The following is a 57,671-nucleotide window of genomic DNA, read 5'->3' as shown; positions in this document are numbered from 1 at the left end:
AATTGAAAGCAAGATTACTGGCCAATGAAAACCCTTTTGGCCCGTCAGCGGCTGCTAAAAGGGCAATTCAGGATGCTATTGATAAAAGCTATCAATATCCTTTCATGACCCAGGGTACCCTTTATAATAAAATAGCCCAGTATGAGGGGGTTAACTATAACAATATCCTGATGGAATCGGGTTCGTCGCCACTGTTGCTGGCTGCTGCCATACATTATAGTAAGGGCGGTAAAAGCATCATTACCGGCGACCCGTCTTATGATGATCTGCCATCACACGCGCAGCAACTGGAAGGCAAGTGGATAAAAGTACCACTTACTGCCGATTATAAGCTTGACCTTGACGCGATGGAAGCCAAGGTTGACAGCAACACCGGTCTGGTATATATCTGCAATCCAAACAATCCAACGGCTACCATATTGGATACAGCCAAATTGAAAGCCTTTTGTGAGCGTGTATCTAAAAAAACAACAGTTTTTGTTGACGAGGCCTATATCGATTACCTGCCCGACCCACAAGCCAGTACCATGATCAGCACTGTGAAAACCGGAAACAACGTAATTGTTGCCCGTACTTTTTCAAAATTGTATGGCTTTGCCGGTTTACGCTGCGGTTATGTAATTGCCCAGCCCGATACCATTAAAACCCTATCGATGTATACAACGGGTTTTTCGCTGGCGGCCACTACCATCGCAGGCGCAATTGCGGCGTATCGCGAAGAAGATTTTTTAAAGGATGCTCTTCAAAAAACAAATGCTTCCAAGGAATATCTTTATTCAGTACTTAAAAAAGAAGGTTATGAATACATCCCCTCATCGGCAAACTTTGTGATGTTTCCGCTAAAAATGGACGGCAAAAAGTTTGTTGGTGAAATGATGAAGCGCGGCGTAGGCGTACGTAACTGGCAATTTAACGGCAAAGACTGGTGCCGCGTAAGCATTGGCCGTATGGACGAAATGGAAGCCTTCGCCGATGCGTTTAAACAGTTATCTTAAGTGATTGGAGGTTAGAGATCAGAGGTTAGGTTCCAATTATTTTATACAAATGCTCCTAACTTTTAATCTCTAACCATACTCCTAATCACTAATCTCCAACCTCTAATCTCTAAAACAAAGTGCGTAAACTAACATTAACACTATTACTAAGCTCATCTCTTTATTTTGCTCAGGCGCAAACTGTAAACCCCCGTCCGCTTACTATGGATGAGTATAAAAAGGCGCAAACTTTCACTATAGCTAACCTCGACAATGATACCTACGTTAAGTTCGAAAACACGTACGTGCTTGACCGGTACGAAAGCCGCAAACCTTATTTCATTACAGGATCAGACGGGCTGAAAAAACGTATCGACCTCTATAAGCTAATTGCCAAAGAGGGGATGCAGGAAATTGGCTTGATGGTGTTTTACACTAACGAAAAGGGTAAGCTTTATAAAGCTTTAGTACCAGACTTTACTGCCGATGCCAAAGTTTGGGAGCAGTATTTTCAGGATATTGATAACATTAATAAAGTGGAGCAAAATTTTATCCTGAAACTATCTTACGTGCTGTCAAAGGAAGTAAGCTTCCAGCAGTACAAGGTGCTTAACGGTGGCAAGGACATGAAAGAGGAAGCGGCTACTTATGGCAATGATATCTGTTTTCCGGGTGAAGAGTTGGTTACCATGGCCAATGGCGATAAAAAAATGCTAAAGGCGGTAAAGAGCGGTGATGAAGTGATTTCGGTTGATCCGGCTACGAAACAAAATATGGTAGTTAAAGTAAAAGAGTTAACTACTCATGAAGCTAAAAACTACGCCATTACCCAACTGGTTTTAGTATCGGCACAAACAACAAATACAATGGCCGGTACACTGGTGAAGCTAAACAGCAAAGTATTACAAGCCACCCCTAATCACCCTATGTTAACCAAACAAGGCAATGTGAAAATAGGCGAGGTGGCAACCGGGCAGGAAGTACTTTGTTTGAATGAGCAGACCGGCAAATACGAGGCTTTTACTGTATTACAAAAAACTGAGCATGCAGGCGGTGTACAAAAAGTATATAACATTGTTGCCGATGGCGGCAGCACCCTGCTTATGAATGGTGTAATGGTGATGCAAAAGTAGGCCGCCTGCATTACACACCAGCTATGATAAAACTTACGAAGTTTTTAAAACTTCGTAAGTTTTTTGGGACAGAGGAGAGCAGGGTAAAAACTCCATTACCTGGGTGCTTCAATAACAGAAAAGGCTATATTGCCAATCAGCATCAACTGCTCTTGAAAGGCTTATGCCAATAAAAACAACAATAATTACCGGGGCTACTTCCGGCATCGGAAAGGCAACTGCAATGGCGCTTGCCGCGCAGGATCATGAGGTGTACCTGCTCGTTCGTAATATTATTAAAGGCGAGACAGTTAAACAGGAAATTATTGCGAAAACGGGTAACAAGCACGTCTCCGTTATCAAATGTGATCTGGCTGATCTGCAAAGTGTCCGTGAAGCCGCAGCTGAACTTTCTCAGAAGCTGACAACTATTAATATCCTTATCAATAATGCCGGAGCTGGTTTTAGCGAAAGACGGGTTAGCAAAGACGGATTTGAAATGACTTTTACAACCAATCATCTCGGCCATTTTTTATTGACTACAAGCCTGATGCCTTTGCTTGAGCGCGGGCATGCGCGCATTATTAATGTAAGTTCTGAAGGGCATAAAATAGGCAAAGCCAATTTTGATGATCTTCAATCGGCACAAAATTATTCCTCTTTTAAAGCTTACGGTATGGCTAAGCTGTTCAATATCTACTTTACCCAGTCCCTTGCCCAAAAATTTGCTGATAAGGGTATCTTGGCATTTTCCCTTCATCCAGGCGTTGTGAACAGTAGTTTTATTGAAGGACTTAAAGGTTTCGATAAAATATTAATGAAGTTGGCCCGGCCGTTTATGATCACTTCTCAACAAGGGGCCGAAACTTCAATATACCTTGCAATGGAACCCGGGTTGGATAAATTTAATGGTCGTTATTTTAAAAAGGAGAAGCTTGCTAAAACATCGCCCATAGCGCAGGATTGGGCTGCACAGGAAAAACTGTGGCAGATAAGCGAAAAACTTATCAGTAAATCAGTTGCTTAGGCTTTAGCCGCCATTCAGGAATTATGAATTTACCGTGAATAATTCAATCATTTGCCTGAAAATGTTGCAACATTAAAATCAATAAGTTAATTTAGATGACTTAAACATGACAATTATGCCTGTGAACAAAAAACTATTAGTTACGCTCGGCCTGTTATCCATCATAGTATTTGGTGCTATGACTACTACTAAACCACAGGACGAAGGTTTTAAAAATCTTAAAGTATTGCCGAAAAACATTTCTGGCGAGAACCTGCACAAGGTTATGGAAGATTGGTCGCATTCATTAGGGGTACATTGCAACTTTTGCCACGCCCGTAATGAAGAAACTAAAAAGATGGATTGGACAAGCGATGCAAAACCTGAAAAGGAAATGGCCCGCGACATGTTTAAAATGATGAACAAAATTAACCAGAAGTATTTTCATGCTAAAAAAGATTCGTTAGGCATGATCATGCAGAGCGGTGTTAATTGCAATACCTGCCACCGTGGTACAGCTCATCCGGAAGTGATGGTACCAGACGGAAAAGGTCCGGGTGGCCCGGGAATGGGTCCTGGTCCAGGTGGTCAACCAGGTCCGCCGCCGGGAGGTCCTGCTCCAGGTGCACCAGCACCAACCAAGCCATAATTGATAAGCTTATATTTATAGTATAAAATGCCTTTGGTAAAACCAGGGGCATTTTTGTTTTATAGCTGCTTATTATCGTCCATATTCCGAGTTATTTGTAAAGTTTACGTTATGAGTTATCTTTTGACCATTTATTGGATATTCTTTTTGGGAATAATTTTAAGCTGTGTTCATGAAAAATTCATGCTTTGTAACTATTTTTATACACAACAATAATTAGTTGACTTGGTATAAAAATGTTTGTCGAATTGCATCGGCTTGGCAGCGTTGTTTTTTAAGTTGATTGGTTAATTGTTACAACCTTTAATAATTATCATAATTAAAACATGACTGCTGAGTTTCATATAAAACCCCAGGCTACAGCTAATACGTCAACAAGTTCAACTGAATTAACTTGTCGTAAATGCAAGTCCCCGCTAAGCCGTATTAAGAGGAGTGCCTTTGCTAAATTTTTTCTGTTTGGTTTGCCATTTAAAAAATACATGTGTTATAAATGCTCCAGGAAAACCTACAGGTGGGCTGCTAAATAAGAGTTAATAGTTTATTATTGGTTACAATTCGATGATAGCTGGGACTGTTAATTAAATAGTCGCTTCTAATTCATTTATAAATGCTGCCTGGGCAGGGTTGATCTTTATTTTTGCAGTTGGGATATTGAACCACTCTGCACGATCAATTTCATCGAAAGCTTGTTTCCTGCCCGAGCGGGGAGGCCATTCTATTTCAAACGTATTGCTCTTAATCTTTTCTGGATCGATATTTCCTTCAATAGCCCAGGCCTGTACTGTTTTGCCCCCTTTTTGTTTAATGGGGCTTAACGCGATGAAATTGCCAAATATTTCGTGCCCGGTTTCTTCCTGAAACTCGCGCTTTGCTGCTGCGAGCGGATCTTCATCGGGCAGGTATTCCCCCTTGGGTACCGACCATGAACCGACATCCTTGTTTTTAAAGAATGGTCCGCCCGGATGTACAAGAAATACCTGTAGTCCTTGTGCGGTTTTGCGGTACAATAAAATTCCGGCGCTTTGTTTGGGCATGTTTAAGATTTAAAGGCAAGTTAATGAAAGCCTTAATTTAAATTGTTATTTTTGATATAAACACCCCGAACCTATATACAATTTATCATGGCAGACGACAGATGGAGCAAATTTAAAGTAACTGCTGATGTGGACACAGATGTACGCAGTATGTATGAATCCTGGGCCACTCCTGAAGGCCTTGAAACCTGGTTTTTACGTAAGGCCGATTTTTTTGCGATAGCCGGTCGTCAGCGCGAACCGCAGGAGTTTATTAAAAAAGAGGATACTTATACCTGGTATTGGCATGGTTATGATGATACCACTGTTGAAAATGGCCAGATATTGGAAGCTAACGGAGCCGATTTTGTCAAGTTTACCTTTACCGGGGGAACAGTTGTGAGTGTTTCCATAACCTGCAAATTAGGTGTTGTTATTGTTGAGCTGGTACAGGAAAATATTCCTGAAGAAACCGACCCCGAGAAAAACCTTTATGTGCAATGCCAGCTTGGCTGGACATTTTATCTCGCCAACTTGAAATCGGTATTGGAAGGCGGTAAAGACCTCCGTAATAAGCGGAAGGACCTGTTCTCAAGTTTCAAATAATTTCATTTGCTGCTGACAAACCTTACTGTAAAATAGTTTAGTTTTGACGCCAATCAAAATAGCCCTTTTGGGCCGGGAGGCATATGTTTACAGGAATTATAGAAACTTTAGGTAAGATCACTGATCTGCAGCAAGAAAAAGGCAATCTCAATATTACTGTCGAGTCGGCGATATCACATGAGCTTAAGATTGATCAATCTGTTGCCCACAATGGTGTTTGCCTTACTGTGGTAGCATTAGCAGATGGTTTACACGTAGTGACTGCTATTGAAGAAACTTTAAACAAGACCAATCTTTCCCAGCTTAAAGTTGGTGACCCTGTAAACCTGGAGCGCTGCATGCAAATGAATGCACGGCTTGATGGCCACATTGTTCAGGGGCATGTTGACCAGGTAGCCATTTGCACAGCTTTTAAAGAGCTTGACGGCAGTTGGGAATACACTTTTGAATATGATGCCGCGAGTGGTAATGTGACCGTAGAGAAAGGCTCTATTTGCGTGAACGGTATCAGCCTGACAGTTGTTAACTCACACGCTAATAGCTTTTCTGTAGCTATTATCCCGTATACATTTGAGCATACCAACCTGCACAATGTGAAGGTTGGCAGCCAGGTTAACCTTGAGTTTGATATCATAGGCAAATACGTTGCCCGTTTAATGCAACGCTAAATCCTCAACGATTTAATACGCTCTCTGGAGTAAGCTATAAAGGTTTTCTGAGAATCCTTTGGTTTGCTTGCCAGGTACTTTTTGTAGTATTTAATGGCCGTCGCTTTGTTTTTCAATTCGGTATCGTATAGGGTTGCAAGAGCGTAGTAAGTAATTGGGTCTGGTTTATAAAGCAAACTTTTCTGGTATGCCTCAACGGCATTTTTCAATTGGTGAAGGTGGTCGTATGAATCGCCTTTTTCGCTGTAATAGGAGCCTACGCCCGTAGATGTGGCTTCTTCAATGGCCTTATCTAAATATATGATCGCTTTTGTGTTGCTATGCAAAGCCTTATAGCTCATGGCCGTGTAGTAAAAGGAAGCCTCGGTGCCGGTTTGGTTGTCTTCCAGTATTTTAAACGTTTTAATGCAATCGGGATAGTTGGCGGTCATGTAATAGGAGGTGCCCCGCATGGATACAATGCTGCCGGCCAATTCTCCGGCATCTATTAGTTTCTTAGTAATTTCAATAGTTACCGGGTATCTTTTTAACGCGTATGAAGCCTGTGCTTTACCTTTCAGTAGCAACAGATTGGCTGTATCTGCCACTAAGGCTTTGTCAATTATAATTTCGGCATTGACATATAGTTTAAGGTTGATGTAAAAGGATGACAGGTCATAAGCAACATCAGGATTAAGCGGGTTGATCTTGTTCGCTTTTTGAAGGTATAAAATACTCCCTTCCATATCGCCTAAATTTTGCGACAGATCGGCCAGTTGTTTATATACATCAAAGTTGGTTGTATCCTTCAGCAGGATCTTCTTTACATATATTATAGCCTTTTTATTATTGCCGCGCCTTTTAATGATCTCGCTCATATTATATAAGTTGGTGAGATTCGTGGTATCTGTGTCGTAAATGCGTTGATAGTAATTTTCGGCATCGGGTAGGCGGGAGGCCATTTTTGAAGTGTAGGCCAGTTTAGCTAATACTTTAACGTCGGTTACAGGCTCCGGGTATGTTTTCCTGAGATAGTCGGCTGCATCGGCGAAGCGCTGATTTTGATAATAATCGAGCAGGAGTGAATCATTGGCCGTTTGCTGGGCACGTATTTGCAATACTGATAAGGTAAAGAATAGGGTTATAAATAGGGTTTTCATAACTAAATATTTAGTTTAACTAAGTTATTAGTTATGAATTGCAATTCCAAGTCTGAAAACAATTTTTTAATAGGGTGGTTGATTTATAAAGTAATAATTAAAACCACATATTATGGATAAGTTAAAGAAGTTTGGACTGATGGAAAAAATTGTCCATGAACTGGAAGACCTGAAAAATAGCCAACAAGCTATCATCACTAAGTTAGCTAAGATAGAAGTTGATAATATTGATTTGGGGGATAAACGCCTTGAAAAAGATCTTCCTGATATGCACCAGCGTGTATCTGATAACCTGGATACTATAGCGGCCATCCTCGAAGATTTTGCTAACCAAACAGCAAACTACAGCGATAGCAACAATATTGCAGCCCTGAAAGAACAGGAAGCTTTAGGAAAATAAAAAGAAAATCCCCGGGAAACCGGGGATTTTCTTTTTATGCTTGTAGCATGCTTTTTTGCTATTTATGATTCCGGTTATACCTCCTTATGGCCTGGAGGTAATTTTTCCATTGAATGCTTTCAATAGCATCAGGATCGTCGCCAACCATTTCTCTTAAATTTTCTTCGTTATATTGAACAATTGAGCCGTTGTTAAGCTGGATAGCAACTATTGATTTTGGATTGAACATTTTGCCATCCGGCTCGCTTAAAAGGGAGTATGCACTGATAGGGCCACTTATGAACCTGAACATCCAGCAGCTATCTTTAGCAATGCCTTTATAATAATTAGATACAGCAGCAATCTGGGATGATTTTTTAGTTAATGAAGGTGTAATATCACGTGCTATCTCAATAGTTTGTTCCGGATAAATTATTTGCTCCCGGTTTGTATCCGCTTTTGATAATGATTGATCGATATACACGAGATAACTTTTGTGGGCATAGTCATCTACATAAATTCTGGACTTAACTTCTTTCTTCGTGCCATTGAGCATAGTCACCAGGAAATTATATTCAGGATTGTTAGTGCCTTTATCATCCTTGTTCCAATACGTCCACATAGAAAAGGCTGTTTGCTGGCCCGTCTGCAAATCCATGTTTTGCCTGTTAAGTGTACTGTTAACGCCGTGCGATCCGCTTTGAGCAAAAGCGAAATTTGTAAAGATAGTAAGGGCGAAAATGACAAAGTACTTAAGTACTGGTTTCATATATAAAGTTTAGATGAACTAAATATACAAAAGCAGTGTAACCTTAATATTAAGCCAGACAAAGCCTTAGGGGTTGCTTACACATTTAATCTTTGCCATCTTTTGGAGCCTTTTCAATATTCTTGTTATATTTCTTTATAGCCTTTAGATAGTTTTTTTGCCCAATGTATTCCATAGCTTCCGCATCTTGCACAACCATCCCTTTTAGATTTTCTTCGTTATAGTTAAGTATAGGCCCGTCATTTAACTGGATACCAACGATGGTTGAGGGGGCAACAAATTGCCCTACTTCTACGCTTAAAATCGAATACACATTGATTGACCCTGTTATGACTTTAAACATCCAGCAACTGTCTTTAGCTATACCGGTATAATAATTTTTCGGTGATACAGGTTTGCCATTTTTTGTGAGACTTAATGACGAGGCCAGGTCGCGCGCGATGTTTTTGGTTTGAAAAGGATAAATTTTTTGTTTCCTATTTGAATCGTTTTTGGCTAAAGACTTATCAATAAATAGCAGGTAATTTTTGTGAGCGGCAGTATCGGCATAAATTTTCGAGCTTACCTCTTTCTGAGTACCATCGGCCATTGTAACCTGATAAGTATATTTAGGATTGTATATCTCCGGATTATTAGATATTCCCCAAATAGGACGGAACAGTTGCATCCGTGTTTGGAATTGTAAATTTTGATTGCTTAACACCTTGTTCACAGCAGCCATGTTTTGAGCTGATGCCGATGCTGTAATGAAGATAAACAGGAAAAAATAAAAATACTTAAGAACAGGTTTCATGTATAAAGTTTAGATGGGCTAAATATATGAAACCTGTTTAATCAAATATTGATTATTACTGGTATTGGATGTAAATAGGAGCGGGCTTCAGGCTCAATATTTCTTTAGGGGTTAGCATTCTGTGAGGCTCGTTCTTTAAGTCGTTTTTATAAAAAAGCTTAAAGCCGGTAAACTGAACAGGCTCTTCAGAAATGAAATATTTGTAAGTTCCCTTTTTTAGTTCAGGGCCACCCCAACCATCCATATCCATAACCACCTGCACTTCTGGTCTTAACTTAATATCTTTGTAATTAGTTACCATACGTTTGGTAAAGCGGTGGATCACGAACATTTTGGGCGGCAGGTCATTCTTTTTTACCACTTTGGCTAAATAGCCGGTTACATAGTTAATATCATCTGCATCAAATGTTCCAATGCGTTTGCCAGGGACACTGCCTTCTTTCATTGAAAATTCAGGGTCGATACCTAAATGAACGTTTGGCATCTTCATGTATTTTTCCAACAGAGGCAATTCGGTTTGTACTGTGCTGAAGCCAACCTGTATATCTAAAAATACAAGAGCGTTAATACTTTTTGCCCAGCTAATCACAGTATCTATCTGGCTGAATGGCATTCGCAGATTATGCAAACCGTTTCTGCCGGCATCTGCCTGGGCTGTTACACATATATAATGTAAGGCCGGTACTACGTTGGTAGCTGTATCAGCTTTCTCCCAGTTTTTTACTTCTTCTTTTAACTTATTGAGCATGGTTTTGCGCGGATATTGGCCCAGCACGCCCATGTTTTTTGAATAAAGGTTGCCGTAGAAAGCTACAATGCGGTTAAACGGTAAAATGGCACCTTGCAAAGGGTATTCTTTAGTTTTTACCGGCCAGCGTCCGCTTTTATCGCCATTGGCCAGTTTTTTCATCAACGAATCGTACTTTAAAGTATCCAGCATTGACGCTTTTGCAGAAGTATCCCGGAAATGTTTACGGGTTGTGGCACAGGCCGTATTGGTTACGGCAATAAAAATAAACAGGGCTAAAGCAGATATTGTCCTTTTCAAATTTTAAGATTTTTGGGTTGATCAGCAATATTTGTGCCTATTCAATACTTTTGCCTCTCATAGCCGTGCTTATAGCCTGATCCATCAATCGTTCAGCAAACGGACGGGTGAATTCGTTAACCTCGTCGATGGTCTTTAAAATCAGGTCTTTATCGCCGCTGGTTAAGGCTTCTTTGAGTTTCTCAACTAATTTTGTTGTGTCTGCAATTTCAGTGATGGAAACATAGTCGGCATTTTTTTGCAGGAAGCGTTCAACGGTATAAACCATTTGTTCGCCTTCGGTACGTGCCTCAATAAGCATACGCTGGCTTACATCATCTTTAGCGTGGGTAATGCTGTCCATTAACATTTGCTCCACCTGTTCATCAGTAATACCGTAAGTTGGTTTTACTTCAACTTCCTGTTTTACGCCCGAGCGAAGTTCAATAGCCTGAATGGTAAGGATCCCATCTGCATTCAATAAAAAGTTGATATCAACTTTAGGGAAACCTGCAGGCATGGACGGTATGCCTTTTAAATCAAACTCGGCCAGTTTGCGGTTTTCTTTGATCAGATCACGCTCGCCCTGGTAAACAGCAATTTTCATGTTCACCTGTCCGTCGATAGAAGTGGTGTATTGCCTGCCACCTTTGGTTGGTACTTTAGAGTTTCGGGGGATGATCACATCCATCAGGCCTCCCATAGTTTCAATACCCAAAGAAAGAGGGGTAACGTCAAGCAGTAAAATATCCTTACGGTTTCCAGCCAAAATATCGGCCTGAATAGCGGCTCCTAAAGCAACTACCTCGTCGGGATTTACATCGTCATGCACCGGGCGACCGAAAAATTCAGCAACCATCCGTTTAACCAATGCTGTACGGGTTGAACCACCAACCATAACAACTTCATCAATCTGATTGATAGTTAATTTGGCATCATTAAGCGCATTCTGGCAGCTGGTAATAGTTTGTTGTACTTTAGGTAGTATTAGTTGTTCAAAAGTAGTACGGTCAAGCGTACACCAGATATCGCCTATTTTATCGTTGACCATGCTTTGGTGAGCAAAAGCTTTTTTCGCCTCTTCTGCTTTTAAACGGAGTTGCTGTGCCAGTTCGGTATTGGCAAGTACTTCGGCTTTGTTAAGCTGGTTTTTCTCAATCCAGTAGTCAACAATAATTCGGTCAAAGTCGTCGCCTCCTAAAAAGGTATCACCATTGGTTGAAAGCACTTCAAAAATGCCGTTCTGTATTTGCAATATTGATACGTCAAACGTACCACCACCAAGGTCATAAACGGCTATGGTTTTTGTTTCTTCAGGGTTTAAGCCTATGCCATAAGCCAAACTTGCTGCTGTAGGCTCATTTACTATTCGTAAAACATCGAGGCCTGCAAGTTTACCGGCATCGCGGGTAGCCTGGCGCTGCGAATCGTTAAAATACGCAGGCACAGTAATTACTGCACGGTTAACCGGGGTTTTAAGCGCATGCTCGGCACGGGCCTTAAGCTCTTTTAATATCTGGGCCGATAGTTCTATAGGCGTATAAAATTTATCGCCAACCTTGATCTTTACCAGGCTTTCGCTATCGTCATCAATTACTTTATAGCTAAAAAAGTCTTTGTAGTTTTCGATATCATGGTAACTGCGACCTAATAAACGTTTAACCGAAAATATGGTGTTTTGAGGATCTGTTATCAAAAACTCTTTTGCTTCGTTTCCTACCAATACATCGCCGGTATTGCCAAAATGCACTACAGAAGGTACCAGAACGCCTTTACCGGCATCATTAATTACCTGCGGATTTTTTTCCGGGTTGATGAATGCTACCAGCGAGTTGGTGGTACCCAGATCGATTCCTACAATGATCTCTTCTTTTTGCAATGAGCCTGTTGCCAGGTTGATAGAAACTTTAGCCATTATATTAAATTAACAAGGGGCAAATGTACTTAGTTTTAGGCGATGCATTGTCGTTTTTAATTCAGTTTTATTACAAATAAGCATACTCTTATTTCATTTTGCTGACAAACAAATGCTACTTAATTCATCTTTTTATAAAAAATAACATAATATGGAAAAGCGTGAATTAGGCAAATCCGAACTATATACCGCGCCATTGGTTTTTGGCGGTAACGTTTTTGGCTGGACTGTAAAAGGTAATGATACAGCCATTTTATTAGATGCGTTTTTAGATGCCGGTTTTAATACTATTGATACTGCCGATGTATACTCCCGATGGGTAGAAGGCAATAAAGGCGGAGAATCAGAAACTGAAATTGGCAATTGGTTAAAGAAAAGCGGTAAGCGCGATCAGGTGATCATTGCCACAAAGGTAGGTTCGGAAATGGATTCGGAAAGAAAGGGTTTGAAAAAGGACTACATCATCAAAGCCGCCGAAGATTCATTGAAAAGGCTGCAAACAGATTATATCGACTTATATCAAACTCATTATGATGACCCATCAACTCCTGTAGAGGAAACGCTGCGCGCTTATGACCAGTTGGTGCAGGATGGTAAGGTTCGCGCTATTGGTACCTCTAATATGTCGGTAGAGCGCCTGCATGAGTCATTAAAGGTGGGTGTTGAGAAAGGATTAATTTCGTACCAAACGCTACAACCCGAATATAACCTGTTTGACAGGGAAAAGTATGAAACCACTTACGAGCCTTTTCTTAAGGATCAGAATATAGGCGTCATTAGCTACTTTTCGTTGGCAAGTGGCTTTTTAAGCGGTAAATACCGTTCCGAAAAAGATTTACAGGGGAGTAGCCGGGCCGGTATGGTAAAAAAATATTTAAACGAGCGCGGCTTCAGGATCTTGAAAGCGCTTGACGAGGCTGCTGCCCAGTATAGTACCAGCCAATCGGCCATTGCTTTAGCCTGGTTAATAGCAAGGCCAAGTGTAACGGCACCTATAGTGAGCGCAACCAATTTTGATCAGCTTAATGAGTTTGCTAAAGCTGCCAATTTAAAGCTGAGCAATGAAACTATCGAAGCACTGACTGTCGCCAGCGCTTACTAAAGAATTTTCTATGGAAATCAGCAGCACACCCTTCGCTTGATGGGTGTGTTGTTTGTTTTTTGCCGCACGGTTTTTCGTTAAAATAATGGTTTAGCATTGCTTAATAATTACAAGGTTTTTTTTAATTAATTATTAGACAATAATGCCCTGTTTTTTGCTTTTTTACTCGTTAAAGTTTTAAAGATTTCCCAAAAAATACTTTATTTACTAAACAGAACTCTCTGTTTTTGAGTATAAAGGGTTCCCCTCTAATTAATTTTTTATTTTAAATGGAAAAGCTGAAGCAGATTATTGGCTATGGTAAGCCTGATTTGTCGCTGGAGAATAAGCTGTTTAATGCACTCTCATTATTCATTTGCGTAAGCAGCATTTTTTCGCTGATCTGCAATTTGTTTTTGGGGTTAAGTTACAAACTTGAACTTGTTCAGCTTTTTGTTATCCTGATGTCGGGCTGGGCTTTTTACAGGAGCCGATTTGTAAAATATAAAGAGGATGTTGCTGTAATTTATATTTGTTTTGGCCTCGCGGCGATTATTCCCGGCTGGTTTTATAACGGTGGCATAAGTGGCTCTACAACACTTTCTGGGGTATTCTTTATCGTATTGATAACCCTGCTGGTTAAAAAACGTTACCACTATATTTTTATCGGCGCATTGGTGATTATATTCTTAGGCTGCTACTACGTTGAAAAACGCATCCCCGGTTTGGTACAGCCTTATGATAGTTCGATATCAAGAGAATCTGACCTGATAACATCGGCGGTAACCAACGTTTTAATTGTTGGCTTACTGGTGGGCTTCATCAAAAAAAGCCATGAAACCGATAAGCGCGACCTGATCCATAAAAGCGAAGAGTTACAGGCCTCACAAATTGAACTTTCGGCCTCGCGTGACCAGGCCGAGGCGGCTACCTTTGCCAAGTCAAACTTTCTGGCCAATATGAGCCACGAGATTCGTACTCCGCTTAATGGTATTATTGGTACCGCTCAACTGCTGTCCCGTACCAATTTGCAGCCCGAGCAACAGGAGTTACTTCAAACCTTACAATCAAGCAGTAACCTGCTCATCAATATCATTAGTGATATTCTTGATATATCAAAAATAGAGGCTGATAAATTGATACTTCACCCGGTTTCGACAAACCTCCGTAACTGTATAAAAACCGTCATAGAAATTACCGAGCCAGCTATTACCTCGCTGCATAAACCTTTAAAGTTAACTTACCTGGTTGATGACAATGTAGCTAATTATGTGATAATTGACCATGGCAGGCTCCAACAGATCCTGGTTAATTTAATAGGGAATGCCATTAAGTTTACAGATGAGGGGGCGGTAAAGCTAAAGGTCACGGCATCTGAGGCGAGCAATAATATTCAGGAAATTACTTTCAGTGTAAAAGACGATGGCATTGGGATAAGCGAAGAGGCGCTGGCCCAATTGTTTAAACCATTTACACAAGTAAATACCACCGCGCTGCGTAAGTACGGCGGTACGGGCCTTGGTTTATCTATTTGCAAAAAGCTTGTTGAAATGATGCATGGCCGCATCTGGGTAGAAAGCAAGGAAGCGGAGGGTTCATTATTTAGTTTTACTCTGCCATTGCCGGTTACCTACAGCACTACTGAATTTGATATACAACCAGATGAAAAGGAAGCTTTTCAATACAGGCCACTGCGTATTTTACTTGCCGAGGATAATAAGATGAACCAATTGATAGCCAGTAAGATATTTAAAAAGGTAGGATACAATATTGATATTGCCGAGAACGGGCTGGCTGCCGTTAATATGGTTGAGCAATGTAATTATGACCTGATATTTATGGACATCCAGATGCCCGAAATGGATGGTTTACAGGCAACACGTCATATTTTGAGAAAGCATGGAGAGGGTGCGCCACCAATTATTGCCATGACGGCTAATGTACTAAGTGAAAATGAGCGCGAATGCGCCCAGGCGGGAATGAAGGATTTTGTGAGTAAACCGTTTACTTTTGAGCGTTTGGAAGATATCATCCAGAAATGGACCTGATTTGTCAGCAGAAACTACTAATCGTTGAATAGTACCATACAAAATAAAAATAGTACCATTAAGGGCAGAGCTATTGTGTGTAGTTTTGTGTCATGTTACAAAGCATTCCAACAATTGATATTTGCACACTTGCCGATGATATAAAGCAGGACGAAATCCTGATTAGCAGGTTTGCGCCTTATCTGGATGCCCATAAAAATCTTTTCTTTCCGCATCGCCATTCTTTTTATCACCTGGTATTCTTTACCGATGGCGGAGGCTCACATACCATTGATTTTGAAAGCTTCGACGTAAAACCCGGACAAATCTATTTTATGGTTCCCGGCCAGGTACATTCATGGGAGTTTGAAGGTTTTGTGGACGGCTATATCATCAACTTTTCAAGCTCGTTTATCCAGTCGTTTCTATTACGGTCGGGTTATTTCGATAATTTCAATTTTTTGAATGGTAACCCTAAAGATGAGGTAGTTGATTTGCCTGCGGAGCAGCTGCCAGAGATCATTTCTCTTTTTGAAAAGATTGTAGCTGAGGTTGAAAAGCCAGCTGTATTAGGCAGCGATATGGTAAAACTGCTGATGCTGCAGATGTTTATCCTGATTAACCGTTGCCAGGGCAAGGGGGATAATTTTGGAAAGCAAGGCTATAATCAAACCCTCATTCGCAATTTTCAAAAACTGATTGAGCAGCACTATGTTGATGTGAAGCTTCCTAAAGATTATGCCGAATTGCTTTACATCACGCCAAATCATTTAAACGCGGTTTGTAAAGATGTGCTTGGCCTTTCGGCAGGGGAGGTGATCCGTAACCGTACCTTGCTTGAAGCCAAAAGGCTATTGACCAACCCAAGGCTTAACATCAGCGAGATAGCCTTTAATCTTAATTTTAGCGACAACTCATATTTTACCAAGTTCTTTAAAAAAATAGAGGGCATTACCCCCGAAGAGTTCAGAAAGAAAACCTTAAACAATAAATCATAGTAATATGGAAACCCCTAAATATAAATTATCAGCATGGTCTGCCTTTGCAAACGCCAAATGTCCGCGGTGCAGGCGCGGCGACTTGTTTATTACCGGTATGTATGAGTTTAAAGGGCAGGAGATGCATAAAACATGCTCTCACTGTGGTTTGGTATATGAACGCGAACCGGGCTATTTTTATGTAGCCATGTTTGCAAGCTATGCGCTCAACGTTGCCGAAATGGTTACGTTGGCAGTTGCCATCAGCGTTTTAACAGGCAGTACTAATCCGTGGCTGTATGTAACAATTATTTTGGGCGTGGCAGTGGTATTGGCTCCGTTTAATTACAGGTATTCAAGGGTGATGCTTTTACACTGGCTTACACCCGGTTTACACTACCATCCGGAAATGAGCGAAGATAAACCCCAATAATATAATTGGCTGAAATACATAACGATGCCCTTGGTTGAAAAATTAAGGGCATTTTCTTTTAAACCAAACCCGTCGGCTGCAGTCATAATAATAACAAGCTTGATTTATATAAATTAAATAAGTATTTGGAATTAAGCTGTTTATAATTACTTAAATTCTATTATCATGAAAGCAAAACTTCAATCACTAAAAGCCGATCTATATAATGTATTTGTAGCTGGTAACGCCGATGACAGGCAATTGGCAAAAGCATATTTTTTATTAGCTATTCCTTTGTTTGCGATATTTTTTGGCCTGGGTTCGTTCCCAAAATTCTGATCATAAAAAAACAGTCGGTACATCTCTGTAGCGACTGTTTACAACTGTTCCTAACTAATTAACTAACTATTAAACTAAATTATCTTTGAATTGGGCTTAGGTTCTAATAATTTGCCGCTGCAAACAAATTGTTTACCGGTCGCATTTTATAACCGGTCTCATTGCTGCCATTGGCGTATTTGCTTAAAATATTGTAATAATGAAAATCGGGAAATGCCGCCCTGGTATTTGTTCCCGAATTAAATAACGAATCCTTATCTAAATTGATCCCGCTGCGTTCTGCAGGTCTGTTAACTCTTTTTTCGGGAGTTGAGGCAAACATATTGGCACATGCTATTAAAATGAGTGATGCCGCAACCAAAACAAGAAAATGGTAAAATAATTTCATAAGCAAGGTATAAGTTTAAAAAGTGCATCTGAGTGGTCAGATACAAATTATACTCCAAAAATAGCCAACGCTGTATAAAAAGTAATCAGGGATTTCACCGTTTTGCGTACGTAGTTTTACGCAATTTTTAATAGATATGGGTGAATAATTAAATGTAGAAATAAAATTTGATAAAACGTTATAAGATCAGTAAAAAAATAAAACTTTTTTAAGCTGTTACAAACGGTCATTTAGCATCGTAATCATCTTTGAAAGGTAGTATTGAATGAATTGGGAAACTTTCTTTCAAACTATCCGCATTTAAGTAAGTTGGCTTTTCTCAATTTTAATTAAATTAGGCCACCTGCACACATCTATAAAACCAATTAAAAGATCCTCGATCTGAAATTATATTATGAAACAAAAAAGAATATCTGTTTTTAAGGCTGTTGTGCCGTGCGTTTTAATATTGCTTGTTGCAGGTTCATGTTCAAAAAAGAACACTAATGATGTTTCTCAACCGTTGAGTGTTATTGTAACTACATTGGCCGGTGATATAAATCCAGGCAATGCTGATGGTACCGGGACTGCTGCCTCATTTAACCGGCCAAGTGGCATGATAACTGATGCCGCAGGTAATATGTATGTAACCGATGCTGGCAATAACCTGATCCGTAAAGTAACCTCAGATGGTAAAGTAACCACTTTTGCGGGTAGCGGTGAAAAAGGTGATGCCGATGGGATTGGCACCGCAGCTACTTTTAATAATCCAGTGAGTATAACGCTTGACGGAAGCGGTAATTTATATGTGGCCGAAAGCACAGGAAAAGTGATCAGAAAGATAACTTCTGCGGGCGCGGTTACCACTTTAGCTGGAGGAGGCACAAACGGGGTTGACGGCACAGGTGCCGCTGCCGGTTTTACCTCTCCAACCGGAATAGCAGTAGATGCTAATGGAATTTTATATGTGGCAGACGTTTATAAGATTCGGAAAGTAACCTCAGCAGGTGTGGTAACTACTTTTGCAGGCTCGGGTGTAAGCGGCTCCGCAAACGGAACAGGAACCGCGGCAAGTTTTTCACAGCTTACAAATATTATAGTTGGTTACGCAGGTAATTTGTATGTAACAGACTCTGGCAATAACATGATCCGAAAAATTACCTCTGATGGCGTTGTTTCTACATTGGCCGGTAATGGAACGTCGGGATCGACCGATGGAACTGGTAATACGGCCACTTTTACGACGCCGATAAGCTTAACTGCCGATAACCAGGGTAATATTTATGTCAGCGATTCTGCCCACCTTATCAGGGCTGTTGACGTTTTTGGAAAGGTTACCACAGTTGCAGGTACCGGTTTTTCGGGATTGGCAAATGGTGAAGGTTCAAAGGCAAGTTTTTCAACTCCTTATGGCATGTCTGTAGGTGTTGGGAAAGTTTATGTTGCAGATACATTCAATAACATGATAAGGGTGATTACCGCTCAGTAAGTATTACAGGTTCTGATTCTTTCAGAAATTAACATTGATCTGATCGTCGGCAGGAGTAAAAAATCTTACTTTTGCCGGCGATATGAATGACTCGCTTAAAAACACATACGACAGCATAATTTTTGACCTTGACGGTACACTTTGGGATAGCACTGCTAACGTAGCCCTTGCATGGCAGGCAGCTATAAGCAAAGTTGATTATATTAAAGAGGAAATGACGCAGGAACGTGTACGTTCTATCACCGGCATGACCTATGATGCTATTTTTGATAAGTTATTCCCCGAGCTTAACGATGAGCAACGTAAGGAAGTTCAAACGCTTTGCGGCATCAGCGAACTGGAAATTTTACACACCAAAGGAGGGGAGCTTTACCCTCAACTGGAAGAAACGCTTAAATACCTTGTTGCAAACTACAAGCTTTACATTGTAAGCAACTGCCAAAACGGGTATATCGAACTGTTTCTGGAGCTGAACCAATTGCATGCCCATTTCCTGGGACACCAGTGTTTTGGTACAAAAGGAAACCCTAAGGCGGATAATATTAAGGATGTGGTTAATGATCATCAGTTAAAAGCCCCTGTTTATGTTGGCGATACCATGGGCGATTATAGCGCCGCTAAACAAGCCGGGGTACCTTTCATATTTGCCAATTACGGTTTTGGCGTTGTGCCCGATGGCATGGTAGCCACCATTAGTAATTTTGCAGAGCTTAAAGAGCTGTTATAAGCTTATATTTTTTTGAGTTTGCTCAGGATAGCAGGTAAGTTTGCTGTGGGGAATACGGCGCGGCTTGCTGTATAGTTATAATTGTATTGTAAAACAATTTGTAGCTTTTGCTATTGTACTTTCAGCTTTAGAGCTAAAAATTTAATTTAGTAATATGAAGTTTATCAAATATCTGCCCATAGTCTTAGTTTTCATTTCGCTGGTATCGTGTAAGCCTAAAACCAAATCAATGCAGGTGCCTGTAGTTGGTTTTGTTGATGCCTTTGAAGATGCCACTATCTCTCAAGCCCGTAAAGGTTTTACTGACGCGTTGGCTAAGAATGGCTTCAGTGAAGAAAAAAAGACCGTGCAGATTGAATACAGTAATGCCCAGGGCGATATCCCAACGCTTACTCAAATTGTTAATCACTTTGTTACCGATAGCGTTAACCTATTGGCTACTTGTACAACACTATCAACCGTAACGGCGCTCCAAAAAACTAAAAACATTCCCGTTTTTGCCATGGTATCTCCAACTGCCGAACGTATGAAGGTAGTTGACGCAAACGGTAAAGCTCCGCAGAACCTTTTTGGCACAGTTGAAGATCTTAATTATATCGACACTTCCTTCAGCATTATTCCTAAACTGCTTAAACCTAAAGGTTCAAAGCTTGTTATTGGGATGATCTATAACCAATCGGAGCCTCAATCGGCCGATGCTTTAAGCCGTATCAAAACATTAGCAGCAGGTTTAAATGTTGATATTGTTGCGCTTCCGTTAAACACCTCCGCGGATGCGCAGCTGGTAACACAATCGCTGTTAAGCAAAAACATTGATGCCTTTTTCGCTAATCCGGATAATACTGTTTTCGCGTCTTTTGAAACTATCCTGAAAAATTGCAATCAAAAAAACATCCCCATTTTTACCAGCGAAGCTGGTTTGGTGCAACGCGGCGCTGTAGCTGCTTTTGGTGCTGATATCTATCAGTGGGGATACCAGGCTGGTGAACAGGCTGCCCTGTATCTTAAAACCCATAAAACAGATGGTTTACAGCCAGAAATGGTGAAAATCAGGAAGAGGGTATATAACCCTGCGGCGGCAAAAAAATACAATATCACCATTCCGCCTAATTTTGAGCCAGTAAAATAAATGGATTTTTACCTTACCGCTTTACTACAGGGCCTGTGCTTTTCGGCCATAGCGCTGGGGATTTATATATCCATGAAGATCTTTAATATTCCTGATATCACCACCGATGGCAGTTATACACTGGGTGGGGTAGTTACGGCGGTATTATTAACCAATCATCAGCCAACATATATTATTTTGCCGGCTGTGATTTTGGCCGGGGCTACGGCTGGGGCGCTTACAGGTATTATTCATACCAAATTAAAGATCAACGCGTTGCTGGCCGGGATCCTGGTCATGACGGCATTGTATTCGGTTAATCTTACTATTATGGGCCGCTCGAATTTGCCGCTCATCAATTTGCCATCGTTGTTCACGATACTCAACGTGGTAAGTGATCCTAATCAAAATACATTTTTAATCCTGGCTATTTTTGTGGTATTAATCACGTTCCTGATAGGGTACCTGCTTAAAACCGATTTTGGTATTGCTATGCGTGCCACAGGCAATAGCGAATCTATGATTCGCTCGTTAGGGGTAAATACCGACAGGATGAAGATCACGGGCCTGGCTTTGGCTAACGCACTTACCGCTTTGAGCGGTTACCTGGTGGCCCAGTTTCAAGGCTTCGCAGATATCAGCATGGGGATAGGTATTGTGATAGTTGGCCTGGGTTCGGTAATCATTGCCGAAACATTGATCAACTGGTTTAAACTCACTTCGGTATGGTTAAGCCTGGTATTGGTTTTGGCGGGCGCGGTGATATTTCAACTGGTACTGGCATTTACGCTATCAGTAGGTGTAGATCCTAAATTGCTTAAAATAGTTACTGCCGGTTTTGTGCTGGTAATTGTAAGTCTGCCACGTTTATCCTTATTAAAATCATCATGATAACGATAGCCGACGTACATAAAATATTCAACAAGGGTAAAGCCAACCAGGTAATTGCGGTTAATGGCCTTACTTTAGAAATAAAAGACGGCGAGTTTTTGGTGGTAGTAGGCTCAAACGGCTCGGGTAAAACTACCATGCTTAACCTAATTGCAGGTAGCATTTTACCTGATAAAGGAAACATCAGTATTGATAGTACAGATGTAACAAAACTGCCCGATTATAAACGCAGCCAGTGGATTGCAAGGGTATTCCAAAATCCCTTAAGTGGTACCGCGCCCGATCTTAGTATTTTAGATAATTTTCGTCTTGCGTCACTTCGCACCCAAACCAAAGGTTTATCCGTTGGCGTAAATGATGCCTTTAAAAAACAGGTTCAGGAAAAGGTAGCCAGCCTTGGCATGGGTCTTCAGGATAAGATTGAGCAGCCTATGGGCACACTGTCAGGTGGACAGCGGCAGGCGCTTACCTTGTTGATGAGCGTTATGGATAGTTGTAAAGTTTTACTGCTCGACGAACCTACCGCAGCACTCGATCCCCGTTCGGCCGACGTGGTGATGCGGACAGCTGATACACTGATTAAGGAATTTAAGTTGACTGCTGTATTCATTACGCACAATTTAAAGGACGCTTTCAATTATGGTACACGAATAATACAAATGGGCGAAGGGTTGATTATAAATGATTTATCAGGAAAAGATAAAACATCTTTAAAGCAAAACGACTTGTTTGACTGGTTTGCTTAAAAATTGGCAGAGTAATTGTACATGCATGTGTACCATGAAAAACAATAATTTTGAAACCATATTCGACGCTTACCAGTTAGTGAGCGGCGCGAAAATAAAAGGAAAAAAACACGACGAAGTATTTGAACTTGGTACATATGATGCCCTTAAACGCGGCTATGTACTTTATCCGCTTGAACACGGTGTTAAGTTTGATGATTTCAGTGTAATGATATCTGAAAAAGAGTTAAAAAATAACTTCCTGATAGAGGCCGTTAAACAAAATTCAATAGCAGCTTAATAACAAGCTGCTATTTTTTTGCCCGTACTTTTCCTGGTCATGAAAAGGCCATAAACCTCATGCACAGTGCAATTGACTTTGTGCATGAGCCTCATTTCTTGCTTTTCTCATTCAATAATTGTAGGTTTGCACATATAAAGTACAAACCGATGTTATATAATAAATCATTCTGCTCAATTGTAATGTGGCCCTTGGTGCCGCGGCAGAAGAGTTTTGCATCGATAATTCTCTTCTCAACTCCGGTATAGCGGTTTCGAAGTACCCAAACCGATCCTACATTTACCACTATTAGTTAGTATAACATTAAGCATTACTTAATTGTAAGCTTAACTGAATTTGAAATTTTATATGGACAATTATTATTCAATTGAAGAAAAGTACCTGCAGGCTGTCGACGAACTTTCGTTCGGCGAAACGCCAAAAGGCCTTAATATATTAAACCAGATTATTGCCGATGAGCCATTTTTTGCAAGGGCGCATTACCAGTTAGGCATGATCCATTATTACAAGATCCAGGATTACCAAACCGCAGGTTATCATTTTAAAACCTGTATGGAGCTGGAGCCATCGTTCCCGGATAATTACACGCATTATCTTGATCTGGTGGTGTTTTTGGGTATGGAAAAATCGGTTTCAACTATTTCGACCCAGGCGCTAACCACGCCAGGCGTAAATAAAGCCCGTATTTTTGATTTACTTGGTTTGTTTTACGAAAAGCAAAAAGACTGGAATAAAGCCTTAGGTTATTATCAGGAAGCTTTTATGGAAGTGACTGAAAAAGATGAGCGTAAAGATATTGAGGATAGCTTTAAAAGGGTACGCTCAAAAATGAAACAGAAACAGGCTTATACCTATTTCATCACCGAGTAAACTGGTTAGTTGTTAACCGGATAATCAAAGAATAGGCCCCTGACGAAGGGGCTTATTCTTTAATAAAAAATCCTAATTAATAACGTATGATTAAAGATACGCTATTATCGTAAGTTGTTGTTATACAGTATCGATACAATTTTTGTGAAAAATGTGTAAGGACTGTAAATTGTATTTTAATAACTAAATTGTCGTCTTTGTATATTGATCATGATTAGCCATGCCTAAATATTTAGTGAAACAATTGTTATTACTTGTAATTATAGCTGTAATTGTTTTCCTCTTCAAGTATCTGATAGCGTTGTATGCTGTTAACAGATGAATTTAAATACCCGGTAAATGCACTTCAGCCATCATACAGCGTGCGCTGCCACCTCCGTTAGTTTCTATGGTGTTAATATCCGCATAAACCAATTTGCCATATTGCTGTAAGGTCGAACGCTGAGTATCGTTTAATGCGTTATATGCATTTTGCGACATCACGATCAGCGTTTCGCCCGCTTTGTTTTTTACCTCAAGCATATTACCTGCAAATTGGTTCATTTGCTCAAAGCTGATTTCGATAATTTCTTTATGCGATGATCTTAATGATTCGGTAACTGTTATCCTTTCGTACGGGTTAGGGATACTGTTTAAGCAGATCACGGCAAATTGGCTACCAATGCACATCAGCACATTAGTGTGGTAGATAGCCTTGCCTTTTTCATCCACCGCTTCAAAGCTTACGGACTGATAACCAGACTGCTCACAAAAATAATTAAGCACTTCTTTATCCGTTCGGGGCGAGAGGCAGGCGTAAGCTATTTTATTATCCCTGTCAAGCACCATACTGCCGGTGCCTTCTAAAAAGCGATGCTCATGTTCAAAGCGGCTCAGGTCAATTACATGGGCAACTTTAAACTTATCTTCCAGATCGGTTATGATATCCTCCCTGCGTTCAAGCCTCCGGTTTTCGGCCTGCATAGGGTATAGGAAAATGCCGCCATCATCATGGAAAGATACCCAGTTGTTCGGAAATATAGAGTCGGGAGTGTAGGGTTGTGGCGTATCATCTGTTACGGTAACATCCACTCCGTTATGGCGCAAAATATTGACCATGCTGTTAAATTCAGTCAATGCTTTTTCCTGTACCCCGTTTTTTTCGGCGTTGGGGTTCTGGAAAGCATTGCTTGACGCGGTTTCTTCATTAAACCCGAAATTAACCGGGCGAATCATTAATATATGTGATGTTGATTGACTCATATGTATTTGTCATTATGTCATTTGGTCATTGAGTCATTTTTTATTGCGATAAATCATGCCAGGCAATGACTTAATGACAAATGACTCAATGACTTGCTAAAGCACCTTATCCCTTAATATCGGCATGCTCATGCAATGGAAACCTCCGCGGGCACGGGAAAGTTCGGCCGAAGGCATTAAAATTAACGTATTGGTCAGGCTTTGCGGATCCAGTTCGTTGTTCTCAAATTTCTGGATCAATTCGGCTACCCTGATTACGTCAAAGCCGCCTTCTTTAAATGCTTCTACTGTTTTATCGTTACGATCGTAGCCTACAACTACGCCTTCTTTTAGTGCCAGCAGATTACAGGAGTCTGTCCACTGCTCGCGGGCGTCAAAGGGGAAAGTATTATTGCCAGAGTAAATGAATTTAGTTTTTACGCCGCTTTTAAGGTCGTTTTCGCTGATATCTGCAAGCAGGTCTTCAATACAGCTAAACAGTTTTGGTTTTTCATCTTTTGCAAACTGAACAATTTCCGGCCGCTCTTTCTGTTTTTTATCGGCGAACCATGATATCGGTTCTCTTTCTTCAATAGGGGCTTCGGCTATGGCAAGCGAACGAAGCAGTACCCAAGTATCGCGTTTAACTTGCGTAAAAACGGTGTCGATATGCATGTAATCGCGCTTGTTCGGGATTTTTACGATGGTTACCTTTTTTACCACATCGTGTTCAAAAAGCAGCCTGATGGCTTCATTGGCCCCGCTCACAGAGGTACGTTCGCTGCATCCTATCACCAAATGGTCCGGGCTTACCATCATCACGTCGCCGCCTTCTAAAGTAGTACGGCCTTCAGCGTCTTCGCCAGGGCGTAAAAAATGCTGGGCTGTTTCCGGGATCTCTAAAATATTATCACGGTAAGCTTCAAAAAGCGGGTGATTGAAAAATATATACCGCATTAGCAAGGTTTCGCGGAAGCGGGCTTTTTTTGCCGGTTTGTTAAGCAGCATGTGGTTGTTTACGGCTATCCCCAAATCCCGCGAGAAAATGAGGTTAGGAATAGGGGCAAAGATCATTTCCTCGGTTGTTAACGAGCCTGAGATAAAGATCTTGGCCAGTTCAACCGGATCGGTATCCGTAAGCTGTTGCTGTAACCGGTAGTTGCAGCTTTCAACCGCGCATACAGAAGCCACCAGCTTTTTGCGGATATCCGGCTGTTGTAAAATATCGGCCAATAGGGTTTGAATTTCGATAACCTTATCTGAAGAGTGGAAGCCTGCGTTATCCGGTTTAAAAAACGAACGGTGAGCGCTTTCTTCATCAATTTGCTGCAGTTTACCTTTTATCTTTTCGGGATCAAGAAAATAGAGCAGTAGTTTTACATAGTAATCGTACTCGTTCCTGCGTACCGTGTCCAGGTGAATTATATCTTCAAAAAGCCAGTCCTGTGCTTTTGAGGGCACCACTTTGCCCAAGCCGCTGTCGGGGCTATGAATAAGCAGTGTGCGAAGCGTGCCAATTTCGGAGGTTACATCTATTTTAAAATCGGAGTTGGTTATTGTCATAAAGCACTATAATCGTACACAAATCTATCAGAAATTAAATTACAAAAAGGGGGAACCGGCAGTAAATTTAGGTAACGCTTAAATGAGCATAAAAGTTGTAATAGCTAATAGCGATGTTATCTGATCCATTATAAAATCAGCCTATGAAAGTAACCTAAATAGTCTTAATTTTATTTCTATCACCTAACCTGTTATTCCCTGCCTATGCCAAAGTCTCTTTTCCTGCATGTTTTTAACTATTTATTGTGCTTTGTGTTAGGGCTTCTGAGCTCAGTGCAGCTTTTTGCCCAGGAGTCGCCGAGGGCATTTATCAATAAGGTCATGTCAACAGCCGATACTTTTGCAAGGGGCAAGGCTATCGAAAAAATATACCTGCAAACTAATAAGCCTAACTACGAAGTTGGTGATACGCTATGGTTTAAAGGCTATTTACTTGAAGAACCAACCCTGCATGCCGCGGCTAAAAGCGGTATTTTATATGTTGAATTGGCCAACGACAGTAACCGGGTTATAAAACGTGTTATGATGCCGCTTTTTGGAGGGCTGGCTTTTGGCAATATAGCATTAAGCGAAAAGGAAATACTGCAGGGCGGCTATTTTTTACGCGCGTATACTAACTGGATGCGCAACTTTGGCGAATCATACGTTTTTAAAAAGCATTTTTACATAGGTAATGCCGTCGGTAACGCCTGGCTGGTAAACTATAAGGCATCAACACAAAAAAGTGCCGATAAGGAAAAAGTGCAGCTCAATTTACGCGTTACTAAATTTGACACTTTTCCTGTTGGCGTTCGTGAAATGCAGCTGCGTTTAACAGACGGCAAACGGACTTTGCTTAAAAACAACGTCAGCACAGATCTTGACGGCATTATCGCCGCGAATTTTGATCTGCCCGAAAAAGCCAACGCTGCAAATTTATCGATAACAATGCAGGACCTCCGGAAAGGAGAAGATAACCGGCGGCTGGTAATGCCGCTGATCCTCAATCGTCCCGATCATATCGACCTGCAGTTTATGCCCGAAGGTGGCGAACTTGTAGCGGGATTGCCTGCGCGGATTGCTTTTAAAGCCCTAAATGAAGATGGTTACGGAGTTAATATCTCGGGGAAGATTTATAACAGTAAGCAACAGGAAATGGCTGCTTTTATCGCTGCACACAAAGGCATGGGGGTATTTAACCTGCTACCGCAACAGGATGAAATTTATACGGCAAAAATTAAATTGCCTGACGGCTCATTTAAGACATTCGCTTTACCTGCTGTAAAAAGCTCGGGCATTACATTACAGGTTAATAGTCCCTTAAATACCGATTCGGTAGAGGTTTTGTTGAATGCTACTCCTGATGTTATTGCCGCAGGTAACGTTTATTACCTGTTAGGACAAACCCATGGTTTAGTTGCATACGGGGCTTCATTGCATTTTAAAAACGGGGGAGTTAGGTTGCAGACAGGTAAAAATCTGTTCCCCAATGGTATTCTTCGTTTTTTATTGATTGGCGCCGATAAAAAGCTACTCAATGAACGGAAGGTGTTTATTGATCATAATGATAATCTTAAGATTGGTGTTATAAGTGATAAAGCGGCATATGTTCAGCGTGATAGTGTAATGCTTGATATCGAGGTGAAAGGCGCGAAAGGAAATCCGGTGCAGGGAAGTTTTTCAATGGCTGTAACAGATAATACGCAGGTAAAAACGGATAGTGTTGCTAACGGTACTATAAAAAGTTATATGCTGCTGACATCCGATTTGAAAGGTAATATTGAAGAGCCTGGATATTATGATGCAGCCGGAAAAGACGCGCGAACATGGCAACATTTAGATCAGTTACTCTTAACCCAAGGCTGGGTTGGATATGATTGGAAGGAACTCTGGGCACCCGCGACATCGCCCGTTTATACTGCCGAGAAGCAATTTTTAATAACCGGCCATGTAACCAATATGTTTAATAAGCCGGTTGCCAATTCGGGAGTAACCTTGTTTTCAAAAAAGCCAATGATTGTTACCGACACCGTGACCAATAAGCAGGGCGAATTTATATTTAAGGATATTTTTCCGGCAGATACGGCCGTGTTTTTTATCCAGGCACGAAACAAAAAAGGCAAAAGTTTTAATGTGGGTATCGAGATGGATGAGTTTAAACCACCCGTATTTGCCGCAGTGAACGACCGCGCAACGCCCTGGTTCCTAAACATTGATACGAATAGTATGATGAGGGTTAAAAAGCAATTGAGTTTAAAAGATGAGATGACTAAAATTACCGGTGGCAATGTATTAAAGGAAGTGGTGGTAAAAGATAAACGCATCATTAAAGAATCCAAAAATCTGAACGGCCCGGGTGAAGCGGATTTGATTATTGATGAGGAAGCATTGCAAAAAGCAGGCCGTACATCACTTGGCGATCTGATCACTAAAAATGTAAAAGGCTTTAATTTGTATACCGATAAAACCGGTTTATCCTATTATAGGCTAAATACCATGGCCTTGCATTTGATTATTGATGGTATGGATATTGAGTTTTTTAAGCCCGAAACTCTTTCTCCGTATTTGTATTTTAAAGAATACCTTGACTATTACGATGCGGAAGAAATTAAGGGCATAGAGGTGATGAAAAGTATGAGAAATACTTTTAGCTACACTCGTCGGTACATTAAGAATCCTATGGCAGAGCCAGACGAAAATGCTTTTATTGAGATAACAACACGCGGTGGTCGCGGGCCTTTTGTTAAGAAAGCTGTGGGTACTTATGTTTACGTCCCATGTCTTTTTCTATGCCTGTGCAGTTTTATGCTCCTAAATATAAGCCTGCCTCAACCGCGGATATGACCGATATCCGTTCTACAGTGCACTGGGCGCCGCACATCGTTACTGATAAAGAGGGTAAAGCCAGGGTAAGCTTTTATACTGCCGATAATCCTGGGGATTATACCTATATTATTGAAGGAACCGACCTGAAGGGCAGTTTTGGTGTTAAGCGTGGTACCCTGACTGTAAAGAAGAGTAACCTTAATCAGTAATTGCTTGGTATGTGTTCCTTTCCATGCTGATGTTTAACCTTTGAAGCATAGCCTTCATGTCAAAATCCTGCTGTTGATATAACTGCTGAACCGCTTCTTTAGCTTTTTGCAAAACATCTTCGTTTTGCTAGATGGCTGTTGTGATGCAGATCAGGTTGCCCTGTTCGTCATGACGTTCATAGGCGCTGTCCTCAATAAAGCCGTCGAGTTTTTTTATAAAGTCGCGGTTAATCTTCATCCGTTCCTTAAATTCATGCTGTGCTGTTGCCGGAACAATAAATTGATCGATGAATATCTGTTTCATGATTATCCTTATTTTTCTTCAAAAATCCGGACAATTGGGGCTTAATACTTGTAAAAAATCATTGATTTACCAGGCCCTTGGCACTTTAAAAAAATCGGCAGGGCTTAAGCCGGTAAATAGCTTAAATTCTTTATTAAAATGGGGCTGGTCAAAGTATCCTGCATCTAACGCTGTCTGGGTAAGGGAAGCATCCGGTACCTTGCTATCAACTATTGATTTGATTTTAATAATACTGGCAAACTGTTTTGGCGAGGTTCCTACTACCCGCCTGAACCGTTTTTCAAATGCGTCCTGGCTGATATAATGCGCATCAGCGAGTTCCCTGATCCTTATCTGCCCCTTTGACAAACGAATTTTTTGAAGGGCGGATATAACTAGTTGATCTTGCTTGTGGTTTTGGATCTGTTGAATTAGGAATTGATCGGCTATAATAGCCCGTTGTTGGTTCCCATCTGCTTCGGCAAGTTGTTCCTCAAGTAAGTTTAATTTATCCGGAGTAATGAAATTATCGAGCGGCACACTCGCCTCAAATAATTCGTGAAGGGGTTGTTTAAAAAATGCTGCTGCCCCGGCTGCTTTAAATAAAATAAGCATGTTACCTGTGGCAGAACCGTAGTTGATTAACCGGGGCGATTTCTTTAACCCTGTAATTAGTGAGGAGGGAAGTTGATTGGTGTTTAATCCGGTTACATCATTGATATTTCCGCTGTACCTGATCGCCATAACTAAAGACGTATCCGGCAAAATGCGGTTGATAACGTTGCCGGTTGTTTCAACAAACACGTATTGCCTTATAAATGGCTTTAAAATTTCGCCCGGTGCAAAGCGTTCAATATGCATTTAACTAAGATACAGGAATTTGTTTGTCTGATAGTTTAATAATCGATTGTAATAATTTTTTACGGTTAATGCTTTTTTAATCTTTTATTAAGTTGCAGTAATTTATTTGCATCATCAATTAACCGATAAGTACGGGCACATATATCCCGTTAATATAAACCTATGAATACAAAAAAAGTTGGGCTGATACTTACAACGCTCTTCATTGCTTTTACTACATTTTGCTATGCACAATCAGCAGTTAACCCGCAATTGGATCATTACAATGTTGAGTGGGATGAGCCCGGCCCAACATCGGCACAGTCAATGCCATTAGGTAATGGAGATATAGGCCTCAACGTATGGTTTGAAAAAAATGGCGACCTGGTTTTTTATATCAGTAAAACCGATGCCTGGGGCGGCGAGCTTGATGCCGAAAAAGATGATTGGATGAAGCAGGGTGGGGTATTAATGAAACTGGGTGCCGTACGGGTATCGGTAAATCCTGATCCTTTAAAAAACAACGCGCCGTTTAAACAGATCTTAAAGCTCCGTAACGGCGAGATCTGGGCGCAGGCCGGTGAGGGAAAATCATCCGTTCAATACAGGATCTGGGTTGATGCCAATCATCCGGTTATCCGGATAGAAACTAAAAGCGCTGCCGCTGCTACTGTTAATGTAAAGCTGGAGAACTGGCGCGCAGGTAAAACAGATACCGTGATTAGCGGACAAAAGAACCGGATAGCCTGGTATCATCACAATTCTCCCAACACCGATCCGCATTTAGCTAATCTTACTTTTGGCGCAATAATTAAGGGAGCAGGCCTTTCCAACCAGGATGATGTTACCTTAAAGTCGGGTAAAGTAACATCGCAGGTAATTTCTATTTATCCTTTAACGGCGGTTGCCGGGAGCGGTAAGCAATGGCTTGGTAAACTTGAATCCAAAGTAAACGCTGTTGATCAGTTAAACCTCGAGCAAACCCGTTTGGCGCATCAAAAATGGTGGCAGCAGTTTTGGAACCGGAGCAATGTATTTGTAACCGGCGATGAACTGGCTGAAAAAGTTACACAGGGATATATCCTGCAACGCTTTGTGACCGCTTGTGCGGGAAGGGGCGTTTATCCCATTAAATTCAATGGCTCCATTTTCGTAATAGATAATCAGGCGAAAAATGCCAACGCCGATTACCGGGCCTGGGGCGGACAATACTGGTTTCAAAATACCCGGCCAATGTACTGGCCACGCCTTATGGCCGGCGACTTTGACATGATGCTGCCGCTGTTCAGGATGTATGCCAATATTTTGCCCGCCAATGCCAAGCAGGTTAACGAGTTTTACAAACATGGCGGTGCTTACTTCGCCGAAACCGCGCCTTTTTGGGGTGGTTTAAACTATATGGGCCCCGAAGTGAAGGCCAATTACACCAATCATTATTTTACCCCTATACTGGAATTAAGCATGATGATGCTTGATTACTACGAATATACCGGCGATACCGGTTTTGCCAAAAAAACGCTGTTACCGGTTGCAAAGGCCGGGTTACAGTTTTTTGATGAACATTTTAAGCGGGATAGTACAGGTAAGCTGTTGCTTGATCCTGATAACTCGATAGAAATGTTTTGGAAGGTTCATAACCCCGCGCCGGATATTGCCGGATTACATGCCGTACTAAGCAGGATGATAGCGCTGCCGTCGACCATTGTGGATGAGCAGACAAAACAACACTGGCGTAAATTCTACGACGAATTGCCGCCTTTACCAACTGCCGATCACGATGGCAAAACGGTATTGTTGCCGTATACAGGTCCGCAAACGGCCAAATCTTTCAATAGTGAAAATCCCGAATTATATACCATATATCCATTCAGGCTGTATGGTTTGGGCAAGCCCGGTTTGGACATGGCTGTTAATACTTTCAACGCCCGTAAACAACGCGCTAAAGGCTGCTGGGTACAGGATCCGATACAGGCGGCTATGATTGGTGATGCCGAAGTAGCTAAGGACTATACCAGCTTCGCCCTAACCCGAAAAGATGCGGGCCTGAAATTTCCGGCATTTTGGGATAAGGGTAACGATTACATGCCCGACGAAGACAACGGCGGTAATGGCGAGAATGGCCTGCAATTAATGCTGATGCAGGTTGAAGGCAAAAAGATCATGCTGCTGCCAGCCTGGCCCACCGGTTGGAACGCCGATTTTAAATTGAATGCGCCTTACAAAACTACTGTTGAGGGTAAGGTCGTCGACGGGAAACTTACCAATCTGAAAGTTACGCCGGCCAGTCGCCTTGCAGATGTTATCGATATGACTAAAAAACGCTAAAATCATGAAGAGAATATTGATTATGTTGATTGCTTTTTGCCTGATCAACATCGCGAGCGCAACAACAAGAATAACCTGCATAGGCGCAAGTATCACGTATGGAGCTACCTTGCCCAATCCGGCTGCGCAATCATACCCGGCACAGCTGCAAAAGCTTTTGGGTAAAAACTATTCGGTTAGCAACTTTGGGGTAAGAAGCGCTACACTTTTGCGCAAAGGCGATCTGTCGTATTGGAGTACAAAAGCCTATCAGAATGCACTGCAAAGCAAACCCGATGTGGTATTTATTGATCTGGGAGGTAACGATGCCAAGCTCGTTAACCGGGTTCACCTGGATGAGTACGAAAGAGATTATCATGAACTGATCCGGTCATTCGCTCAGTTACCTTCGCATCCGCGTATTGTGTTGTTATTGCCTATTCCGTCCTTTCAGGTCGATACTAACCAGATTTATGATAAAGTAATTGTCAACAGCATCATCCCCAAACTCAGGAATGTGGCCTATGATGAACATTTAGAGGTAATTGATATGCACTCCATGTTTGTTAACCACGAAAGCTGGATGCCCGATAAAATTCACCCCAATTTGGAAGGCACAGCCATGACTGCCAAAAGGCTATATGATGTGGTTGTGCAGCCCCGTGATAAAAATTATGATGTTTTTAACAGGATGAATCAGCAGGTTAAAGAAAGCAATTTTTACGGCTACCCTTGCGCCGAATTTACCTTTGATAACCGCGATTGCAAAGTTGTAAAACCAAAATGGGCTGCTAAAGGCCATTCATGGGTATGGCGTGCACGCTTTTGGGGGCATGAGCCGCAGACTGATATAGCGCTTTTAGAGCGGGGTTTTCATATTGTTTATTGTGATGTTGCCGAGCTATTGGGTAATAATGAGGCAATTGGCTACTGGAATGATTTTTATAAAATGCTGACTAACGCGGGCCTGGGTAAAAAAGCCATGCTTGAAGGCATGAGCAGGGGAGGCATTTACATATACAACTGGGCTGCAGCCAATCCTGATAAGGTAGCCTGCACCTACGCCGACAATGCCTTGCTCGATTTGAAATATTGGCCCGATTCGGCAATTTTAAAAAAGGATTTCAATTTAACTTCTGCAAACCAGATAGGCTCATTGAAAGTGAGCCCTATTGATAAGGTGCAACAAATTGTAAAAGGTAAGTTCCCGATGCTGCATCTTTCTGCCGATGATGACGAGGCCGTCGATCCTTCAAAAAATACCCTGCTATTTGAGCAAAAGGTTAAAGCGCTCGGAGGTTCAATTACGGTAATTCATAAGCCGGGTTTTAAACATCATCCGCATAGTTTACCTAACCCGGCGCCAATAGTTGAGTTTATTTTGAAAGCGACAGGTTACGAAATTCCCGTTCCAAATTAATGTTAAATTATATTGTACACTAAGTATAAGTTCACTAACTTATTGAAGCTTAAACAGCTTGTTGTATCGGGGGATTATAATGTTATAATCCTTGAAATTAAACTGTAATTATTGTAATTTTAGCCAATCGAGCCAATTAAAAAGCACTGAATTTGGGCCTAAATTATAAATACCGAGCAGGGTACATGAGTTGTAATGCCTAAGGTGTACTTATCAACATGAGATTTTTTTTACCGGGGATAATTGTTACTGTTTTATTGAATTTTCTGTTCATGTCACCTGCCCGTGCACAATCTTATGGGCTGGGGTTCTATAGTCATGAAGTTGTACAGGATAAGCGCACCGGGCTGGACCTTGGCTTGAAAAATCTATCTCCTAAAGATAAATTTGAGGTTTCGTTTGATCTGTCTTTCTTGCCTAACAGGGTTATTTACTTCGGTTATATTTTACGGCTGATAGGTGACGATAATCAAAATGTCGACTTAGTGTATGATAACCAGGCCAATACCAAGCACTTCAAGATCATTATTGGCGAACGTCTTTCAAAAATATCTTTCAATATTGATGATAAGTTGCTTTTTGAACGCTGGAATAATTTAAAGATTCAGATAGATTATAAAAACGACAAGATCACCGTTGTTTCCGGTAATCAGTCATTAAGCGAAACAGGTATCCATTTAAAAGCAAGTTCAAACTATAAGCTACTCTTTGGCGCTAATGCTTATAAGCAGTTTCAAACCACTGATTTGCCGCCGTTTAAATTGCGTGATGTTCGTGTACAACAAAATACGGAGCAAATAGCAAACTGGCCGCTTAATGAGTGGGAGGGTAGCGTAGCCAACGAAACCGAAAATAAAAACAGTGGCTCGGTTAATAACCCACTGTGGATCAAGGCAAGGCACCGTAACTGGCAACTGGAAAAGGAATTTATCGTTCCCGGAGATGCCAGTTTGGCTTTTGATGCTGCAAACGAGGAGGTATTTGTTGTCACTGCCGATTCATTGGTTACATATTCCATCAACAAAACGCCGCAGTTAAAAAGCAAGGCATATAGTTCCGGCCGTCAAATGCTGGTACCGGGCGACCAGGCCCTGTATGCCAATAACAAGCTTTATTACCTGTTTATGGATCAAACCGCTGTCGGCACATTTGATTTTGTTACCGGCAAGTGGGATAAGGGCTATAGTAATTTTGCAACCAATAACGGTCATCTCAATAAGTTTTTCAGCAAAACAGATACGGCTATTTATACTATAGGCGGATATGGGCAGCTGATTTACAAAGACAGTGTCCGCAGGTTTAGTCTTAATACTAAACAGTGGGAGAAGGTTAAATTTAAGGGAGATACTTTTACCCCGCGTTATTTGGCCGGGTTAGGTGCTAATACCACCGGCGATACGGTTTATGTAATTGGTGGTTATGGCAGTGCATCGGGGCAGCAGATTGTGAATCCGCGTAACTTGTATGATATGGTGCGCTACACGGTTAAGGACAGGACGTTTAAAAAGCTTTTCAATATCGACGTTAAAAACGAGGATTTTGTTTTCGCCAACTCGCTTGTCATCAACTCGAAAGATAAAAGCTATTATGGTTTGATCTTCCCGCAGCACAAATTCAACTCAAACCTGCAACTTATAAAAGGATCGCTGGACAAACCTGCCTACGAAATGGTTGGCGATACCATTCCGTTTCAATTCCACGATGTAAGTGCCTTTGCTGATTTGTATTATCTGCCACATAGCGCAAAATTTTTATCTGTAATGCTGTTTAAGGAAAATGACCACACCCGGGTTAAGGTTTACTCGCTGCTTAGTCCACCAGAACCGGTTGTTACTAATATTTTATCCGAGAGCCATATGGGTTACTTACTGTGGATAGTTGGTGGTTGTGTTATATGTTTAGGAATAGGAGCCGTTGTTGTTATTAACCGCCGTAAAAAGATAATCCTACAAGTATTGCCGGAACCTCAAAAGGCTGTAGCTGAAACAACGCCAGTTAACGAAACGCAGGAACAGGGTGTGCCTGAAATTAAAGAGGAAAACGAAAGCCGGTTGCATGCCAATAAGAATGCCATATTTTTATTTGGCGATTTGCAATTGTTTACGCCCGATGGTAACGAGATCACCAAGTACTTTACGCCTTTATTGAAAGAGCTGTTTTTGGTGATCCTGATGTATTCGGTGAAATTTGACAGGGGGGTAAGCTCGGAAAAACTAAATGAGATCCTTTGGTTTGATAAATCGGAAAAAAGCGCGCGTAATAACCGTTCAGTGAACATTGCCAAGCTGAAATCCCTGTTGGATAAGATGGGCCATTGCCATCTATCTAAAGATACGGGCTATTGGAAAATTGAGATAGATTATAACGAGATCCAGGTTGATTATCATAATTATCTCAATATTGTATCCAATAAAAGCAAGCTTAATAAGCAGAAAATCATACAGCTTACACATATAACCCAACGGGGTAATTTCTTGTCGAATATAGAATACGAATGGCTCGACGCGTTCAAATCGGAAGTATCAAATGAAATCACCGATTCATACATTCAGTTTGCAAATTCGATAAAGGTTACCGATGATCCTGAGTTTTTGATCAAACTGGCTAATGATATCTTCTATTTCGACCCAGTGAATGAGGAAGCCATGATCCTGAAGTGCAAAGCGCTTTCGCATATCGGTAAACACTCACTGGCAAAAAATACGTTCGAGAATTTCAATAAGGAGTATAAAGCAATTTACGGCGAAGCTTTTGAGCGCGATTTTCATTCAATTCTTGAATAAATCTGTTACAATTGATATTTATTGGATTAATTAATCAATTTTTAATAATTAATTAAGTTGTGCAAGCAATTTTGAGGCTGTTACCAGTTAATAAGCCCGGCTGCTTGTATTTTGATATTTGCTTTAAAAAAGGTTCACGTAGAGACGCATTACATGCGTCTTCAGTAGGACAAGTAAATGCGAAATGATATATATAAATTAGGAGACGCATGTGATGCGTCTCTACAGAACAAAATAAAAAACATTAATAAGAAATAAATTATTACCCATGCTAACCTCTTTCCCTCGGTTGTTAAAGCCGGCGTTTTTATCTGCAATAATTAGCATCAGCAGCTTGTGCGGCGGTGTAACCGTATCTGCTCAAACAAAAGACGAAGGCAATCTTCAATACATCGATCCGCATATTGGTAATGTAGGAGCCCTGCTTGAGCCGACCCGGCCAACCGCGCATCTGCCTAACCAAATGATCAGAATGCTGCCTGTACGTCATGATTATATTGATGATCAGATCTCCAGCTTTCCGCTTAATGTGGTATCGCATAGGTTAGGGGAGGTGTTTTCGGTTAAGCCGGATAATAGCGCGATTACCCCTGCTTCGTGGAATGAAAGAATGACCTATGATCATGATCTGGAAGTTACCCGTCCGTGGTATTATTCAACTTTCCTGATTGATAAGGATATCACGGTAGAATTTGCGCCAGGCAAAAAGGTTGGCGACTATAAATTTACTTTTCCTGCTAAAAGTGCTGCTAAAAGCATTTTGTTTGGATTGTATAACGATGGGGCAGCCAATTTTACCTTCACCGGCGGCAATGAGCTAACCGGTTTTGAAACCTACCATGACGATATCAAGGTTTATGTATATGGTAAGTTTAGTGCCAAAGGTACTGCCGGCATAGTGAAGGATAACACTCTGGTTAAACAAAGCACAGCCGATGGAAAAGACCTTAAATCATACATCACGTTTGCTGCCGGTACTCCGGATGTAATTGAATTTAAGTACGCTATATCATACGTAAGCCCTCAACAGGCTAAGCAAAACTTTAACGATGAATTTGGTAGCGCCGATTTTGAAACGCTTAAACAGGCAGCCAAAGCGACATGGGCAAAAATAGTTGGCCAAATTGAAACCGAAGGAGGTACCGTGGCGCAGCGTCGTTCATTTTACACTGCTTTATATCGTTGTAATGAGCGTATGGTTGATATTAACGAAGACGGCCATTACTACAGCGGATACGATAAGAAAGTTCATGATAGCAACCGTCCGTTTTATGTGGATGACTGGGTTTGGGATACTTACCTGGCCTTGCACCCGCTTCGTACTATCCTGAACCCAAAGCTGGAGTCGGATATGCTGAACTCGTATGTTAACCAATATGAGCAAAGCGGCTGGATGCCAACTTTTCCAGTATTGTTTGGCGATAATCCTTGTATGAATGGGTTTCACTCTACAGTAATGTTTCTGGATGATTATCGCAAAGGTATCCGTGGTTTCGATGTGGATAAGGCTTATGAAGGTATCCTGAAAAATGCCAACGAAGCTACTATGCTGCCATGGGAAAATGGCCCTAAATGCGAACTGGACGACTTCTATCATACCAACGGATATTTCCCTGCCTTAAAAAAAGGCGAGAAGGAAACTGTAAGCCTGGTGCATGGTTTTGAAAAACGCCAGGCGGTAGCCGTAACCCTCGGCGGCAGTTATGACGATTGGGCGGTTGGACAGTTTGCTGGTGAGCTGAAAAAGACAGCCGATGAGCAAACTTTTGCCAAACGCGCGCTTAACTATAAAAACCTTTGGAACAACGATAAGCAAATGTTTATCCCTAAAGACAAGGACGGTAATTGGATTGATATCGATCCTAAGTTTGACGGCGGTTTAGGCGGTCGCGAGTTTTATGACGAAAACAATGGCTGGACTTACCTGTGGCAGGTACAGCACGATATCCCTGGCCTGGCAAACCTGATGGGCGGACAAGATAAATTCCAGGCCCGTTTGGATCAGTTGTTTCGCGAAAGCCTTGACAGAAGCAAATACCAGTTCTGGGCCAAATTTCCTGATGCAACGGGTTTAGTTGGGCAGTATTCGATGGGTAATGAGCCAAGTTTCCATATTCCATACCTGTACAACTTTGCCGGCGCGCCATGGAAAACGCAAAAGCGCGTAAGGTTCCTGCTTGATGTTTGGTATAAGGACAACATCTTCGGCATTCCGGGTGATGAAGATGGTGGTGGTATGTCGGCCTTCGTAGTGTTTTCGTCGATGGGCTTTTACCCGATTACACCAGGAAAGCCAGTTTATACCATCGGCAGCCCGGTTTTCAGCAAGGTTACCATCAACCTGCAAAATGGTAAGCAGTTTAAACTGGTAGCTAACAATTGCTCGGTAGTAAACAAATATATTCAAAGCGCTAAGTTTGACGGTCAGGTGCTTAACAAGCCGCTCTTTACCCATGAGCAACTCATGGCCGGCGGTAAGCTTGAATTGGAAATGGGGCCTAAACCGAATAAAAACTGGGGCATCTGATCTAAGCAAAAAATCAACACATATTAAAATTCTATCCTGATGAAAAAACACGTTTTTAGCATCTTGCTGCTACTGCTATGCGCTGTTGCCAACGCTCAGTTGAGGCACAGTAAAACATCGGCATTTAAAAGTTATAAAGGTTTGGTGATGGCCGGTTACCAGGGATGGTTCAACGCGCCCGGCGATGGCGGCAATCGTTGGTGGAACCATTACGTTTCGCATGGAAAGTTTGAGCCTGGTTATACCAATATCGACCTGTGGCCCGATGTAAGTGAATATCCCAAAACCTATAAATCGCCATTTAAACTGGCCGATGGCAGCGACGCTTATCTGTACAGCTCGTACGATGCCTCATCAACCGAAACTCATTTTAAGTGGATGCAGCAATATGGTGTCGACGGTGTTTTTGTGCAGCGCTTTATTGGCGATGTGCTACGTGGAGCCGGTAAGCATCATAATGACGTGGTTTTGGGCAATGCCCTTAAGTATGCGCAGAAATACCATAGGGCTATTACCGTGATGTACGATCTGTCGGGCATGAACGCGGGCGGCGATTCGCTGGTGATAAAGGATTGGAAACATCTTATCGACAGTATGAAAGTAACCAACCGGGGCAACAACCAAACCTGGTTATATCACAATGGAAAACCTTTGGTTGCTGTATGGGGGATAGGTTTTAATGACCATCGCCGTTATGGTTTGACTGAAGGCGAAAAGATCATCGATTTTTTAAAGAATGACCCGGTTTACGGAGGTTGCGCCATATTGCTTGGCGTGCCTACATATTGGCGGGATTTTGGCAACGACACCGAGAATGATCCGCATTTACATGATCTGTTGCGTAAGGTAGATATTGTTCATCCCTGGTTTGTTGGTCGCTTTAATGAAGAAGCTTATCCAGCCTTTCAGCACCGTATTGCCGAGGATATTGCCTGGTGTAAGGAAAATAAAGTTGATTATGTTCCCACGGTATTTCCGGGCTTCAGCTGGCATAATATGAACCCGCGGGCCAAACAAAACCAGATCCCTCGTAACCGCGGTCATTTTTATTGGAAACAGATAAACGGTGCCATCAACAGCGGTGCCGAAATGCTGTACGTAGCCATGTTCGACGAAGTTGACGAAGGAACGGCTATCCTCAAAGTATCAAAAAATCCGCCGGTAGGCTTAAGTACATTCGTAACCTTTGAGGACGATATCCCTAATGATTATTACCTGTACCTAACCGGTTATGCCGCTAAAATGCTCCGGAAGCAAGTGCCTTTAACAGCCGATGTGCCACCCCCGGTAAAAAAATAGCGTTATAAAGCTCTTTCATCAAATTTAATTGACATTAATGGCGGATAAGCCCTGCCGTTAATGTTTTATTAATCACTTATTAGTTTCCAGGTATAGTTTTAGCCTTCGATAAGCCGGACTGGATTTGTTTGTTCAAATAAACAATCGATTGTGCGGCAAGTAATAACCCAACCAATTATAAATTATTTATGAAGCAAAAGAACGCCTATATATCGGTTCTTTTAGTAACGATTTTTTGTTCATTTAATACCCCTAAACCTACTGCCAAGCTTCCGTATAAAGACGCGTCGCTACCGGTTGAAAAGCGTGTGGCCGATTTACTTGGCCGGATGACAACTGCCGAAAAGATCCGTCAGCTGGATATGTACTGGGGCCACGAGGTTGCAAACATGCAAGGACATGACGCGGTTTCCATGTCGGATAGTGCCCGCATCAATATTGGCACAGAAGGCATCGGTTCGGTTCATGACCTGTATCCTTTAACTGCCGACGTAAGCAATCAGATCCAACGATATGCTGTGGAGAAAACACGTCTTGGTATTCCTGTACTTTTTATTGAAGAAGGGCTGCACGGCTACGAAGGTTTGGGCAGTACTACCTTTCCAAGTCCGCTGGCACTGGCCGGTGCCTGGGATACTACCAATGTGCATAAGGCCGGCCGTATCATAGCAACAGAAATGCGTGCCCATGGTGTGGCGATGGTGTTAGGCCCGGTACTTTGTCTTCCGCGCGATCCACGTTGGGGCCGTGTTGAAGAAACCTATGGCGAAGATCCATTTTTATCGGCAGCCAACGGCGTAGCTATGGTGAAAGGTTTGCAAGGCAATAAATTGAGTGATCATAATGCGGTGTTATCTGAGCCAAAGCATTTTGCTGTACACGGCATTCCGGAAGCTGGCAGCAATACAGCTCCGGTTAATATGGGCGAACGTGAAGCCCGCTCATCTTTTTTATATGTATTTGAAAAGGCTGTAAGAGAAGGCGGCGCGATGGGTATGATGGCAGCTTATAGTGAAATAGACGGTATCCCATGTGTAGATAACAAATGGTTGTTGAAAGATGTGCTGCGTGGCGAATGGGGTTTTAAGGGTTTTGTGCTGTCAGATCTTGGTGCCATTAAGATGTCGCTAAACAATCATCAAATAGCAACCGACGCGGCCGATGCCTTGGGACAAACTTTTACCGCCGGTATGGATATGCAGTTTTATGATTTTCCGCATGTGCCTTTTCATGAGGCCATGAATAAGGCACTGGCAAGCAAAAAACTATCCATGGCAGATCTGAACCGCGCTGTATCAAATGTGCTGCGGGTAAAGTTTATGCTGGGTTTGTTTGATCATCCTTATATCGACACCGATCTGCTCAAAAAAGTAAACCATACAGAAGAAAGCCGCGCCGTCGCCCTTAAACTTGCACAGGAAGGGATCAGTCTGCTTAAGAATGATAATAATATATTGCCGCTTGGGCCTAATGTGCATTCGGTGGCGGTTGTCGGGCCGCTGGCCGAAAGCACATACCTGGGCGGTTACGCCAATAAGATGGGCAAAGGTGTAGCCATATTAGATGCTTTGAAGCAAAAGGCCGATAATAACCTGGATATTAAATTTGAAACGGGCTATACAGCTGATACCTCTGCCGCAAAGCAAAATGAATATCTTCAGAAAGCAATCAATACGGTTAAGCAATCGGATGTAGCAGTAGTTGTTTTAGGCGAGGATATCAATGAAGTAGGTGAGGGGAAAGACCGGGCTAACCTCGATCTTAACAAACAACAAAGCCATCTTATAGAAGAGATTTATAAAACAGGGAAGCCAACTGTGGTTGTGTTGTTTAATGGCAGGCCGTTGTGCATTAACTGGGTTGCCAAGAAGATCCCTGCTATAGTGGAATCATGGTTTCTGGGTGAAACCGGTGGGTTGGCCATAGCCGATGTGTTATTGGGTAAAGTAAATCCGTCAGGCAAATTACCAATGACTTTCCCAAGATCGGTAGGGCAAGTGCCTTTTTATTACGATCATAAGCCAACCTCAAGGCACGTGTATGTTGATCAGGATACTTCGGCGCTGTTTCCATTCGGGCATGGCTTAAGCTATACCTCATTTGAGTATTCAAACTTGAAAATCGCCCAGTCACAAATCCCGCTTAATGGTTCCGCAAACGTTAGCGTTACTGTTAAAAATACCGGTAAGGTTGAAGGTGAAGAAGTAGTGCAGCTTTATCTACGCGATGTTATAGCCAGTGTAACTACCCCGGTAAAATCACTCAAAAGTTTTAAAAGGATCAGCCTTAAACCAGGTGAAAGTGGTACTGTTCAATTTAAAATAGACAACAAGGAACTGATGCTTTGGAACCGCCAGATGAAACAGGTTGTTGAACCAGGCGAATTTAAAGTGATGGTTGGCAGCTCATCTGAGGATATCAGGCTGAGAAGGAGTTTTTATGTGAAATAATGTCAGAATCAGAATTTACAGGATTTTAGAATTTTCAGAATATAAATAACTGAAAATTCTGATCAAAGATATCCCGGAGCATTCCAAACATGAATCCGGGTTTAGTTGATGATTACCATGATATTTTGGTAACCGGTGCGTCTGAGGTGAGATACAGACGCACCTTTTTATTTTATAAGTTGTTAAAGAAAAACAAAAGTGTAACCAAAAGTGTGGGAAAGTGCGATTCCCCTCTTGAGAGGGGTGGAGGGGTGTGTTTAACCACTTGTAATGAATGCTGATGAAACACACCCCTGCAATCACTCGTGTCCCACCGCGCCCCTCTCAAGAGGGATTGGAAAAATATTAATATTTAAGCACTTAGTTTGATAATAAACTTCGCTTTGAGGGGCATCCGGGAGCCTGTTACAACTCTTTCAAAAATCCCAGCAAGGCTATAGCCACGCCGGCCAATACGGCTATCATCTTGCGCATATTAAAACGATGATCGGCACTTGATTCAAAAAGTATTGTAGTTGAAATATGCAGGAAGATCCCGATAACCACACCCATGATCCGGTTAAAATAATGTTGCAGGTTGCCGATGTTCCCGGTGCTTAAGGCATCGCTGAAAAAATATCCGGCTGGTGCCATAACCGCAAATACTGCCACAAAAAATATCGTTTTGTTTTTACCTTGTTTGTTGGTAAGCAGCACGGTAGCTAAGGCAAACGCGGCCGGGATATGATGTAAGGCAATACCATAAACCAATTGGTCCTGGTTGCCTTGCGCAAGCGGCATTCCTTCTAAAAATGCATGCAGGCAAAGGCTGATCATAATACCTATTGGAAAAACAGCCAGATCATGCGGATGTTTATGCATGTGGCCGTGCTCTATCCCATCCGAAAATTGCTCAAGCACAATCTGGAACAGGAAACCTACCAGGATAAATACCCCTACATAGTTATCATTGCCATGGTAGGCGTCGGGGATCAGGTGTAATACGGTAATCCCAAGCAAATAAGCCCCGCTGAATGATAACACCAGTTTCAGCGTTTTGTGGTTATCACCTTTAAATAAAAATACAGAAGTACCGCCAAAAAAGGCAGCAAAAAATAGCAGCAGAATTTTCCAGTATCCCATTAAAAGGCAGGTTGTAATTTTTTAAACAATAATGAAAGCAGCCATCCAACAAGGGCGCCGTAAAGGGCACCGCACAGCACATCTATTGGGAAGTGCACACCCACGTATACTTGGGCAAAGCAGATGCTCCCTGCCCATAAAATGGCCCAAAGCCAGACCCATTTCCATTTACGGCCTAATACAAAACATAAAAATATGGCCATGGCGAAATGGTCGGTGGCATGTGTTGAGGGAAAGCTGTAGCCTGTACCACAAGGCACGCGGCTAACATCGGTAACCGATACAATAGGGTCGCGGCAGGGTCGAAGGCGTTGTACAGTATGTTTTATAAGCACTCCGCTGGTAAAATCAGCTATACCTGCTGATGCGGCCAGTAATACGATAATGATAACGCCGATTTTTCTGTATCGCCATAAACAAAAAGCGATAATGAAAATATACAGCGGGATCCAGAATTTCGGATTGCGCAACAATGGCATGATCCAATCGAAAAACGAATTGGACAGGTCGTGGTTAATGAAATAAAATAAATGCCGGTCGAGATTTAAAAGATAGTCGGGCATTGTTTTTACTATAGATGCTTGTTTACTTAATTTTCAAAGTTATCAAATCAGTTAAAAAAACCTTCAGACTTTTAATACTTAGGTCTTGTATTATCCCGTTAAGCATAAAATAATGCGCAGGAATGACAATTGAACCAACGCTATGCCGTATTAATAAACAGTAAATTAGTGTGCAAGCGTTTGCGCAATTACTTAAAACAATATCATTTGTATCTTATATTTTTTACTTTTACCACACCAAAAACATCGCATTTTGACTTTAATTAAATCTATTTCAGGTATACGCGGCACTATAGGTGGCGCTGTTGGCGACGGTTTAACACCGCTTGATATTGTAAAATTTACTTCGGCCTATGGTTCATGGGCTGTAAAAAAATCAGGAATTAAAAAGATTGTGGTAGGCCGTGACGCCCGTTTATCGGGTGAAATGGTGAATAACCTGGTTGTTGGTACGCTGCAAGGCTTAGGCATTGACGTTATTGATCTTGGTTTATCAACTACGCCTACTGTTGAGGTTGCCGTTACCGGCGAAAAAGCAGCCGGTGGTATCATTCTTACTGCAAGCCATAATCCTAAACAATGGAACGCGCTTAAGCTGCTTAATGCCGATGGCGAGTTTATTAGTGATGCCGATGGTAAGGAAGTATTGACCATTGCAGAGTATAGCGATTTTATATATGCCGATGTAAATGATCTGGGTAAAGTTACCCATGATGATACCTGGCTGCAAAAACACGTTGACCAGGTACTGGCTTTGCCATTGGTTGATGTTGAGGCTATCAAAAAAGCCGACTTTAAAGTAGTAATAGATTGCGTAAACTCTACGGGTGGCATCTTTGTGCCTGCCTTGCTGAAAGCTTTAGGCGTTGCAACTGTTCACGAATTATACTGTGAGCCTGACGGCAATTTCCCGCACAACCCAGAGCCGCTTCCCGAAAATCTGATAGCTTTATCAAAAGAAGTGGTAAGCAAGAGGGCGGATTTAGGTATAGCTGTCGATCCGGATGTTGACCGCCTTTGTTTTGTTTGCGAAGATGGTAATATGTTTGGCGAAGAATATACACTGGTTGCCGTGGCTGACTATGTTTTGAAAAACAATGTTGGTAACACCGTTTCCAATCTTTCATCAACCCGTGCCTTGCGCGATGTTACTGAAAAAGCAGGTGGCGAATACCATGCCGCGGCAGTAGGAGAGGTAAATGTGGTGAACCAGATGAAAGCGGTTAACGCGGTTATTGGTGGCGAGGGTAATGGCGGGGTTATTTATCCCGAATTGCACTACGGTCGTGATGCTTTAGTTGGTATAGCCTTGTTTTTAACTCACCTGGCTAAGTATGGCAAGTCAGTTTCAAGCCTGCGTGCGTCATACCCGGGTTATTTTATTTCAAAAAATAAGATCACTTTAACGCCCGAAATGGACATAGATGCCCTTTTGAGCAGGGTGGAAGAAAAATATATCAAGCAGCCTCATTCAACAATAGACGGCTTGAAAATAGAATTTGATAAAGAATGGGTACATTTGCGGAGGTCAAACACCGAGCCCATTATCAGGATATACTCCGAAGGCAATTCTGAAACCGTGGCGAACGGTTTGGCCAATAAGATCATCGCTGATATTAAGGAGATCTTACAACTGAAAGGTTAATTTTTACTGGTATTAAAAAATAACAGGCAACCGGCGGTATTTTCCGTTGGTTGCTTGGCTATATAATAATATCGGGCATGTGTTTTAAAGTTACTGATCCATTAATTTATAAATTTTAAAAGAATGCGCGTTTATTTTGATAATGCCGCCACTACACCGCTTGATCCTGACGTAATGAAGGAGATGTACAAGGTGATGGAGAGCCAGTTTGGTAATCCCTCATCAATACATGCCCACGGCAGGGAAGCCCGTACTTTGATTGAGCGTTCGCGTAAAACGATTGCCGGTTTACTGCATACTTCGCCAGCCGAAATCTTTTTTACATCAAGCGGTACCGAGGCTGATAATACAGCCATCAGGTGCGGTATCATTGATCACAAAATTACCCACGCCATCACCAGCCCAACCGAGCATCACGCAGTGCTCCATACGCTGGAAGCCATGGAAAAGTCGGGTGTTATTAAATTGAGCCTGGTAAACATCGACAGCAAGGGTGTTATTGATTATGATCACCTGGAAACATTATTGAAAGAAAATGAACGCAGTTTTGTTTCATTAATGCATGCCAACAATGAAATAGGTACATTATCTGATATGGAACGCATTGGCGATTTGTGCGAAACATATAATGCCATCTACCATTGCGATACCGTGCAAACCATGGGACATTATCAGCATGACCTGAGCAAGCTTAAAGCTCATTTCCTGGTGTGCGCAGCTCACAAATTACATGGTCCTAAAGGTGTGGGTTTCCTGCACATCAACCATAAAATAAAGATAAAACCATTTATTTATGGCGGAGCGCAGGAACGCAACATGCGCGGCGGTACCGAAAATATTTACGGCATAGTTGGTTTAGCTAAATCGCTTGAATTGGCTTACAGCGAAATGGAGCAGCACCAAAATCATATCCAGGGTTTAAAATCGTATATGATGGAACAATTGATTGCCCATGTTCCGGGTGTAAGCTTTAATGGGGAAACTGATGCTGAAAAAAGTTTATATACAGTATTGAACGTTTCATTCCCCGAAATGGAAATGAGCGATATGTTGTTATTTAACCTTGATATCGCCGGTATTTCTGCTTCGGGCGGAAGTGCATGCAGTTCAGGTAGCGATATCGGTTCGCATGTGTTAACCGCTATCGGTGCCAGCTCATCAAGGCCATCGGTACGTTTCTCATTCTCAAAATATAACACTAAAGAAGAGGTTGATTTTGTAGTAGCCAAAGTTCGCGAGCTTTGCGCTGTTAACGTATAAGCTTAAAAGCAATTTTGTTAAAAAAGCCTTAAGAGTTGATTTCTTAAGGCTTTTTCTTTTTATGAAGGTGACAAAGGTTAACTAATCTCTAACCTCCGACCTCTAATCTCTAAACTATAATTCCTTCCTCAACCTCGCTACCGGGATATTCATTTGCTCGCGGTATTTGGCTACGGTACGGCGGGCTATGTTGTAGCCGGCATCTTTAAGAATTTCGGTCAGTTTTTCATCGGCCAGCGGATGGCGTTTATCTTCTTTTCCAATGTGCTCTTCCAGTATCTTTTTAACCTCTTTGTTAGATACTTCTTCGCCACTTTCGGTTTGGATAGCCTCAGAGAAGAATGATTTTAGCAGGAAGGTGCCAAATTCTGTTTGCACATATTTGGAGTTAGCTACGCGCGATACTGTCGAGATATCCATACCAATACGGTCGGCGATATCTTTCAGGATCATTGGCTTTAGGTTTTTATCATCACCGGTCAGGAAAAACTCGTACTGGTATTGCATAATGGCATTCATGGTTTTAAGCAGCGTTTGCTGGCGCTGTTTAATAGCATCAATAAACCATTTGGCCGAATCAAGTTTTTGCTTTACAAACTGAACCGCTTCTTTCAGCTTTTTATCTTTTTGCGAAGCCTTGTCATAGTGCTGGAACATTTCCTGGTATGAGCGGCTTACCCTAAGTTCGGGAGCGTTCTTGGAGTTAAGTGTAAGTATGAGCGTACCATCATTGTTGGTGATATGAAAATCAGGGATCACCTGCATTTGCTTGGTATTGATCTCGTTCGAGTCGCCGGGCTTCGGGTTAAGTTTTAAAATTTCATTAACAACACCACGCAACTCAATCGAGTTCATGTTCAGCGATTTTTCAAGCTTATCGTAATGTTTACGGGTAAACTCATCCAGGTAGTGCTCAACAACCTGTATCGCTTTTTTGATGATAGGATCGTTAACGTCCTTTTTACGAAGCTGGATCAGCAGGCACTCCTGCAAACTGCGGGCGCCTACACCGGCAGGGTCAAAGCCTTGGATCACTTTTAGCATGTCTTCAACTTCCTCGTCTTCGGCCAATACATTTTGTGAAAAGGCAAGGTCATCAGTAAGCGACATGATAGGGCGGCGCAGGTAACCATCGTCATCCAGGCTGCCTATGATCTGCTTGCCGATCATGAAATCTTTATCACTTAAAGGCAGCAGATCTAACTGGGCTTGCAGGCTTTCAAAAAATGAACTTTGTACAGCAATCGGAATTTCTTTTCGCTCATCCTCGTCGTCGCCGTTTTGATCATAGCGTGAGCCGTAATCGTTTAGGTTATCTTCCTGCAGGTAGTCGTCAATATTAAATTCATCCATCTCGCCTTTTTCCTCGTCGCTGTTGAAATTATCATCGTCGGGATCGCGGTCAGGATATTGTTCTTCGGGTTCGTTTAGGTTGGTAAGGCTCAGATCTTCAAGCGCCGGATTTTCCTCAAGCTCTTCTTTTATCCGGGTATCAAGCGAAACGGTAGGCACCTGCAGCAATTTTATAAATTGTATTTGCTGCGGTGAAAGTTTTTGTAAAAGTTTTTGTTGAAGGTTCTGTTTAAGCATATTTAAGATGTAGCCAAAAATACATCAAATTAATATTAACTAAAAATTACTTGGTGTATCTGCCGTAAAGTTGTTAAATGTTTTAAATACACCAATTGTTTTGTCATCAACAAAAAAACACTATAAATAGATTGTTTGTGTAATATTATTAACTTTAAGTAACCAAACTTTAATTTATGGCAATTGTAAAAGAGTTTAAAGAATTTGCAATGCGGGGCAACGTGGTTGATCTCGCAGTGGGTGTTATCATTGGCGCTGCCTTCGGTAAAATTGTTACATCGTTAGTGAATGATATCATTATGCCACCAATAGGGATGTTAACCGGTGGTATCGACTTTAAAGACCTTAAGTATGTGCTTAAGCCCGCGGTTGATAAAACTCCGGAAACGGCTATCAATTATGGTTTATTTATCAATAACATAATTGATTTTATCATTGTGGCATTCTGTATCTTTTTAATTGTAAAAGGTATCAATTCTCTGAAAAAAGAAGAAGAAGCCGCCCCTGCAGCACCTCCTGAACCAACTAAGGAGGAAGTTTTACTTACAGAGATCCGCGATTTGCTGGCTAAAAAAGCCTGATGCAATTGAGTTCATGGTTCATGGTTGATAGATCATGGTTCATAGATCATAGTTCATGGATCATAGTTTTTTGCCTTATATGGCTATAATCTATGAACTATCAACCATTTGTTAATGGCTATGATCCATGAACTATCAACTATGAACTATTAGAAAGTTTTCGGCAATTTCGGGTTGGTTAGGATAATATAGTCGGCCATGCCTGCAAATTTACTCCAGTCGGGGTTGTCGAAATTGTCATCGGCATACGCGGCTATATTAAGTATATGTGCCTTGGGCGCATATCTTTTTAATTGGGCTACTGCGCCCAATTTCTCTTCGCTATGAAAGCCTCCGTTTAGTTGCAGTATTTTAAATCCCGGATGACTTTTTAAAAATTTCGCTATTGACCAGCCCATCGTGGCATCCCATAAATTTTGCGATTGATAGATCTGCATACCCGGCATCGACGCGTGACCTCCCATAATTTTCGCAAACTTATCATAGTAGGCCCCTGTAGCGGTATCAATAGGTAAGGGAGCGAGGTAACCTTTAGCCTGGGCGTCAAGCTGTTTTAAAATATCAAGTCCGCCGCGTGTAACCATATTGGTATAGCGGGTAGGGGCGTTGGCAGCTATTACAGGGAGGTGATTGGTTTTAGCCAGTTCAATCAGTGGTTTGTAATCCTTATAGTTTGGCCAGGTACGTGCATCGGTGATCAGGTTTTTTTCGCGGATGAACCCTGCAAGATATTCGTTTAATACCAACTGGCAATCGGTTTGAAACATCTCCATGGATAGTGCCGTTTTCTGCGGATATTTCTCAGCGAGTTTTTTAAACAAACTAAATTCAAGATAATGGGCTGTTGAGTCGTTGTGCTCTTCTCCAAAGAAAATGACATCGGCATTGGTCATGTCGTTAATAATATCATCAGGTGTGATAAGTTTCTGAGCAGATACACTATATATTTTATAATGGCTTGCAGGCAACTCCTGTGCTAAGGCCACTGTCGATAAGAATGCTAATAGTATAGATAGGATGAATTTCATTTGTTAAAATAAAGCGCTGAATTTACACTTTGTTAATGCTTTAGAGCTGTTTTGTTTAAGGTTTTTTAATGGAAAATGTCACGGGAATGTCAGCTAATATTCTTTAAAGATTTGCGATGATAAACTAATAATTAACACGCGCTTTAACTGGTTGTTTATCCATGGTAATTATCCATTGTTTGTTTTAGTTCATTCCGTTCATTTTTTCTGAAAATTATGATATTATAAATTTAAATGCTAGGAAAATCTCTGTTTTTCTTAATGGATGGTTTGTCCCAATCGGGTCCTTGCGGTTAAAATCATGGTAATGTTTTTTTCGTTAATTGCGATAATTTATTAACCGGCTTCGGCCACTAAACGATTGATTATTAATGAAAAAGAAACTTACCCTGTTGTGCCTGATGCTCGTGTGTTCGTTGCCAATCTTCGCTCAAAACATTTTTACAGCTATCCAGACCAATGATATCCCCGGGGTTAAATTTTTGCTGAACAAGAGTGCTAATGTAAATGTGAAAGACGAAAATGGCGATAGCCCGTTGATCGTTGCAGTTAAAAATAACCAAAGCAGAATAGTTAACCTGATACTGCAGGCCGATGTTAAAGTAGATTATAAAGACAAAGAGGGTAACACCGCTTTAATGCTTGCTGGTAAAAACGGCAACACCGAAATTATTGATCAGTTGTTGCATTACTATCCTAATATCAATACCCGTAACGGCAATGGTGCTACTGCCTTAATGTTAGCGGTTAATGAAGGTAATGCCGGTATAGTAAAAAGCCTGCTCGAACACGGTGCAAATGCCAAAATCAAGGATAAACAAAATAAAACCGCGGCTGACTATGCTAAGGATGCCGGCAAAGCTGAGATGGTATCATTGCTAAACAATACTACCCCGGTTACCGCCAGCCTGAAAAATACCGGATCATACGCCATCCCTTTTCAATAAATACAAACAGAGGCCCTGTTAGTGCGGGGGATCTGTAAAAGAATAAAAATCCCGGAAAGTAATTCATTAGATGCCCGTTCCGGGATTTTTATTTACCCTTATGATTGTAAGCAATCAAAAACATAGCAGATCAATTAGTTATTCTCAATAAAAAACACCTAATTTGCTGCTATTGAGCAGTTGTATGTATTTTATTATAAATAAGAAAAATAGTATTTGAACTATTGAATAAAATAACTACATTTGCGCTCTTGTTTAAAAAAGACGAATAGAATAAAATATAGCCATGAAAAGAACGTTTCAGCCTTCTCAAAGAAAAAGAAGAAATAAACACGGTTTCCGTGAACGCATGTCAACTGCTAACGGTAGGAGAGTATTAGCAGCCAGAAGAGCTAAAGGCAGAAAAAGATTAACTGTTTCTGACGAAGGCAGGCACAAAGCATAATTGAGGTTGCCCTGCCCTTATTTATAAGGGTTTGGAACCGCTTATCTGCTTTATCCTTCGGTTCAAAAATGGCAACTATGTATACTTTTAAAAAAGAAGAACGGTTATGTAACAAAAGGCTTATTGATAAGCTTTTTCATAGTGGTTCTTCTTTTTTATGTTATCCCTTCCGTGTTTCCTGGCTTGTTAATCCTGAGCCTCAGCTTTATCCTGCACAAATTCTTTTTTCTGTACCCAAAAAGCGTTATAAGCACGCTGTCGACCGTAACTTAGTGAAAAGACTAATGCGGGAGGCCTACAGGTTGCATAAACAACAGCATCTTTATGATATTCTGCAACAAACGGATAAAAGAATAATTGTTTCGGTAGGATATGTGGGAAAAGAAGTTGAACCATTCCTTTTCATCGAAAAAAAAATGCTGAAGCTGCTTGCCCAGCTTAGTAATGAATTAGCTGCTGCTATACCGGTCGCGGCCAATTAATATGAAAAGCCTATGGGAGCAATTGTCAGATTTTTAAAAGCAATAGTCGGGGGGCTCTTCATCATCCTGATTAAATTTTACCAATATTTCATATCGCCGCTTTCAGCCGCTTCATGCCGGTATACACCCACCTGTTCACAATATGGTGTAGAAGCTATCAAAAAGCATGGTGCTTTTAAAGGCGGCTGGTTAACCATTAAACGTATTGCCAGTTGTAACCCATGGGGCGGTCATGGGCATGATCCTGTGCCTTAAATTTGTAATATGAGCCTGATACTTCAAATAGAAACAGCAACAACATCTTGTTCGGTAGCCCTTGCCCGTTATGGCGAGGTTTTGGATTTTAAAGAAATAAACGCCCGTAATATCCATGCGGAGGTTATTACTTTATATATTGATGAGTTGCTGAATAACTCGGGGATACAATATAATGATCTTGATGCTATTGCGGTAAGCAGTGGCCCCGGTTCATATACAGGCTTGCGGATAGGTGTATCAACCGCTAAGGGACTGTGTTTTGCCCTTGATAAACCATTGATCGCTATCGAAACCCTGGAGGCTATGGCCTTTGGTGTTATTGATAATCCTGGGTTTTTTGAAGACGAAAACACATTGTTGTGCCCCATGATTGATGCAAGGCGCATGGAAGTTTACACCGCCCTGTTTGATAGTGAAGGAAATAGGGTGCGTGAAACCGCCGCTGATATTATTGACGAAAATAGCTTTGCCGATTATTTAAAAGACAAAAAGATCATCTTTTTTGGTGATGGCGCCGAAAAATGCAAGAGCGTTTTAAGCCATAATCCTAATGCAAAATTTTTGGATGATTTTGTAAACTCTGCAACCTATCTTACCCAAAAAGCGGCTCAAAAGTTTGCAGATAGTGTTTTTGAAGATGTGGCTTATTATGAGCCCTACTACCTCAAAGATTTTATAGCCGGAAAAAAGGCCCTTTAATTATTGGTTTTAAAGATTCGGCCAAACAAACGACCGAAGAAGCCTTTTTCGCCCATTGGGATGTAGCTGGAGTTCATAGGATGTTCAATTACGCGCCCAATTTTAAGTGAAAAACCCAGGAAAATATCCGCGCCGGTATAGTTACCAATGCGATTTATCTGTGGATTATTACCTAAAGCCGCGAATGCAAACCGCCCTGTGTTTAACAAGCGTTCAGAACCTACGAAGAACTCCGCATTAGCTGATTTTACCATGATTTGCGCCCCGAGATTAAAGAATTTATAATCATCATAAGTGGCTGATAAAGTAGCAATCAGGTTGTTTTTTTGTACTGAGTTAACCAATGCTCCGGTAAAGCCGGTATCAAAAAACTCTTTTTGGGCTACAACAGTTGGAAAATATCTGAATGTTTTTTCATCATCAAGCCAGTAACTTTTGGATACGCTTAACTCGGCCTTGGCGTTGGTTTTGGTGCTGAAGGACGTAACATTGCCGTTGCCACTTACCAGGTCATAAACCGCATTATAAATATTCTCTTCGCGGTGTTCGGATGTGATATCGGTTATATTAGTGGTATTGTTAAAATCAGTAATGGTTGAGCGTTTATTCCAGTGAATAAAACCAAGGTCTTTGATGTTACCTTGTATAAGCACGCCATCTTCTGTACGGTAAGTAGCACCCATGGATATCGAAGCCCCCGGATTACGTAATGTAGGTAAAAAATCACGGCTATCTAAGCGCCCGGGTACGTAACTCCTGTAAAATCGTCCCTGCATGTGAACATCTGCATTGTCATTGCTCGGATCTACCAGGTCGCGGTTAATTTGCAGGCTGGATTCATTCACATCAATCTTATCATACTGAACACCCGAAAGATAACTTAGCTTAAAGCCAATTGATAATTGTTTGTTAATCTGTTCGCGGTAGGTGTAACTTAACTGATCATACATTTGTATCTTGTAATGATTGTTAAAGATGTTATCGTAATTGTTGTATGCAAAATTTGATGGTCCGTCAAGAAAGGCTACTGACTCGTCTGTCGCCAGCCCCTTGCTTTCCAGCCTTGATTGGAACGAAAAACCCATTTCCACGTTACCGTTCAGGCTGGTAAAAAGCTTAAGCATTATTAAGTAAGCGTTGCCGTTAGCATTAAAATGGTTTAAGGCATTCCTTCCAATTTTTAATGATGAGGTATTATAGTATGGAGGATTTCCAAACGCACGGGTTTTAAGTGGGCGTTGTATGTTGCCGGTTAAAAATAAGTTAGCGTCGAAATTGGGAACGAAAAAATTGAAAGCTACCGCTCTGCTCGAATCGGGAATGAAAGACCTTTGTGACGGGTTTTCAAAAGAATCGTAGAGCGTGCCCGTATTGTATTGCGAAAACTGTTGAGCCGATACGGATAAAGAACAAAGTGTTAAAAAGAGAATAGTAAAGATCTTATTCATAATTATAGCTCATACCTTTACTTTGAATTTTCTTAAAGATAGTTCAAAGTTGATTGCCGGTAAAATTTATTACAAGTTTGAATTTGTATTTCTTTTACGAAAATGATTGGGTATTGTTGTGTAAACCCCTGATAAAATTAATTTTTTACTGCACTTGTATCAGGGACATTTAAGCGCATACAAAAATTAGTGTAAAAGTTCTTATCAGATGCAGTGAGCTGGAAAGCCGCGCCATAGTAGTCTTTCCAACCGGGATTGTTGTTTTCAAAAGCATCATAAAACGGCTTTTTCAAGTCGCGTTTTAATACTGGTTGCATGTTTTTAAAGTTGACAAAGAACGCTATATTGCTTCTTTCGGCCAGTAAATTATCAAATTGTGTGTACTGATCCGTTTTGCCGATGAACTTGCGGTTAAAATAGGTGTCGCTGTAACTCTCCAGTTCCGATACTGATGTGGAAAGTATAAGGTAGTTATCAATAATCATGAAGTAAGGTTTCCTGAACACGCTGAACGCGTCGCCCAATAAAAAGAACGGTAGCTTGTCATAATTAAACTGGCCAACTTTATCGGTAACCATATTGCTGATATTCATCATCAACGGAAAAAGCTTTGAACCATCTTTAACCGAAATAATAGCAAACTTTTCGAAATAGCGTGTAGTCACTATCGCGAATTCATTGCCGAGCAATTTTTCAAACTCTGGTTTTATAAATAAGCCCGCTTCTGATTTTACTTTATTCAGCAGTTCGTTTTTTTCTTTGCTTACTCCAGCCTTCTCATGCCATTCTGAAAGATCGGCCTCAAATTTTTTGGAATCCGAAACAGCGAAGCTTGTGCTGTAAGCTGTTGTTGCCGGGAATATATCTTTCAAATGGTTTTCTACCGGTTGCTGTGCCGAAAAGATGTTCAAATAACTGGTAGCATTATTTTGCTTTGTAGTAAACCCGTTGAACATCAACGCATCACTTTTATAATTTAAGTTTAACGCGGCATAGGCGGGCAGTAATCTGAAGCTCTTGAAAATGTCTGTGGTTTTATTCGCGAACAGCTGATCAAAAAGCGGGTTAAGCTGATTGTAATTAATATAAAGGTTAGCAAGCGAGTTTGCGTTTTGCTGCTCGGGGAGTGGTACAAAGTTGTTGTGACCTTTGTCCTGTTGATAAATGGCGCTATGATCAATAAGGTCTTTTGAAAAGCTTCCCGAAAAAATATTATCTCCCCTCTGGATGATATAAAAATGTTTATCGATTGTTTTCAGGAAAATATTAAAACCCTGGCTGCCTGCTATCTGCATTGGGGATACCTGCAGCGCATTTTTTGTGGAGCTGTTTAAGTTATTAAATAACGCCGGCGAAAAGTTTTTTGAAGCTGATATGGTCACTAATAAGTTAACATCATCATTATTGGCTGGGTGTAGCGAAATGAACATGTTTTGGCCGTTAAAAAACTGGTTCAACGGGGGAGCAGCAACTAATATTTTGCGCAAGGTATCAAGTTCCTGCAGTTTTTCGTGGCCTACAAAAGCATTTAGAAGTTGGTTGCCGGCGAAAATTTCATAGAAACCCTTTTCATTGTTAAACTCAAATACGGCTACGGCATTATCAGGTATAGCGTGCATAACCTGCCCGGTACGCACTCCCGGCGGACTCAAATTTTTAAAATATAATACCGTTACAAGCACGGTAGCTATAATTAAAAATATAGTGGTTACTATCAGTCGTTTCATAGCAGGGGTGTGCAGCAAATATAGAATTTTACCCCACGGCGTTAAAGTAATACTTTCAATTGGTTAACTTAGCTTTTTATATCTGCATGAACAAACAAATAATTATTACTGCTTCGTTTTTGGGTATGCTGGCCGTTATAACCGGCGCTTTTGGTGCACATGGATTAAAAGCTGTTTTAACACCTTCACAACTTGAGGTTTGGCATACTGCGGTTCAATACAATTTCTATCACGTATTTGCTTTGCTGTTTCTGGCTGCGTTTGCAGGTAAAAGGGATGGCGGTTTAATATCTGTCGCACATTACCTTTTTACTTTTGGTATTATCCTTTTTTCGGGTTCGTTATACCTGCTTTCCTGCCGTGATTTGCTGGGCTGGAACTGGCTGGTATACATGGGCCCAATTACACCTATTGGCGGTTTATTGTTCATTTTAGGCTGGCTTATGTTGGCGCTGGCTGCTATCCGCAACAAATAATAAACATGTTAGAGCTTGCCGAAATTGAACATACCGATCGTGAAACACTTTTTGCTGAAGTGATTTTGCCCCTGGCTATTTCAAAAAACTACACTTACCGGGTTCCTTATGATCAAAATAACGCTATTGCCATAGGCAAAAGGGTGGTGGTACAGTTTGGTAAAAGCAAGCTTTATACAGCTATTGTTAAGGAAATAGGCAAACTCGCCCCGGAAAAGTATGAGGCCAAGTATATCATCGAGATACTGGACGACCGCCCTGTTGTAACCCCTAAACAGCTTGAGTTTTGGCAATGGCTGGCAGATTATTACATGTGTAATATAGGGGAG

Annotated in this window: 54 protein-coding genes (2 of these 54 only partly in view); 37 read left to right on the top strand and 17 right to left on the bottom strand. The window is 41.4% G+C overall.

Annotation, left to right across the window (positions count from 1 at the left end; translation table 11 throughout):
* The 4 genes from EAH55_RS15410 to EAH55_RS15395 all read left to right on the top strand — a co-directional run.
* Nucleotides 1-995, top strand: the 3' portion of a protein-coding gene (locus tag EAH55_RS15410; RefSeq protein ID WP_162996895.1) for a pyridoxal phosphate-dependent aminotransferase. The gene continues 172 nt to the left of window position 1, outside the view; only the last 995 of its 1,167 coding nucleotides appear in the window; the start codon falls outside the window, past its left edge; the stop codon is at nt 993-995.
* 119 nt (nt 996-1,114) lie between these two features.
* Nucleotides 1,115-2,107, top strand: coding sequence for a Hint domain-containing protein (locus tag EAH55_RS15405; protein WP_162996894.1), 993 nt, complete (start codon nt 1,115-1,117; stop codon nt 2,105-2,107).
* A gap of 163 nt (nt 2,108-2,270) precedes the next feature.
* On the top strand, nt 2,271-3,113 hold the full coding sequence (locus tag EAH55_RS15400; RefSeq protein WP_121810444.1) for an SDR family oxidoreductase: 843 nt from the start codon (nt 2,271-2,273) through the stop codon (nt 3,111-3,113).
* A 115-nt stretch (nt 3,114-3,228) separates the two neighbouring features.
* Nucleotides 3,229-3,741, top strand: a complete 513-nt coding sequence (locus EAH55_RS15395; RefSeq protein WP_112571692.1) for a c-type cytochrome — start codon at nt 3,229-3,231, stop codon at nt 3,739-3,741.
* A 581-nt stretch (nt 3,742-4,322) separates the two neighbouring features.
* Here EAH55_RS15395 and EAH55_RS15390 read toward each other — a convergent pair.
* On the bottom strand, nt 4,323-4,778 hold the full coding sequence (locus EAH55_RS15390) for an NUDIX domain-containing protein (RefSeq protein WP_121810443.1): 456 nt from the start codon (nt 4,776-4,778) through the stop codon (nt 4,323-4,325).
* A gap of 87 nt (nt 4,779-4,865) precedes the next feature.
* Between EAH55_RS15390 and EAH55_RS15385 the strand changes: the two genes are divergently transcribed.
* Nucleotides 4,866-5,363, top strand: a complete 498-nt coding sequence (locus EAH55_RS15385) for an SRPBCC family protein (RefSeq protein WP_121810442.1) — start codon at nt 4,866-4,868, stop codon at nt 5,361-5,363.
* Nucleotides 5,364-5,446: 83 nt separating this feature from the next.
* Complete coding sequence (locus EAH55_RS15380) at nt 5,447-6,031, top strand: riboflavin synthase (RefSeq protein ID WP_114938233.1); 585 nt, start codon at nt 5,447-5,449, stop codon at nt 6,029-6,031.
* Here EAH55_RS15380 and EAH55_RS15375 read toward each other — a convergent pair.
* Nucleotides 6,028-7,170, bottom strand: coding sequence for a tetratricopeptide repeat protein (locus EAH55_RS15375; RefSeq protein ID WP_121810441.1), 1,143 nt, complete (start codon nt 7,168-7,170; stop codon nt 6,028-6,030). The two genes, EAH55_RS15380 and EAH55_RS15375, sit on opposite strands and share 4 nt — an antisense overlap.
* Nucleotides 7,171-7,282: 112 nt before the next feature.
* On the opposite strand from EAH55_RS15375, the gene EAH55_RS15370 reads away from it, so the two are divergent.
* Nucleotides 7,283-7,570, top strand: coding sequence for a hypothetical protein (locus EAH55_RS15370; RefSeq protein WP_112571682.1), 288 nt, complete (start codon nt 7,283-7,285; stop codon nt 7,568-7,570).
* 58 nt (nt 7,571-7,628) lie between these two features.
* Here the strand turns inward: EAH55_RS15370 and EAH55_RS15365 are convergent, their stop codons facing one another.
* From EAH55_RS15365 to hscA, 4 genes are all read right to left on the bottom strand, one after another.
* The gene (locus EAH55_RS15365; RefSeq protein WP_121810440.1) at nt 7,629-8,318 is read right to left on the bottom strand and encodes a hypothetical protein; all 690 of its coding nucleotides are present in this window, start codon (nt 8,316-8,318) and stop codon (nt 7,629-7,631) included.
* Between the two features lie 85 nt (nt 8,319-8,403).
* Nucleotides 8,404-9,111: a hypothetical protein gene (locus EAH55_RS15360; RefSeq protein WP_121810439.1), complete on the bottom strand. Its 708-nt coding sequence runs from the start codon at nt 9,109-9,111 to the stop codon at nt 8,404-8,406.
* Between the two features lie 55 nt (nt 9,112-9,166).
* On the bottom strand, nt 9,167-10,159 hold the full coding sequence (locus tag EAH55_RS15355) for a hypothetical protein (protein ID WP_121810438.1): 993 nt from the start codon (nt 10,157-10,159) through the stop codon (nt 9,167-9,169).
* Nucleotides 10,160-10,196: 37 nt separating this feature from the next.
* Nucleotides 10,197-12,053 carry a Fe-S protein assembly chaperone HscA gene (gene hscA / locus EAH55_RS15350; RefSeq protein WP_121810437.1) on the bottom strand — a complete coding sequence of 619 codons (1,857 nt, stop codon included), beginning with the start codon at nt 12,051-12,053 and terminating at the stop codon, nt 10,197-10,199.
* 151 nt (nt 12,054-12,204) lie between these two features.
* Between hscA and EAH55_RS15345 the strand changes: the two genes are divergently transcribed.
* The 5 genes from EAH55_RS15345 (at nt 12,205) to EAH55_RS30945 (ending at nt 16,889) form a co-directional block, all read left to right on the top strand.
* Nucleotides 12,205-13,155 carry an aldo/keto reductase gene (locus tag EAH55_RS15345; protein WP_121810436.1) on the top strand — a complete coding sequence of 317 codons (951 nt, stop codon included), beginning with the start codon at nt 12,205-12,207 and terminating at the stop codon, nt 13,153-13,155.
* A 269-nt stretch (nt 13,156-13,424) separates the two neighbouring features.
* Nucleotides 13,425-15,182: an ATP-binding protein gene (locus EAH55_RS15340; RefSeq protein WP_121810435.1), complete on the top strand. Its 1,758-nt coding sequence runs from the start codon at nt 13,425-13,427 to the stop codon at nt 15,180-15,182.
* A gap of 92 nt (nt 15,183-15,274) precedes the next feature.
* A complete protein-coding gene (locus EAH55_RS15335) occupies nt 15,275-16,159 on the top strand; it encodes an AraC family transcriptional regulator (RefSeq protein WP_112571670.1) in 885 nt (294 codons plus the stop codon).
* A 4-nt stretch (nt 16,160-16,163) separates the two neighbouring features.
* Nucleotides 16,164-16,571 carry a DUF983 domain-containing protein gene (locus EAH55_RS15330; RefSeq protein ID WP_114938224.1) on the top strand — a complete coding sequence of 136 codons (408 nt, stop codon included), beginning with the start codon at nt 16,164-16,166 and terminating at the stop codon, nt 16,569-16,571.
* A gap of 165 nt (nt 16,572-16,736) precedes the next feature.
* Nucleotides 16,737-16,889, top strand: a complete 153-nt coding sequence (locus EAH55_RS30945; protein ID WP_158603985.1) for a hypothetical protein — start codon at nt 16,737-16,739, stop codon at nt 16,887-16,889.
* A 103-nt stretch (nt 16,890-16,992) separates the two neighbouring features.
* Here EAH55_RS30945 and EAH55_RS15325 read toward each other — a convergent pair whose 3' ends face one another.
* Nucleotides 16,993-17,277 carry a hypothetical protein gene (locus tag EAH55_RS15325; protein WP_121810434.1) on the bottom strand — a complete coding sequence of 95 codons (285 nt, stop codon included), beginning with the start codon at nt 17,275-17,277 and terminating at the stop codon, nt 16,993-16,995.
* Nucleotides 17,278-17,671: 394 nt separating this feature from the next.
* Between EAH55_RS15325 and EAH55_RS15320 the strand changes: the two genes are divergently transcribed.
* The 7 genes from EAH55_RS15320 (at nt 17,672) to EAH55_RS15290 (ending at nt 23,367) form a co-directional block, all read left to right on the top strand.
* Nucleotides 17,672-18,745, top strand: a complete 1,074-nt coding sequence (locus EAH55_RS15320; RefSeq protein ID WP_121810433.1) for an NHL repeat-containing protein — start codon at nt 17,672-17,674, stop codon at nt 18,743-18,745.
* An 82-nt stretch (nt 18,746-18,827) separates the two neighbouring features.
* Nucleotides 18,828-19,472 carry an HAD family hydrolase gene (locus EAH55_RS15315; RefSeq protein ID WP_121810432.1) on the top strand — a complete coding sequence of 215 codons (645 nt, stop codon included), beginning with the start codon at nt 18,828-18,830 and terminating at the stop codon, nt 19,470-19,472.
* 154 nt (nt 19,473-19,626) lie between these two features.
* A complete protein-coding gene (locus EAH55_RS15310) occupies nt 19,627-20,601 on the top strand; it encodes an ABC transporter substrate-binding protein (protein WP_121810431.1) in 975 nt (324 codons plus the stop codon).
* On the top strand, nt 20,602-21,471 hold the full coding sequence (locus EAH55_RS15305) for an ABC transporter permease (RefSeq protein WP_121810430.1): 870 nt from the start codon (nt 20,602-20,604) through the stop codon (nt 21,469-21,471).
* Nucleotides 21,468-22,217, top strand: coding sequence for an ABC transporter ATP-binding protein (locus tag EAH55_RS15300; protein ID WP_121810429.1), 750 nt, complete (start codon nt 21,468-21,470; stop codon nt 22,215-22,217). Before EAH55_RS15305 ends, EAH55_RS15300 begins: the two co-directional genes overlap by 4 nt.
* A 34-nt stretch (nt 22,218-22,251) precedes the next feature.
* Entirely contained in the window at nt 22,252-22,497 is a 246-nt protein-coding gene (locus EAH55_RS15295; protein WP_121810428.1) for a hypothetical protein, read from the top strand.
* A gap of 348 nt (nt 22,498-22,845) precedes the next feature.
* Nucleotides 22,846-23,367 carry a tetratricopeptide repeat protein gene (locus EAH55_RS15290; RefSeq protein ID WP_112571653.1) on the top strand — a complete coding sequence of 174 codons (522 nt, stop codon included), beginning with the start codon at nt 22,846-22,848 and terminating at the stop codon, nt 23,365-23,367.
* Nucleotides 23,368-23,691: 324 nt separating this feature from the next.
* Here EAH55_RS15290 and ctlX read toward each other — a convergent pair whose 3' ends face one another.
* Both ctlX and EAH55_RS15280 read right to left on the bottom strand, forming a co-directional pair.
* Nucleotides 23,692-24,609, bottom strand: a complete 918-nt coding sequence (gene ctlX, locus EAH55_RS15285) for a citrulline utilization hydrolase CtlX (RefSeq protein WP_121810427.1) — start codon at nt 24,607-24,609, stop codon at nt 23,692-23,694.
* Nucleotides 24,610-24,705: 96 nt separating this feature from the next.
* On the bottom strand, nt 24,706-26,151 hold the full coding sequence (locus EAH55_RS15280) for an arginine deiminase family protein (RefSeq protein ID WP_114938214.1): 1,446 nt from the start codon (nt 26,149-26,151) through the stop codon (nt 24,706-24,708).
* Between the two features lie 204 nt (nt 26,152-26,355).
* Here EAH55_RS15280 and EAH55_RS15275 point away from each other — a divergent pair, with 204 nt between their 5' ends.
* Together EAH55_RS15275 and EAH55_RS15270 are read left to right on the top strand one after the other, a co-directional pair.
* Entirely contained in the window at nt 26,356-28,974 is a 2,619-nt protein-coding gene (locus EAH55_RS15275; protein ID WP_121810426.1) for a carboxypeptidase-like regulatory domain-containing protein, read from the top strand.
* Nucleotides 28,971-29,165 (top strand): hypothetical protein, encoded by a 195-nt coding sequence (locus EAH55_RS15270; protein ID WP_121810425.1) that lies wholly within the window; start codon nt 28,971-28,973, stop codon nt 29,163-29,165. Before EAH55_RS15275 ends, EAH55_RS15270 begins: the two co-directional genes overlap by 4 nt.
* A 127-nt stretch (nt 29,166-29,292) precedes the next feature.
* Here EAH55_RS15270 and EAH55_RS30940 read toward each other — a convergent pair whose 3' ends face one another.
* The gene (locus EAH55_RS30940) at nt 29,293-29,469 is read right to left on the bottom strand and encodes a hypothetical protein (protein ID WP_162996893.1); all 177 of its coding nucleotides are present in this window, start codon (nt 29,467-29,469) and stop codon (nt 29,293-29,295) included.
* 66 nt (nt 29,470-29,535) lie between these two features.
* Nucleotides 29,536-30,309 carry a helix-turn-helix domain-containing protein gene (locus EAH55_RS15265; RefSeq protein WP_121810424.1) on the bottom strand — a complete coding sequence of 258 codons (774 nt, stop codon included), beginning with the start codon at nt 30,307-30,309 and terminating at the stop codon, nt 29,536-29,538.
* 162 nt (nt 30,310-30,471) lie between these two features.
* On the opposite strand from EAH55_RS15265, the gene EAH55_RS15260 reads away from it, so the two are divergent.
* The 6 genes from EAH55_RS15260 to EAH55_RS15235 all read left to right on the top strand — a co-directional run bounded on the left by EAH55_RS15260 (nt 30,472) and on the right by EAH55_RS15235 (nt 43,071).
* Entirely contained in the window at nt 30,472-32,613 is a 2,142-nt protein-coding gene (locus tag EAH55_RS15260) for a DUF5703 domain-containing protein (protein ID WP_121810423.1), read from the top strand.
* Between the two features lie 4 nt (nt 32,614-32,617).
* On the top strand, nt 32,618-34,012 hold the full coding sequence (locus EAH55_RS15255) for a GDSL-type esterase/lipase family protein (RefSeq protein ID WP_121810422.1): 1,395 nt from the start codon (nt 32,618-32,620) through the stop codon (nt 34,010-34,012).
* A 218-nt stretch (nt 34,013-34,230) separates the two neighbouring features.
* Entirely contained in the window at nt 34,231-36,795 is a 2,565-nt protein-coding gene (locus tag EAH55_RS15250; RefSeq protein ID WP_162996892.1) for a Kelch repeat-containing protein, read from the top strand.
* Nucleotides 36,796-37,063: 268 nt separating this feature from the next.
* On the top strand, nt 37,064-39,322 hold the full coding sequence (locus tag EAH55_RS15245; RefSeq protein WP_121810420.1) for a GH92 family glycosyl hydrolase: 2,259 nt from the start codon (nt 37,064-37,066) through the stop codon (nt 39,320-39,322).
* Nucleotides 39,323-39,361: 39 nt separating this feature from the next.
* On the top strand, nt 39,362-40,621 hold the full coding sequence (locus tag EAH55_RS15240) for a glycoside hydrolase family 71/99-like protein (RefSeq protein WP_121810419.1): 1,260 nt from the start codon (nt 39,362-39,364) through the stop codon (nt 40,619-40,621).
* A gap of 188 nt (nt 40,622-40,809) precedes the next feature.
* On the top strand, nt 40,810-43,071 hold the full coding sequence (locus tag EAH55_RS15235; RefSeq protein WP_121810418.1) for a glycoside hydrolase family 3 N-terminal domain-containing protein: 2,262 nt from the start codon (nt 40,810-40,812) through the stop codon (nt 43,069-43,071).
* A gap of 405 nt (nt 43,072-43,476) precedes the next feature.
* Here EAH55_RS15235 and EAH55_RS15230 read toward each other — a convergent pair whose 3' ends face one another.
* Together EAH55_RS15230 and EAH55_RS15225 are read right to left on the bottom strand one after the other, a co-directional pair.
* Nucleotides 43,477-44,193, bottom strand: coding sequence for a ZIP family metal transporter (locus tag EAH55_RS15230; RefSeq protein WP_121810417.1), 717 nt, complete (start codon nt 44,191-44,193; stop codon nt 43,477-43,479).
* Nucleotides 44,193-44,756 (bottom strand): phosphatase PAP2 family protein, encoded by a 564-nt coding sequence (locus EAH55_RS15225; protein ID WP_121810416.1) that lies wholly within the window; start codon nt 44,754-44,756, stop codon nt 44,193-44,195. The genes EAH55_RS15230 and EAH55_RS15225 overlap by 1 nt, the downstream gene beginning before the upstream one ends.
* Nucleotides 44,757-45,009: 253 nt before the next feature.
* Here EAH55_RS15225 and glmM point away from each other — a divergent pair, with 253 nt between their 5' ends.
* On the top strand, nt 45,010-46,401 hold the full coding sequence (glmM, locus tag EAH55_RS15220; protein ID WP_121810415.1) for a phosphoglucosamine mutase: 1,392 nt from the start codon (nt 45,010-45,012) through the stop codon (nt 46,399-46,401).
* A 123-nt stretch (nt 46,402-46,524) separates the two neighbouring features.
* The gene (locus EAH55_RS15215) at nt 46,525-47,661 is read left to right on the top strand and encodes a cysteine desulfurase family protein (protein WP_112571625.1); all 1,137 of its coding nucleotides are present in this window, start codon (nt 46,525-46,527) and stop codon (nt 47,659-47,661) included.
* 114 nt (nt 47,662-47,775) lie between these two features.
* Here the strand turns inward: EAH55_RS15215 and rpoN are convergent, their stop codons facing one another.
* A complete protein-coding gene (gene rpoN, locus EAH55_RS15210; protein ID WP_112571623.1) occupies nt 47,776-49,251 on the bottom strand; it encodes an RNA polymerase factor sigma-54 in 1,476 nt (491 codons plus the stop codon).
* Nucleotides 49,252-49,427: 176 nt separating this feature from the next.
* Between rpoN and mscL the strand changes: the two genes are divergently transcribed.
* Nucleotides 49,428-49,832 (top strand): large-conductance mechanosensitive channel protein MscL, encoded by a 405-nt coding sequence (gene mscL, locus EAH55_RS15205; RefSeq protein WP_121810414.1) that lies wholly within the window; start codon nt 49,428-49,430, stop codon nt 49,830-49,832.
* A 149-nt stretch (nt 49,833-49,981) separates the two neighbouring features.
* Here mscL and EAH55_RS15200 read toward each other — a convergent pair whose 3' ends face one another.
* Nucleotides 49,982-50,860 carry a ChaN family lipoprotein gene (locus tag EAH55_RS15200; protein WP_121810413.1) on the bottom strand — a complete coding sequence of 293 codons (879 nt, stop codon included), beginning with the start codon at nt 50,858-50,860 and terminating at the stop codon, nt 49,982-49,984.
* A 371-nt stretch (nt 50,861-51,231) separates the two neighbouring features.
* Between EAH55_RS15200 and EAH55_RS15195 the strand changes: the two genes are divergently transcribed.
* The 5 genes from EAH55_RS15195 to tsaB all read left to right on the top strand — a co-directional run bounded on the left by EAH55_RS15195 (nt 51,232) and on the right by tsaB (nt 53,691).
* A complete protein-coding gene (locus EAH55_RS15195; RefSeq protein WP_121810412.1) occupies nt 51,232-51,807 on the top strand; it encodes an ankyrin repeat domain-containing protein in 576 nt (191 codons plus the stop codon).
* A 286-nt stretch (nt 51,808-52,093) separates the two neighbouring features.
* Nucleotides 52,094-52,252, top strand: coding sequence for a 50S ribosomal protein L34 (gene rpmH, locus EAH55_RS15190; protein ID WP_083878950.1), 159 nt, complete (start codon nt 52,094-52,096; stop codon nt 52,250-52,252).
* A gap of 77 nt (nt 52,253-52,329) precedes the next feature.
* A complete protein-coding gene (locus EAH55_RS15185) occupies nt 52,330-52,734 on the top strand; it encodes a ribonuclease P protein component (RefSeq protein ID WP_121810411.1) in 405 nt (134 codons plus the stop codon).
* Nucleotides 52,735-52,746: 12 nt separating this feature from the next.
* Nucleotides 52,747-52,989, top strand: coding sequence for a membrane protein insertion efficiency factor YidD (gene yidD / locus EAH55_RS15180; protein WP_114938198.1), 243 nt, complete (start codon nt 52,747-52,749; stop codon nt 52,987-52,989).
* A gap of 9 nt (nt 52,990-52,998) precedes the next feature.
* A complete protein-coding gene (gene tsaB / locus EAH55_RS15175) occupies nt 52,999-53,691 on the top strand; it encodes a tRNA (adenosine(37)-N6)-threonylcarbamoyltransferase complex dimerization subunit type 1 TsaB (protein WP_121810410.1) in 693 nt (230 codons plus the stop codon).
* Here tsaB and EAH55_RS15170 read toward each other — a convergent pair.
* Entirely contained in the window at nt 53,688-55,139 is a 1,452-nt protein-coding gene (locus tag EAH55_RS15170; protein ID WP_121810409.1) for a DUF5723 family protein, read from the bottom strand. The genes tsaB and EAH55_RS15170 overlap by 4 nt on opposite strands.
* 137 nt (nt 55,140-55,276) lie before the next feature.
* On the bottom strand, nt 55,277-56,866 hold the full coding sequence (locus tag EAH55_RS15165) for a hypothetical protein (protein ID WP_121810408.1): 1,590 nt from the start codon (nt 56,864-56,866) through the stop codon (nt 55,277-55,279).
* A gap of 86 nt (nt 56,867-56,952) precedes the next feature.
* On the opposite strand from EAH55_RS15165, the gene EAH55_RS15160 reads away from it, so the two are divergent.
* Together EAH55_RS15160 and priA are read left to right on the top strand one after the other, a co-directional pair.
* Complete coding sequence (locus EAH55_RS15160) at nt 56,953-57,342, top strand: DUF423 domain-containing protein (protein ID WP_121810407.1); 390 nt, start codon at nt 56,953-56,955, stop codon at nt 57,340-57,342.
* Nucleotides 57,343-57,347: 5 nt separating this feature from the next.
* On the top strand, nt 57,348-57,671 hold the 5' portion of the coding sequence (gene priA, locus EAH55_RS15155; RefSeq protein WP_121810406.1) for a replication restart helicase PriA. 2,166 nt of this gene lie beyond the right edge of the window; the window shows 324 of its 2,490 coding nt (coding positions 1-324); the start codon lies at nt 57,348-57,350; the stop codon falls past the right edge of the window.

Origin of the sequence: Mucilaginibacter kameinonensis (assembly GCF_003675385.1) — a bacterium.
Lineage (GTDB): Bacteria > Bacteroidota > Bacteroidia > Sphingobacteriales > Sphingobacteriaceae > Mucilaginibacter > Mucilaginibacter kameinonensis.
This window is presented reverse-complemented; position numbering and strand designations above follow the sequence as displayed.

What these genes read in the sequence shown, in the direction of transcription:
- EAH55_RS15160 (WP_121810407.1), top strand. Translation starts at nt 56,953, where the DNA reads ATGAACAAACAAATAATTATTACTGCTTCGTTTTTGGGTATGCTGGCC.
- EAH55_RS15310 (WP_121810431.1), top strand. Translation starts at nt 19,627, where the DNA reads ATGAAGTTTATCAAATATCTGCCCATAGTCTTAGTTTTCATTTCGCTG.
- EAH55_RS15345 (WP_121810436.1), top strand. Translation starts at nt 12,205, where the DNA reads ATGGAAAAGCGTGAATTAGGCAAATCCGAACTATATACCGCGCCATTG.
- EAH55_RS15235 (WP_121810418.1), top strand. Translation starts at nt 40,810, where the DNA reads ATGAAGCAAAAGAACGCCTATATATCGGTTCTTTTAGTAACGATTTTT.
- EAH55_RS15265 (WP_121810424.1), bottom strand. Translation starts at nt 30,309, where the DNA reads ATGCATATTGAACGCTTTGCACCGGGCGAAATTTTAAAGCCATTTATA.
- EAH55_RS15270 (WP_121810425.1), top strand. Translation starts at nt 28,971, where the DNA reads ATGACCGATATCCGTTCTACAGTGCACTGGGCGCCGCACATCGTTACT.
- EAH55_RS15380 (WP_114938233.1), top strand. Translation starts at nt 5,447, where the DNA reads ATGTTTACAGGAATTATAGAAACTTTAGGTAAGATCACTGATCTGCAG.
- rpoN (WP_112571623.1), bottom strand. Translation starts at nt 49,251, where the DNA reads ATGCTTAAACAGAACCTTCAACAAAAACTTTTACAAAAACTTTCACCG.
- EAH55_RS15340 (WP_121810435.1), top strand. Translation starts at nt 13,425, where the DNA reads ATGGAAAAGCTGAAGCAGATTATTGGCTATGGTAAGCCTGATTTGTCG.
- EAH55_RS15320 (WP_121810433.1), top strand. Translation starts at nt 17,672, where the DNA reads ATGAAACAAAAAAGAATATCTGTTTTTAAGGCTGTTGTGCCGTGCGTT.
- EAH55_RS15365 (WP_121810440.1), bottom strand. Translation starts at nt 8,318, where the DNA reads ATGAAACCAGTACTTAAGTACTTTGTCATTTTCGCCCTTACTATCTTT.
- EAH55_RS15300 (WP_121810429.1), top strand. Translation starts at nt 21,468, where the DNA reads ATGATAACGATAGCCGACGTACATAAAATATTCAACAAGGGTAAAGCC.
- EAH55_RS15215 (WP_112571625.1), top strand. Translation starts at nt 46,525, where the DNA reads ATGCGCGTTTATTTTGATAATGCCGCCACTACACCGCTTGATCCTGAC.
- EAH55_RS15280 (WP_114938214.1), bottom strand. Translation starts at nt 26,151, where the DNA reads ATGACAATAACCAACTCCGATTTTAAAATAGATGTAACCTCCGAAATT.
- EAH55_RS15170 (WP_121810409.1), bottom strand. Translation starts at nt 55,139, where the DNA reads ATGAATAAGATCTTTACTATTCTCTTTTTAACACTTTGTTCTTTATCC.
- EAH55_RS15390 (WP_121810443.1), bottom strand. Translation starts at nt 4,778, where the DNA reads ATGCCCAAACAAAGCGCCGGAATTTTATTGTACCGCAAAACCGCACAA.
- EAH55_RS15290 (WP_112571653.1), top strand. Translation starts at nt 22,846, where the DNA reads ATGGACAATTATTATTCAATTGAAGAAAAGTACCTGCAGGCTGTCGAC.
- EAH55_RS15250 (WP_162996892.1), top strand. Translation starts at nt 34,231, where the DNA reads ATGAGATTTTTTTTACCGGGGATAATTGTTACTGTTTTATTGAATTTT.
- EAH55_RS15225 (WP_121810416.1), bottom strand. Translation starts at nt 44,756, where the DNA reads ATGCCCGACTATCTTTTAAATCTCGACCGGCATTTATTTTATTTCATT.
- yidD (WP_114938198.1), top strand. Translation starts at nt 52,747, where the DNA reads ATGGGAGCAATTGTCAGATTTTTAAAAGCAATAGTCGGGGGGCTCTTC.
- EAH55_RS15165 (WP_121810408.1), bottom strand. Translation starts at nt 56,866, where the DNA reads ATGAAACGACTGATAGTAACCACTATATTTTTAATTATAGCTACCGTG.
- EAH55_RS15370 (WP_112571682.1), top strand. Translation starts at nt 7,283, where the DNA reads ATGGATAAGTTAAAGAAGTTTGGACTGATGGAAAAAATTGTCCATGAA.
- EAH55_RS15360 (WP_121810439.1), bottom strand. Translation starts at nt 9,111, where the DNA reads ATGAAACCTGTTCTTAAGTATTTTTATTTTTTCCTGTTTATCTTCATT.
- EAH55_RS15195 (WP_121810412.1), top strand. Translation starts at nt 51,232, where the DNA reads ATGAAAAAGAAACTTACCCTGTTGTGCCTGATGCTCGTGTGTTCGTTG.
- EAH55_RS15375 (WP_121810441.1), bottom strand. Translation starts at nt 7,170, where the DNA reads ATGAAAACCCTATTTATAACCCTATTCTTTACCTTATCAGTATTGCAA.
- tsaB (WP_121810410.1), top strand. Translation starts at nt 52,999, where the DNA reads ATGAGCCTGATACTTCAAATAGAAACAGCAACAACATCTTGTTCGGTA.
- EAH55_RS30945 (WP_158603985.1), top strand. Translation starts at nt 16,737, where the DNA reads ATGAAAGCAAAACTTCAATCACTAAAAGCCGATCTATATAATGTATTT.
- EAH55_RS30940 (WP_162996893.1), bottom strand. Translation starts at nt 29,469, where the DNA reads ATGAAACAGATATTCATCGATCAATTTATTGTTCCGGCAACAGCACAG.
- EAH55_RS15275 (WP_121810426.1), top strand. Translation starts at nt 26,356, where the DNA reads ATGCCAAAGTCTCTTTTCCTGCATGTTTTTAACTATTTATTGTGCTTT.
- EAH55_RS15255 (WP_121810422.1), top strand. Translation starts at nt 32,618, where the DNA reads ATGAAGAGAATATTGATTATGTTGATTGCTTTTTGCCTGATCAACATC.
- EAH55_RS15245 (WP_121810420.1), top strand. Translation starts at nt 37,064, where the DNA reads ATGCTAACCTCTTTCCCTCGGTTGTTAAAGCCGGCGTTTTTATCTGCA.
- mscL (WP_121810414.1), top strand. Translation starts at nt 49,428, where the DNA reads ATGGCAATTGTAAAAGAGTTTAAAGAATTTGCAATGCGGGGCAACGTG.
- hscA (WP_121810437.1), bottom strand. Translation starts at nt 12,053, where the DNA reads ATGGCTAAAGTTTCTATCAACCTGGCAACAGGCTCATTGCAAAAAGAA.
- EAH55_RS15395 (WP_112571692.1), top strand. Translation starts at nt 3,229, where the DNA reads ATGCCTGTGAACAAAAAACTATTAGTTACGCTCGGCCTGTTATCCATC.
- ctlX (WP_121810427.1), bottom strand. Translation starts at nt 24,609, where the DNA reads ATGAGTCAATCAACATCACATATATTAATGATTCGCCCGGTTAATTTC.
- EAH55_RS15295 (WP_121810428.1), top strand. Translation starts at nt 22,252, where the DNA reads ATGAAAAACAATAATTTTGAAACCATATTCGACGCTTACCAGTTAGTG.
- EAH55_RS15230 (WP_121810417.1), bottom strand. Translation starts at nt 44,193, where the DNA reads ATGGGATACTGGAAAATTCTGCTGCTATTTTTTGCTGCCTTTTTTGGC.
- EAH55_RS15315 (WP_121810432.1), top strand. Translation starts at nt 18,828, where the DNA reads ATGAATGACTCGCTTAAAAACACATACGACAGCATAATTTTTGACCTT.
- EAH55_RS15240 (WP_121810419.1), top strand. Translation starts at nt 39,362, where the DNA reads ATGAAAAAACACGTTTTTAGCATCTTGCTGCTACTGCTATGCGCTGTT.
- EAH55_RS15400 (WP_121810444.1), top strand. Translation starts at nt 2,271, where the DNA reads ATGCCAATAAAAACAACAATAATTACCGGGGCTACTTCCGGCATCGGA.
- EAH55_RS15325 (WP_121810434.1), bottom strand. Translation starts at nt 17,277, where the DNA reads ATGAAATTATTTTACCATTTTCTTGTTTTGGTTGCGGCATCACTCATT.
- EAH55_RS15200 (WP_121810413.1), bottom strand. Translation starts at nt 50,860, where the DNA reads ATGAAATTCATCCTATCTATACTATTAGCATTCTTATCGACAGTGGCC.
- EAH55_RS15335 (WP_112571670.1), top strand. Translation starts at nt 15,275, where the DNA reads ATGTTACAAAGCATTCCAACAATTGATATTTGCACACTTGCCGATGAT.
- rpmH (WP_083878950.1), top strand. Translation starts at nt 52,094, where the DNA reads ATGAAAAGAACGTTTCAGCCTTCTCAAAGAAAAAGAAGAAATAAACAC.
- EAH55_RS15385 (WP_121810442.1), top strand. Translation starts at nt 4,866, where the DNA reads ATGGCAGACGACAGATGGAGCAAATTTAAAGTAACTGCTGATGTGGAC.
- EAH55_RS15185 (WP_121810411.1), top strand. Translation starts at nt 52,330, where the DNA reads ATGTATACTTTTAAAAAAGAAGAACGGTTATGTAACAAAAGGCTTATT.
- EAH55_RS15260 (WP_121810423.1), top strand. Translation starts at nt 30,472, where the DNA reads ATGAATACAAAAAAAGTTGGGCTGATACTTACAACGCTCTTCATTGCT.
- EAH55_RS15330 (WP_114938224.1), top strand. Translation starts at nt 16,164, where the DNA reads ATGGAAACCCCTAAATATAAATTATCAGCATGGTCTGCCTTTGCAAAC.
- EAH55_RS15305 (WP_121810430.1), top strand. Translation starts at nt 20,602, where the DNA reads ATGGATTTTTACCTTACCGCTTTACTACAGGGCCTGTGCTTTTCGGCC.